The organism is Mesotoga infera (assembly GCA_011045915.1).
In the GTDB taxonomy this organism is placed as follows: Bacteria; Thermotogota; Thermotogae; order Petrotogales; family Kosmotogaceae; genus Mesotoga; species Mesotoga infera_D.
The window spans coordinates 1-57,671 of the sequence record DSBT01000175.1; the positions used below are offsets into that span (position 1 = coordinate 1).

General features: G+C 44.9%; 53 protein-coding genes and 1 tRNA gene (1 of these 54 running past the window's edge). 21 read left to right on the forward strand and 33 right to left on the reverse strand.

Annotated elements, in window-relative coordinates; translation table 11 throughout:
• Positions 1-19: 19 nt before the first annotated feature.
• Positions 20-1,438: an alpha-glucosidase/alpha-galactosidase gene (locus ENN47_06135; GenBank protein ID HDP77750.1), complete on the reverse strand. Its 1,419-nt coding sequence runs from the start codon at positions 1,436-1,438 to the stop codon at positions 20-22.
• A 272-nt stretch (positions 1,439-1,710) separates the two neighbouring features.
• Here ENN47_06135 and ENN47_06140 point away from each other — a divergent pair, with 272 nt between their 5' ends.
• From ENN47_06140 to ENN47_06150, 3 genes are read left to right on the forward strand one after another with little or no spacing between them, the layout of a single operon-like run.
• On the forward strand, positions 1,711-2,943 hold the full coding sequence (locus ENN47_06140) for a carbohydrate ABC transporter substrate-binding protein (protein ID HDP77751.1): 1,233 nt from the start codon (positions 1,711-1,713) through the stop codon (positions 2,941-2,943).
• A gap of 38 nt (positions 2,944-2,981) precedes the next feature.
• A complete protein-coding gene (locus ENN47_06145) occupies positions 2,982-3,926 on the forward strand; it encodes a sugar ABC transporter permease (GenBank protein ID HDP77752.1) in 945 nt (314 codons plus the stop codon).
• Entirely contained in the window at positions 3,923-4,735 is an 813-nt protein-coding gene (locus ENN47_06150) for a carbohydrate ABC transporter permease (GenBank protein HDP77753.1), read from the forward strand. The genes ENN47_06145 and ENN47_06150 overlap by 4 nt, the downstream gene beginning before the upstream one ends.
• A gap of 63 nt (positions 4,736-4,798) precedes the next feature.
• On the opposite strand, the gene ENN47_06155 is transcribed toward ENN47_06150, so the two are convergent.
• The 3 genes from ENN47_06155 to ENN47_06165 all read right to left on the reverse strand — a co-directional run bounded on the left by ENN47_06155 (position 4,799) and on the right by ENN47_06165 (position 8,025).
• Positions 4,799-5,809, reverse strand: coding sequence for a DUF4932 domain-containing protein (locus ENN47_06155; protein ID HDP77754.1), 1,011 nt, complete (start codon positions 5,807-5,809; stop codon positions 4,799-4,801).
• A 342-nt stretch (positions 5,810-6,151) separates the two neighbouring features.
• On the reverse strand, positions 6,152-6,967 hold the full coding sequence (locus tag ENN47_06160; protein ID HDP77755.1) for a GNAT family N-acetyltransferase: 816 nt from the start codon (positions 6,965-6,967) through the stop codon (positions 6,152-6,154).
• The gene (locus ENN47_06165) at positions 6,964-8,025 is read right to left on the reverse strand and encodes an alanine/ornithine racemase family PLP-dependent enzyme (GenBank protein ID HDP77756.1); all 1,062 of its coding nucleotides are present in this window, start codon (positions 8,023-8,025) and stop codon (positions 6,964-6,966) included. The genes ENN47_06160 and ENN47_06165 overlap by 4 nt, the downstream gene beginning before the upstream one ends.
• 94 nt (positions 8,026-8,119) lie before the next feature.
• Here ENN47_06165 and ENN47_06170 point away from each other — a divergent pair, with 94 nt between their 5' ends.
• The 11 genes from ENN47_06170 to ENN47_06220 are packed head-to-tail and all read left to right on the forward strand — an operon-like array spanning position 8,120 to position 20,435.
• Positions 8,120-8,542, forward strand: a complete 423-nt coding sequence (locus ENN47_06170; protein ID HDP77757.1) for a DUF123 domain-containing protein — start codon at positions 8,120-8,122, stop codon at positions 8,540-8,542.
• Positions 8,523-9,305: a hypothetical protein gene (locus tag ENN47_06175; protein ID HDP77758.1), complete on the forward strand. Its 783-nt coding sequence runs from the start codon at positions 8,523-8,525 to the stop codon at positions 9,303-9,305. Before ENN47_06170 ends, ENN47_06175 begins: the two co-directional genes overlap by 20 nt.
• Positions 9,292-10,587 (forward strand): sensor histidine kinase, encoded by a 1,296-nt coding sequence (locus tag ENN47_06180; GenBank protein ID HDP77759.1) that lies wholly within the window; start codon positions 9,292-9,294, stop codon positions 10,585-10,587. Before ENN47_06175 ends, ENN47_06180 begins: the two co-directional genes overlap by 14 nt.
• Positions 10,577-11,935: a sigma-54-dependent Fis family transcriptional regulator gene (locus ENN47_06185; GenBank protein HDP77760.1), complete on the forward strand. Its 1,359-nt coding sequence runs from the start codon at positions 10,577-10,579 to the stop codon at positions 11,933-11,935. The genes ENN47_06180 and ENN47_06185 overlap by 11 nt, the downstream gene beginning before the upstream one ends.
• Positions 11,898-14,486, forward strand: a complete 2,589-nt coding sequence (locus ENN47_06190; protein HDP77761.1) for a CBS domain-containing protein — start codon at positions 11,898-11,900, stop codon at positions 14,484-14,486. The genes ENN47_06185 and ENN47_06190 overlap by 38 nt, the downstream gene beginning before the upstream one ends.
• 1 nt (position 14,487) lies before the next feature.
• On the forward strand, positions 14,488-15,558 hold the full coding sequence (locus ENN47_06195; protein ID HDP77762.1) for a hypothetical protein: 1,071 nt from the start codon (positions 14,488-14,490) through the stop codon (positions 15,556-15,558).
• Positions 15,559-15,576: 18 nt separating this feature from the next.
• Positions 15,577-16,155, forward strand: coding sequence for a DNA mismatch repair protein MutT (locus ENN47_06200; protein HDP77763.1), 579 nt, complete (start codon positions 15,577-15,579; stop codon positions 16,153-16,155).
• Positions 16,116-16,985, forward strand: coding sequence for a 4-(cytidine 5'-diphospho)-2-C-methyl-D-erythritol kinase (gene ispE, locus ENN47_06205; protein ID HDP77764.1), 870 nt, complete (start codon positions 16,116-16,118; stop codon positions 16,983-16,985). The genes ENN47_06200 and ispE overlap by 40 nt, the downstream gene beginning before the upstream one ends.
• Positions 16,967-18,655, forward strand: a complete 1,689-nt coding sequence (locus ENN47_06210; protein ID HDP77765.1) for a fibronectin-binding domain-containing protein — start codon at positions 16,967-16,969, stop codon at positions 18,653-18,655. The genes ispE and ENN47_06210 overlap by 19 nt, the downstream gene beginning before the upstream one ends.
• On the forward strand, positions 18,652-19,572 hold the full coding sequence (locus ENN47_06215) for a hypothetical protein (protein HDP77766.1): 921 nt from the start codon (positions 18,652-18,654) through the stop codon (positions 19,570-19,572). The genes ENN47_06210 and ENN47_06215 overlap by 4 nt, the downstream gene beginning before the upstream one ends.
• Before the next feature lie 14 nt (positions 19,573-19,586).
• Entirely contained in the window at positions 19,587-20,435 is an 849-nt protein-coding gene (locus tag ENN47_06220; protein ID HDP77767.1) for a rhomboid family intramembrane serine protease, read from the forward strand.
• 29 nt (positions 20,436-20,464) lie between these two features.
• Here the strand turns inward: ENN47_06220 and ENN47_06225 are convergent, their stop codons facing one another.
• The 25 genes from ENN47_06225 to ENN47_06345 form a co-directional block, all read right to left on the reverse strand.
• Entirely contained in the window at positions 20,465-21,628 is a 1,164-nt protein-coding gene (locus ENN47_06225; GenBank protein HDP77768.1) for a type III PLP-dependent enzyme, read from the reverse strand.
• Positions 21,629-21,754: 126 nt separating this feature from the next.
• A complete protein-coding gene (locus tag ENN47_06230) occupies positions 21,755-22,702 on the reverse strand; it encodes a GAF domain-containing protein (GenBank protein ID HDP77769.1) in 948 nt (315 codons plus the stop codon).
• Positions 22,703-22,706: 4 nt separating this feature from the next.
• Entirely contained in the window at positions 22,707-23,909 is a 1,203-nt protein-coding gene (locus tag ENN47_06235; GenBank protein HDP77770.1) for a LytR family transcriptional regulator, read from the reverse strand.
• The gene (locus ENN47_06240) at positions 23,909-24,643 is read right to left on the reverse strand and encodes a hypothetical protein (GenBank protein ID HDP77771.1); all 735 of its coding nucleotides are present in this window, start codon (positions 24,641-24,643) and stop codon (positions 23,909-23,911) included. The genes ENN47_06235 and ENN47_06240 overlap by 1 nt, the downstream gene beginning before the upstream one ends.
• Positions 24,606-25,199 (reverse strand): HD domain-containing protein, encoded by a 594-nt coding sequence (locus ENN47_06245; protein HDP77772.1) that lies wholly within the window; start codon positions 25,197-25,199, stop codon positions 24,606-24,608. Before ENN47_06245 ends, ENN47_06240 begins: the two co-directional genes overlap by 38 nt.
• Entirely contained in the window at positions 25,171-26,394 is a 1,224-nt protein-coding gene (locus tag ENN47_06250) for a hypothetical protein (GenBank protein HDP77773.1), read from the reverse strand. Before ENN47_06250 ends, ENN47_06245 begins: the two co-directional genes overlap by 29 nt.
• 16 nt (positions 26,395-26,410) lie before the next feature.
• Entirely contained in the window at positions 26,411-26,689 is a 279-nt protein-coding gene (locus ENN47_06255) for a DUF503 domain-containing protein (protein ID HDP77774.1), read from the reverse strand.
• Between the two features lie 104 nt (positions 26,690-26,793).
• On the reverse strand, positions 26,794-28,866 hold the full coding sequence (locus ENN47_06260; protein HDP77775.1) for an elongation factor G: 2,073 nt from the start codon (positions 28,864-28,866) through the stop codon (positions 26,794-26,796).
• Positions 28,867-28,894: 28 nt separating this feature from the next.
• Complete coding sequence (locus ENN47_06265; GenBank protein HDP77776.1) at positions 28,895-30,568, reverse strand: phosphodiester glycosidase family protein; 1,674 nt, start codon at positions 30,566-30,568, stop codon at positions 28,895-28,897.
• 12 nt (positions 30,569-30,580) lie between these two features.
• Positions 30,581-31,882: a thymidine phosphorylase gene (locus ENN47_06270; protein ID HDP77777.1), complete on the reverse strand. Its 1,302-nt coding sequence runs from the start codon at positions 31,880-31,882 to the stop codon at positions 30,581-30,583.
• The gene (locus tag ENN47_06275; protein HDP77778.1) at positions 31,879-33,129 is read right to left on the reverse strand and encodes a PAS domain-containing protein; all 1,251 of its coding nucleotides are present in this window, start codon (positions 33,127-33,129) and stop codon (positions 31,879-31,881) included. Before ENN47_06275 ends, ENN47_06270 begins: the two co-directional genes overlap by 4 nt.
• Positions 33,130-33,133: 4 nt before the next feature.
• Entirely contained in the window at positions 33,134-33,853 is a 720-nt protein-coding gene (locus tag ENN47_06280; protein ID HDP77779.1) for a response regulator transcription factor, read from the reverse strand.
• The gene (locus tag ENN47_06285; GenBank protein ID HDP77780.1) at positions 33,825-35,300 is read right to left on the reverse strand and encodes a radical SAM protein; all 1,476 of its coding nucleotides are present in this window, start codon (positions 35,298-35,300) and stop codon (positions 33,825-33,827) included. The genes ENN47_06280 and ENN47_06285 overlap by 29 nt, the downstream gene beginning before the upstream one ends.
• Positions 35,293-35,700, reverse strand: a complete 408-nt coding sequence (locus ENN47_06290) for a hypothetical protein (GenBank protein HDP77781.1) — start codon at positions 35,698-35,700, stop codon at positions 35,293-35,295. Before ENN47_06290 ends, ENN47_06285 begins: the two co-directional genes overlap by 8 nt.
• 7 nt (positions 35,701-35,707) lie before the next feature.
• Positions 35,708-37,615, reverse strand: a complete 1,908-nt coding sequence (locus ENN47_06295; GenBank protein ID HDP77782.1) for an ATP-dependent metallopeptidase FtsH/Yme1/Tma family protein — start codon at positions 37,613-37,615, stop codon at positions 35,708-35,710.
• A gap of 4 nt (positions 37,616-37,619) precedes the next feature.
• Positions 37,620-39,011: a tRNA lysidine(34) synthetase TilS gene (tilS, locus tag ENN47_06300; protein ID HDP77783.1), complete on the reverse strand. Its 1,392-nt coding sequence runs from the start codon at positions 39,009-39,011 to the stop codon at positions 37,620-37,622.
• A 42-nt stretch (positions 39,012-39,053) separates the two neighbouring features.
• Positions 39,054-39,129, reverse strand: a tRNA-Thr gene (locus ENN47_06305).
• A gap of 44 nt (positions 39,130-39,173) precedes the next feature.
• Positions 39,174-40,709, reverse strand: coding sequence for a ribonuclease Y (rny, locus tag ENN47_06310; GenBank protein HDP77784.1), 1,536 nt, complete (start codon positions 40,707-40,709; stop codon positions 39,174-39,176).
• Positions 40,710-40,763: 54 nt separating this feature from the next.
• Complete coding sequence (locus ENN47_06315) at positions 40,764-41,201, reverse strand: RecX family transcriptional regulator (GenBank protein ID HDP77785.1); 438 nt, start codon at positions 41,199-41,201, stop codon at positions 40,764-40,766.
• Positions 41,201-42,250, reverse strand: a complete 1,050-nt coding sequence (gene recA, locus ENN47_06320) for a recombinase RecA (protein ID HDP77786.1) — start codon at positions 42,248-42,250, stop codon at positions 41,201-41,203. Before recA ends, ENN47_06315 begins: the two co-directional genes overlap by 1 nt.
• A complete protein-coding gene (thpR, locus tag ENN47_06325) occupies positions 42,234-42,806 on the reverse strand; it encodes an RNA 2',3'-cyclic phosphodiesterase (protein HDP77787.1) in 573 nt (190 codons plus the stop codon). Before thpR ends, recA begins: the two co-directional genes overlap by 17 nt.
• A 1-nt stretch (position 42,807) precedes the next feature.
• Entirely contained in the window at positions 42,808-43,347 is a 540-nt protein-coding gene (pgsA, locus tag ENN47_06330) for a CDP-diacylglycerol--glycerol-3-phosphate 3-phosphatidyltransferase (GenBank protein ID HDP77788.1), read from the reverse strand.
• The gene (rimO, locus tag ENN47_06335; protein ID HDP77789.1) at positions 43,334-44,635 is read right to left on the reverse strand and encodes a 30S ribosomal protein S12 methylthiotransferase RimO; all 1,302 of its coding nucleotides are present in this window, start codon (positions 44,633-44,635) and stop codon (positions 43,334-43,336) included. The genes pgsA and rimO overlap by 14 nt, the downstream gene beginning before the upstream one ends.
• Complete coding sequence (locus ENN47_06340; GenBank protein HDP77790.1) at positions 44,632-45,168, reverse strand: DUF4416 family protein; 537 nt, start codon at positions 45,166-45,168, stop codon at positions 44,632-44,634. Before ENN47_06340 ends, rimO begins: the two co-directional genes overlap by 4 nt.
• Positions 45,168-45,503: a hypothetical protein gene (locus tag ENN47_06345; protein HDP77791.1), complete on the reverse strand. Its 336-nt coding sequence runs from the start codon at positions 45,501-45,503 to the stop codon at positions 45,168-45,170. Before ENN47_06345 ends, ENN47_06340 begins: the two co-directional genes overlap by 1 nt.
• A gap of 149 nt (positions 45,504-45,652) precedes the next feature.
• Between ENN47_06345 and ENN47_06350 the strand changes: the two genes are divergently transcribed.
• The 7 genes from ENN47_06350 (at position 45,653) to ENN47_06380 (ending at position 53,960) form a co-directional block, all read left to right on the forward strand.
• Positions 45,653-46,306 carry a redox-sensing transcriptional repressor Rex gene (locus tag ENN47_06350; GenBank protein ID HDP77792.1) on the forward strand — a complete coding sequence of 218 codons (654 nt, stop codon included), beginning with the start codon at positions 45,653-45,655 and terminating at the stop codon, positions 46,304-46,306.
• Positions 46,306-46,911 (forward strand): uridine kinase, encoded by a 606-nt coding sequence (locus tag ENN47_06355; protein ID HDP77793.1) that lies wholly within the window; start codon positions 46,306-46,308, stop codon positions 46,909-46,911. The genes ENN47_06350 and ENN47_06355 overlap by 1 nt, the downstream gene beginning before the upstream one ends.
• A gap of 18 nt (positions 46,912-46,929) precedes the next feature.
• Positions 46,930-49,251: a hypothetical protein gene (locus tag ENN47_06360; GenBank protein HDP77794.1), complete on the forward strand. Its 2,322-nt coding sequence runs from the start codon at positions 46,930-46,932 to the stop codon at positions 49,249-49,251.
• Positions 49,248-50,270 carry a BMP family ABC transporter substrate-binding protein gene (locus ENN47_06365; GenBank protein ID HDP77795.1) on the forward strand — a complete coding sequence of 341 codons (1,023 nt, stop codon included), beginning with the start codon at positions 49,248-49,250 and terminating at the stop codon, positions 50,268-50,270. The genes ENN47_06360 and ENN47_06365 overlap by 4 nt, the downstream gene beginning before the upstream one ends.
• 89 nt (positions 50,271-50,359) lie before the next feature.
• The gene (locus ENN47_06370) at positions 50,360-51,952 is read left to right on the forward strand and encodes an ABC transporter ATP-binding protein (GenBank protein HDP77796.1); all 1,593 of its coding nucleotides are present in this window, start codon (positions 50,360-50,362) and stop codon (positions 51,950-51,952) included.
• A complete protein-coding gene (locus tag ENN47_06375; GenBank protein HDP77797.1) occupies positions 51,949-53,004 on the forward strand; it encodes an ABC transporter permease in 1,056 nt (351 codons plus the stop codon). Before ENN47_06370 ends, ENN47_06375 begins: the two co-directional genes overlap by 4 nt.
• Positions 53,001-53,960, forward strand: coding sequence for an ABC transporter permease (locus ENN47_06380; GenBank protein ID HDP77798.1), 960 nt, complete (start codon positions 53,001-53,003; stop codon positions 53,958-53,960). Before ENN47_06375 ends, ENN47_06380 begins: the two co-directional genes overlap by 4 nt.
• A 33-nt stretch (positions 53,961-53,993) precedes the next feature.
• Here the strand turns inward: ENN47_06380 and ENN47_06385 are convergent, their stop codons facing one another.
• The 4 genes in view from ENN47_06385 to ENN47_06400 are tightly spaced (at most 1 nt apart) and all read right to left on the reverse strand, a layout consistent with a single transcriptional unit that may run on beyond the window.
• Positions 53,994-55,442: a glutamate--tRNA ligase gene (locus tag ENN47_06385; protein HDP77799.1), complete on the reverse strand. Its 1,449-nt coding sequence runs from the start codon at positions 55,440-55,442 to the stop codon at positions 53,994-53,996.
• Complete coding sequence (locus ENN47_06390; GenBank protein HDP77800.1) at positions 55,435-55,971, reverse strand: NUDIX hydrolase; 537 nt, start codon at positions 55,969-55,971, stop codon at positions 55,435-55,437. Before ENN47_06390 ends, ENN47_06385 begins: the two co-directional genes overlap by 8 nt.
• Position 55,972: 1 nt before the next feature.
• The gene (locus tag ENN47_06395) at positions 55,973-56,365 is read right to left on the reverse strand and encodes a cytidine deaminase (GenBank protein ID HDP77801.1); all 393 of its coding nucleotides are present in this window, start codon (positions 56,363-56,365) and stop codon (positions 55,973-55,975) included.
• Positions 56,319-57,671, reverse strand: the 3' portion of a protein-coding gene (locus ENN47_06400) for an HlyC/CorC family transporter (protein ID HDP77802.1). Its footprint extends 15 nt past the window's final position; the window shows 1,353 of its 1,368 coding nt (coding positions 16-1,368); its start codon lies beyond the right edge, outside the window — the gene reads right to left on this strand; it ends in the stop codon at positions 56,319-56,321. Before ENN47_06400 ends, ENN47_06395 begins: the two co-directional genes overlap by 47 nt.

Sequence of the window (57,671 nt, forward strand, 5' to 3'; positions counted from 1 at the left end):
AAAAAAAACGACACGTCTTCTATCTGCTCCATCCTTCCGAATCGAATATCTCTTGAACAACCGCTTTTGCCTGCTCATAAGATTTCGTTCTAGGATCTCTTAGAAGAAGCTCGACGATAAGATCGGGATTCTTCTCTTCAAAGGCTTCGAGAGCCCACTCCATCCTGAGTATTCTTGGTTTCAAGTACCACTGAATGACCCTCTCGGGTAATGCCGGATTAATCTCCTCTACGTGAATTCCACCTCTGTCTACTATCGCAGGAACTTCAACTGCAACATCGTCATCAATATCTGCAATAACACCTTCATTCAGAGTGTTCACAACTAATCTTGCCGAATTTCCATTTACAATTGCGTCAATAAAGGGAATATGCTGCTCACCGCTCATCGAATCCCTATCGTAAAGTTGATTTGCCTCTCTCGTGAAATCGCCTGACAGACCTTTCGAACCGTCGATTATCAGCTTCTCCAGACTCACGTCGGGAAACTGCTCGATTGCCTTTGCTAGAGCAATAGTTGCATCAGTAACCTCTCTAAGCTGCTCTCTGTACCACTTCCAGCCAGGCACGGAATCCGGGCTACCCCAAGGACTACCATACCACTTCTCCATAGTATGCTGGTCGTAATGATACTTCCACCCGCTATTTCGTACGGTATCTCCGATTGGAACCAAACCGTAGAATGAATACATGTCAAGAGCAGCGGGCGACATCTGGACATTGAAGGGATTTGACGGCTGGAACTTGCTGCATTCATAACTTGACGCGTAATCCTCAAACAAAGGATAGAGATCCTCCCCATTTCTTCTAAACCTGTTCAGCCATATCCCGTGGTTTACTCCGGCAACCTGCCAGTCAAGCTCAGATTTGTTTACTCCAAGTGTCTCGGCAACCTCCAGAACATCGTAATGGCCATGGCAGAATCCTATCATTCGGATTTCCGAATGCCTTCTTATCAGAGTTGTACCCTCAAAAACCGGATTGGCTGCCTGAAGAAGCCATGCATTCGGTGCACGCTTCTCAATCATTTCCGCGATTTCTAAGAAGTACGAGAGTTGATTCCAGTTAGTCAGAGTGTAGTAATCTGAGACCATGTTGAACTCTTGAGTGTCTATCCCTCTGCAATAGCCGAACTTCTCGCCGATTGCCCTCACTCTTTCCAGGAAAGAGTGTCCTCCGACCAATGCCGAGTTAATCACAAAATCGCTTCCCTCTATAGCTTCTTCCAACTCTACAGTCTTAGTGAACTGAAGACTTGTGCCCATCTCTTCTGCAAACTTTGATGCAAGGATCTGAACTGCATCAAGTCTCCCCTCGTCAATGTCCATCAGTGTTATCTTGCTACCATGAAGACCAATCGTCTTGCACAGATCACTGACCAGCCTGAGAGAAAACACCGCACTTCCCGCACCGATTATGCTTATGTTGACTGCCGACAAACGAATCCCTCCCAGTTGTTTATACGTAAATGATACCACTATCGTGCGTGCCGAAGAAAATTGCCATTCAGATCGGATTTCATCCTGAAGAAATAACTATGAGAGAAGTCTGCTAAGAAGTTCAGTTATTCCCGAATAGTCACTGGCTTCTGTTCCGAAGAGTTGCTTAGTAAAATGTTAACAGGAGTATAATCTTCATTAGGTTCTTATTCGGTCTGGGGAAAAGGAAGACTATTGCGCGGCGTGAAGCCGAACAAACAGGGGGTGTTTTGATGAAAAAGTGTCTTTTGGCAGTTCTTCTTCTCTCCGTAGGTCTGCTCTTTGCCTCTGGAAGTGTTGAGATTTTCAGCTGGTGGACTGGTGGAGGAGAAGAGGAAGGACTTGCCGCTATCTACGAGGTATTTAGAACCAAGTATCCCGACGTCGAGATAATTAACGCAACCGTCGCCGGTGGAGCCGGTACAAACGCAAAAGCTGTCTTGAAAACGAGAATGCTGGGTGGCAATCCTCCTGACTCTTTTCAGGTGCACGGAGGTATGGAACTAATCGACACTTATGTGATTACCGGTATGATGGAGCCGCTCACCGATATTCTGGAAAGCTGGGGAATTCTCGATAAGTTCCCCGAAGACATTATGACAATTTGTAGCTATGAGGGAGAAGTATACTCGATTCCCGTAAACGTTCACAGAGGAAACGTAGTCTTCATTAACAACGAAATCCTTACGAAAGTCGGTATAGACGAAGTCCCTAGCGACGGACCGGGATTTCTGGAAGTCTGTGCAAAGATTGAAGAAGCCGGTTATGTTCCACTCTCCCTTGGAGACAAGGACAAGTGGGAGGCCGGTCATCTGTTCGAGACCGTGTTGCTTTCGGCTTTGGGTCCAGATAAGTACAACGGTTTGTGGAATGGGACTACAAGCTTCGAAGACTCAGGAATTGAAAGAGCGATAGTAATCTTCGAAGAACTGATTAAGTATGTAAACGAAGACCATGCCGCTCTCACCTGGCAGGATGCCACAAGGATGGTCTTCGATGGAAAGGCTGCCTTCAACGTAATGGGAGACTGGGCAGAAGGTTATCTGAAAACCTTGGGCTGGACACCGGGAGAGGAGTTCAGCTGGATGGCAGTTCCAGGAACCGAGGGCTCCTTCATGGTAGTAACTGATACATTTGGCCTGCCGAAGGGCGCACCAAACAGAGAAAATGCTCTTAAGTGGCTGGAAATAGTTGCCTCAGTCGAAGGTCAAGATGCATTCAACCCGATAAAGGGTTCGATTCCTGCAAGACTAGATGCAGACAAATCACTCTACGATCCTTACCTCACATGGTCTATGGAGGACTTCTCCACAAACAACCTGTGTCCTTCTATAGCTCATGGATCTGCCGCGCCTGAAGGCTTTATAACCGAGCTGAACGATGCTGTAAACATCTTTATTACTACAAAAGATAGAGCAGCTTTCCTGAACGCCATTGAAAACGCTGCAGAAGACTACATCAACTAATCCTTGCAAAATGGGGCCCGCATCTGTGGGCCCCATTGTTGGAGGTGTTCCAGATCAAGAGGAAGACAAAACGAGGGATTATTTCCTTTTTCATACTTTCGCCAACTTTTGCGGCGATAGGGGTTTTCGTTTATTTCTTTATTGGTTGGACGAGTAGAACTTCTCTTTCCAACTGGAATAGTTTTGCTAGACTTCTTAAAGGCGAATTCGAATTTGTCGGATTGCGAAACTATTTCAGGCTCTTCGAAGATCCCAGGTTTCAAACCGATCTGTGGAACACTTTGTACTTCACTCTTTTCTTTATTCTAGGTTGTCTCCTACTGGGGATTGTTTTGGCAGTACTGATTGATCGTAATCTCAAGGGATCTAGTGTTTTTAGAAATATTTATCTGTTTCCCATGGCACTCTCATTCGTTGTGACTGGAGCAGTCTGGAGATGGATTTTCGCTCCCGGGATTCTTCCAAACAGTCCACAGGGTATGAACCTTCTCTTAAATCTAGTGGGGTTGGATTTCTTTCAATGGAAGTGGTTCACCAGCACTGAGAGTTTCCTCAATTTCAACATAGCACTGATTCCGGTGATAATAGCAGCTGTGTGGCAGATGTCAGGCTATACAATGGCCATGTACCTTGCAGGGCTTCGTGGGATTTCCCAGGATCTGGTGGAAGCTGCAGAAGTTGATGGAGCAACAGGTTGGCAGATCTTCTGGAAGATCAAGTTTCCCATTCTAAGACCGATAACTCTAAGCGCAATGATTATTTTAGGCCACATCTCGCTGAAGATCTTTGATCTTGTTTACGCTATGACCGGCAGTGGCCCGAACAACGTGACCGACGTTCCGGCCATCTACATGTTTGAAACCACTTTCAGAGCGAACAAATATGCAACTGGCTCGGCAATAGCGATAATAATGCTCCTCATGGTCGCAGTTGTCATAATACCTTACCTTGCTTCTGCCTTCAGAAAGGAGAAAAGGATATGACCAAGAAGATTGTAATCTATATCCTTCTTGCGGTTTTCGCATTGTTCTTTCTGATGCCTATATATGTGTTATTGGCAACAAGCCTCAAACCCCTTAAAGAAGTTGGTCTTGAGCGAATGTGGTTTCCGCCGAACAATCTTTCCCTAGATGGGTTTGCCAAGGCTTTCAGTCGTCTTGCTCCCAACTTGAGAAACTCTTTCCTGCTGGTGATCCCTGCGACACTTCTATCGGCAATCGTTGGATCGGTAAACGGATATGTATTGTCTAAACTGAAGTTCAGGTACTCAGATCTTCTCTTTGCTCTCGTTCTCTTTGGAATGTTTATTCCTTATCAGAGCGTTCTTTTTCCTTTAATACGCTTTCTTCAAGACATCGGGCTTTACGGCTCCTTATGGGGATTGATATTGGTTCACGTGGTCTATGGTCTGCCGATAACCACCCTGATTTTCAGGAATTACTACAGCGAAGTGCCTACGGAATTAATCGAAGCGGCCAGTATAGACGGAGCAGGCATTTTCAAGACATATCTGAAAGTTTTGTTTCCGATATCCCTTCCCGGTTTTGTAGTAGTGGTCATATGGCAGTTCACGAATATTTGGAATGAATTTCTTTTCGCCGTGACAGTTACCAGTGACCCGACAAAACAGCCGATTACCGTAGCACTTGTGAATCTGGCTGGGAGTCAAGTTGTCGAGTGGAATGTCCAGATGGCCGGCGCACTGCTTGCCGCTCTACCAACACTTATAGTCTATATACTGCTCGGAAAGTACTTTCTGAGAGGGCTTCTTGCTGGTTCTGTCAAAGGATGACAAAATTCCTGATATGATTCTCGACCTTGAACGCAAGACTGCTCCGGGTGATCACACAATCTTTCATGTAAGATTGCTGAAGATTTCAACAAGCCGACTCTCAAGTGTATTTCCGCTCCGATCTCTTGAGGCTATGAGGTGAGTATGAAGTTGTTTCCCGACCATTTCTGTCATAGTGAAGCCGGTCTTTTCTTGCATGGTATTGTGAAAGCTCTTCGCAATTTTCTCTCCAAATTCCTCAAGCAAGTAGGCGTATGTCATCCCATATATAACAAACTCGGTGAACATATCCTCCCATGAGGTATACTTCTCTCCGTATGAGGCGAGAACACCTTTTGCAAAGGGAGTCTCCCTGAGCCCTCTTACAAGCTCGGCATTCCGAGAGAGAAACGGATCTATAAGCGGGTGGCAGAACTCGTGAAAAGCTACTATTCTCGACCATACACGGTTCTCAGAGTAACCGGAGAACTCCTCACAAGGAGCCGTGACCCCCGGTTCATATGGCCACTTCGAAGTCGCTTTACCCGGATATCTCGCAATACAGTAGAGCCCTTCATATCCCGCTGCACCAAGGGAGACAAGTTCAGGAAAAAGGGGATTTGGAGCGAAAACTAGATTTGCTTCAAGTCTTCCAAAAAAACCTGCGATTGTGCTATCAATGGTGCTACCTGCAAAGGCAAGGGCAGCGTCTTTTTCAATCTCCTTCCATTTTGGAGCCTGGCTTTCCCAGATGTTCTCCAGAGTTCCCCCTCTTACGACTTCCCTTAGTTCCATGTTCACACCGCTCCTGCACAGATTCGGTTCATATCTCTCGAGGAATGGCGGGAAGGCAACAGGTTCGAGATCTGGCCATGAGTGGCTCAAAATGTAAGTGAAGAGAAAATAGGAAGGAGTAACATCTCTCAATAGTCTCTCGAGTTCATGGAAATGGAGCTCACTTTCTTCAATGAAGTCCTCTGTCTCAAGATAGAGAGGGTGGTGCCTGTGGGACCTTTGCTTTTCACTACTATTGAGCTCCGTCGTCATAAGAGCGAGAGCCATTAGTCGGATCCGCTTGTCACTCTCGACTTTCATCTTCCACCTCGCCTCCTTATGATCCTTTCGACCCCTCCCTTCAATGAAGTCGAAAGAACCATTATCTGAACTTCGGTACAGGAATCATATCAGAGAGTCTTGACCAACTAAACCTCGCTTGTCCCCGATAAAAGAACTATACTGGTTATTGAGAAACGTCAGTACCTGTCCTTCATGGGATACTGCTTCAAGAAAAATACGCAAAACGGAGTACAAACCGGATCAGCATCTGGAGGTCTATCTGCAATCACTCCGCAACGTCTCTTCACCAAATGAGAAGCATCGAACTAGATAATCAGGGAGTACAAATCAGTGTATCCGACCAAGAACGGTTAGTCAAAATCAGACTCTCAGGCTAGATACATCTGCGTAATAAAGAAAAACATCCCTTACTCTCTCGAAAGGTCTGAATCCATTAGAGAGGAAGGGGCCCAAATCAAATGATTCACTAACCATAGCATGAATACGGAAGAAACTCTTCGCCCGCGAATAGTAAAGAAGCTCCTTCAGGAAATTCTCAACACCATCTTCGTCTGCCATACATATGAAGTTGATATCAAGGCAACCCTTAGATTTGGAATTCCTTGATACAACCGCCCAGTTCGCTCCGCCCACAAGCCTCACCGGATCGTTCAGGAATCTTCTTTTGTTTGAGATTTCCTTTGGAATAAACATCCAGTCTTCACTGATATGATCATCGATTTCCGGAATCTCATCGCTTTCTAGTAAATTTATGGGACAGGGAGTAAGTTCGCCAATCTCTTTCTGGAGATTTGTGAATACGGCGATTCGTCTGAACCCGAAAGCTTCGTTCATCTTTATCGAAGCGGTGTTGTCAAAATAGGTCGAAAAATAAAGCCTCTCAAGTCCCAAACTTTCGGCAAGCTTTAGCATCTCTCCGCCCATCTCCCTCCCGAATCCTCTTCCCTGATAGAGTGGATCGATTCTCATTCCTTCCATCCAACCAACTTTGCGACTGAAGAGCCTGAGGTTGTCTATACCAATAAGTTTTCCTCCCTTCCAGAGTCCCATGAAATGACATGAAGGGTCGCGAACCCACTTCTCAAAGACTTGGGGTATATAATCATCGCCTTCCCATATTGTCTCAACGATTTCCTTCACCCTTAAGCGATCGGCTCTCCTAAGTCGCTTTATCATAGGTACACTTTCCTCACATAGGGGGATGTCATTACTCTCAGCAGTGCTCCGTAAGACATTCTGAAGGGAATCGAGTCACCAACAGCAAAGGACTTCTCGGAATCTGTTACATCCACTATCAGATGGTCGCTCGAAGCATGAATTATTTCACATCCACTTACCAAAGGTGTCAATCCGGAGGGAACCACATCTTGTTCACCAAGATCAAGTATAGCCTTCATTCTCTTTCCTTTATCTACGAACCTTGGAATACGACCAAAGGCATCATGACCGATATCGCCAATTGGTATTGAGGGCTTCTCTGCAAGTTCGATAATCTCTCCTACTAGAGTGAATGTGTTCTGTAAGGTTCCCGGAACTCTTCGGTTGTTTGTGACGTCTGTTCCACACATTATCGATTCTCCCAGTCGAAAGTGATTTATGCCTTCAGGAAGGTTTTTCTCTTCAAGCAACGGTAATGAAGCTGTGTTTCCGGCAGAGTACCGCCTAAATGTGTAACCGGTAGTCCCTTTCAGTGATTCTCCCAGACTGAGAAGGATTTCAAATTTCTCTGGAGTTGCAATTACTCCTCCAAAACATCCAAGATTAGTGCCGATTCCATCAAGGTCCTTGCCGACGATTGAGAGTGCTTTCTCAAGAACTTCTTGCGCTTCATAAAACATGACTCCCTCTCTAAGGTCTCCCGTATCTACCATATATATGAACTTCAATTTCTTCTCAGTTTCAGAAGAAATCTCCTTTAATCTGGAAAGACTATCAAGATCTCCGACAAGCACTGAATCAACAAGCTCAACAACTTCGCGAAATCGCGATTTCTCTGGAAGTCTGAGCAGAATTAAGCTTGAATTGATGCCCGCGCTTTTCAGCCTTGCGACATTCTCGAGTCTTGATTCGCCAATTTCCGTAATCCCGTTTTCAAGTAGAGACATCGCTATCTCAGTATCTCCGCACACAACTTTAGTTACTGCAGCCACCTCAACCCCATTACTTCTGGCAAGCTCCAAGATCTTTCTTGAATTCTTCGCTATGCTTTTCTTATTCACTTCAACATAAGCCATCTAGATCACCCCCAACAAATTATATATTAAGCTTGCCGCCCAGTTTCAGCAGCCCGTCATTTGGGAAGCGAAGCTGTCGTATAATATCTACATTATGGATTACAATAAAGGCGACTATGTTGTTCTTTTCTTTCTCAAAGAGACGGTTGAGGTTTCTAGCCGCTGCCGGAAGTGGACCCTTGATTCTGGCTATTACATGTATGTTGGTTCGGCGATGAGCTCTTTAGCAGAAAGAGTGAAGAGGCACCTAATCGAAGAAAAAAGAAAATACTGGCATATTGACTACTTGAGGGAGAATGCCGAGGTTGTGGCCGCTCTGCTTCTTCCGACAGAAGAGCAAAGAGAGGAAGAGCTTTCAAATCTCGTCTCCGAGTATGGTGAAGCAGTCCCCGGGTTTGGAGCTTCAGACTGCTCAACGGATTCGAATCTCTACAGACTCGAATCGAGGAATATGGGGAGAGTCTTTTCTTCTATCGTTTGCAAATGGAGGGATAGGTGTGATAGCTTTTTTGACTGACTGGGGTTCGGACAGCTACTATGTTGGAGTAGCAAAGGCTGTTATTAGGGGGCTGAATAAGAAGGTTGAGGTAATTGATATTTGTCACGAAATCAAACCCTTCAACATAAGGCAAGGCGCCTACATCATTCACAGAGCCCTCAAGGATTTACCAGAAGATGTTGTCTTTTTGGCTGTAGTTGACCCCGGCGTGGGCACGTCGAGAAAACCGATACTAATGGTTCTAAAGAATGGGATGAGGCTCGTGGGACCTGATAATGGCCTGTTTACCTTTGCAGCCGAAGAATACGGAGTTCACGAGATTCGGGACCTCGAAAACAATGAGTATCACAGGGGGAACTCAAGAAGCTTTCACGGAAGAGATATTTTCGCTCCCGTGGCTGCCTATGTAGCCGCCGGACTGGAACCGGAGAAGCTGGGTTCAAGGCTGATGAACTTCGAATATCTGAAATTCAAGAAGCCTGGCAGGGAAGGAAACACGATTGTTGGCGAAGTCGCATTTTATGATCACTTTGGAAATCTTGAGACGAACGTTCCTGCAGCCCTGGGGAACGATCTCGAGGAAGGTGATGTTCTTGAAATCGGGAAGGGGAGAAGACCCTTCAAGGCAACATTCGGAAAGACATACTATGATGTGAATTCGGGGAATCTGCTCGCCCATTTCGATTCAAGCGGATTCCTAGAAATCACTGTAAACAAAGGGAGTGCCCGAGAGTTCCTTTCTTTTGAAGAAGGGGAACCCATTACACTTGTCAAAGTCTGACAAAGGATTGTTCAATCCTGGCTACCACTACATAGTTGGTGGGGTAGTCATGGGAGCGGGAGTTCTATTCTCTCTCTTCTACGGCTTGAGTTTAGAAAGAATGTCACTTGTGATTCTTCTCGCGCTTGCGTCGGTTTTTACCGTATATCTTACATTAGTCAGGCAGCTTGAAAGGCTCATTAGACTTATCCGTACGGGAGAAAAGAAGTCGATTGGCGAACTTGAGGGACAGTTTAATGAAATATATGGCTTCTACAGAAACCTCTCACTACAGATAGAAGAGGAGAGAAACTATTACGAAAAACTGTACAGGGATTACTCAGAGCTTCTAAACACACTTGACATTGCTGTCGTCTCGGTTGACGAGAAAGGCAACTTTGATCTTGTTAATGATTCTTTTATACGAAGCTTTTCCTACGGGAGTCAGGGAGGAAGATATCTCCGTATCGACAGATTCACGAGGAGAACAGGTCTTATCTTCCCGCTTCAAGAAGGCCAGTTCGAGGTTTACAGCAGAAAGCTTGGGAAACGCTACCTCGTGTCGGTAGCTCACAAAAAGAAGAGCGGCTTTCTTCTGACCCTAACAGACAAGACCAGCCAGTGGAAAACAAAGCAACTCTTAGAAAAGACAAGAAGGTACGCGGTAGATGCCCAGACAGTTGCGGATCTCGCACACGGTCTTAAACAGCCTCTGGCAAATGTTAAGTTGGCTCTTGATCTTTACAAGAGAACAAACAGGCCGGAGTATATGGAGACTCTTTCGAAAGAACTCAACTCGTTTCAGAGTAGGATTGGGGGCATTCTGCAGATCTTCAGATATGGCGAAGAGTTCGATAGGGTAGATCTTTCCGAACAGGTGATGAAAGTCGCTTCCTTTATGTCTTCAATCTTCTCGGAAAGAAAGATACAGTTCAAGGTCGTATCTCTCGACAAAGGAATCGTTCTCATCCAGCGGGGAAGGCTTGAGAATGTTCTGAAGAATCTACTCATGAACGCCGTTGAAGCAAGCATACCGGGGGAGAGTTCCATCATCTCTAAAGTCCGGACATCTAGAGAGGTGATTACGCTGATTATTGCCGATACGGGTAAAGGGATCGATTCTGCCGCTTTGCAGAATGTATTCAAACCATTCTTCTCTACAAAGGCCGAAGGATCGGGATTGGGACTGTACCTTGTCCGCAATTTCTGCGAAGAAAACGATGTAAGATTGAAAATGAGGAGCATTCCAGGAAGGGGAACCATATTCGCATTAACCTTCAGGAGGCAAAGAGATGAAGAGTAAGGTTTTGCTAGTCGATGATGATCTCGCCTTTAATGGCTTGCTGGGCTCCGCTCTGGAAGAAGAGGGGTACGAAGTCGTTCAGGTTTACAATCTTGTTCAGGCAAGAAAGCAAGTATCCGAAGAATTCTTTGACTGCCTTATACTGGACGTGAGACTCCCCGATGGTTCAGGACTCGATATTCTCTCTGAAGCCGCGAACAATACGCCCGCAATAGTCGTTTCTGCTCACGGAGATATAAATACAGCAATAGATGCGGTGAGAAAGGGAGCGTTCAATTTCCTGGAAAAGCCGTTTGACCTGACTCATGCTCTTCTTGAAGTGAAGAGGGCCATTGAGTTTTCGGAGCTTTCTCAAGAAAGGGACAGTCTCGCTGAAAGAATTATTGTCGAACCTTCTGTTGAAATAGTCGGTAACAGCAACAATATCCTTAAGCTAAGGGAAACCATAGCCATGATTGCACAAAAAAAGGTAACTGTCCTTCTTGAGGGAGAGAGCGGGACAGGGAAAGAGGTCGTTGCAAGGTCAATCCACGAGAAAAGCGGAAGGAGAAAGTTCGTGCCAATAAACTGCGGCGCAATACCGGAAAATCTATTTGAAAGCGAACTATTCGGATATGAAAGAGGAGCCTTCACTGGGGCACTGAATTCGAAGCCTGGTCTCATCGAAGAATCACACCGAGGAACGCTCTTTCTTGATGAAATATCTGAGATGCCACTTGCAATGCAGGTTAAGTTGCTAAGAGTGTTGGAAACTTCCTCAAGTCAAAGGCTGGGCGGAAATTCTTTCCGTAAGCTTGATCTCCGGGTTGTTGCAGCTACCAACCGAGATCTTAGATCAGCCGTCGCAGAAGGGAATTTCAGAAGCGATCTGTATTACAGATTGAATGTTGTCAGGATAGAAATCGAACCGCTTAGGGAGAAGAGAGAAGACATTCCTCTCTTGATAGACTACTTTCTGCCGAAGCTATGTGATGAACTTGGATTAAAGAAACTCCCAGATGTACCGGAGAATTTTGTTAAGAGGATGAAAGAGTACGATTGGCCAGGAAATATCCGTGAACTTCGGAACAAGCTCCTTTCGATTCTTGCAATGAACGGCAGTCTCGACAAACTTTCACATCCACTTCTCCCCGAACGAGTTCAACCCGAAGAAAAGGAGTTCAAATTCGAGGAAGTCACTCTTGACGAGCTCGAAAGGTGCTACGTTAAGTGGTTGATCGATCGACATGGAGGAAACAAGACAAAGGTGGCAAGGATTCTTGGAATAAGCAAGAGCACGCTTTACGAGAAGCTGAAGAGGTGGAATGTCTTTGAGAGTAATAACTACTCACAGGAACCCCGATTTTGACGCATTTGCGTCCGCAGTAGCCGCTCAGAAGCTCTATCCAGATCACGTGATCGTCTTTGGAGGACAACTTGCTCCTGCGCTGAAGGCCTTCCTTTCTTCCAAAAGTCTTTTGTTGTCATTCTACAGTGTGAATGAGCTGAAGATCTTCAGTCTTTCTTCCCTAATTGTTGTCGACACTTCAGACGATAAGAGGATTCCATCTGCTCTTCAGCATATGATAAGCAAGAACACTGAAGTCAAATTCTTTGATCATCACAACACAACTCTTTCGGGATCACAACACGGAGTTTTCAAGGAACTGGGATCTTGCACCACTCTCATGTGTAACCAACTGAGAAAGAAAAGGAAGGAAGTCACTGAGAGTGAAGCAGTACTCTTCGCTACAGCGATCTACAGAGAAACCGGGAATTTCACTCACGCCTCGACCAAGGCCCAGGACCTGAGGACGGCCGCCTGGCTGATAGACCTCGGCGCACAACCAGACGGCTTAGGAATCTACTCGAGCTATAAGTTGAGCTCCTCCCAGCAGAGACTAGTCGAGTCTCTTATATCGGGGCTCAAAAGCACATCGATAAGGGGTGTGGAAATCAACATGGCTACTGCAAAGAGGCAATCACTGCCTGCCGGATTCAGTCTTGTGGTTGAAAAGCTCTGGTCGTTCCTTGGCGTAGAGAACCTGGTAGTGCTGCTCGAAGCAAATGACAGGGTCTACTTCACACTCAGGTCGCGCCACATGAATCTCGACACGGCCGAGCTCGAAGGCATTCTCAGGAATGGCGGAGGGTCTTACACTCTAGGTTATTTCGAAAACTGCACAGCAGCAGAGGCAGAAGAAAGAATTGTAAGAAACTTTGAAGACAATATTGAACGTTTGATAAAGGTTAGGGAGATTATGTCCTCGCCTGTCAGAACCGTTCTGGTCGATATGAAAGTCGAGGACGTCTTGAAAATCATGCAGCGAACCGGTCATCACTCTCTCCCGGTAGTGGACAATGAGAAAATCGTGGGCGTTTCCAAATATAGAGATATCGAGAAAGCTGTACGCCACGGGCTCTCTGAGAAGAGAATTGTCGAGGTTATTGATAGGTTTTTCGTAACCGCTTCAGCAGACGATTCCGTTCAGTTGGTAACCGACAAGATGGTGGAAAACAACACAACGGCGATTCTAATTCTTGACAACGGCATACTAAATGGAATAGTAACAGGAACCGATCTGTTAAAGAGTACCTTTGGCAGAAAAAGAATGATTGATCCTGGGGAAAGCCATGGCGAACAGAATTACGCAAAGTTCCCGGTAGAAGATCTCATAGAGGAACGCACCGATAAACGAATAGTAACGATGCTGAGATTTCTTGGCGCTGTCGGCTCAGAACTCAACATGCCGACATATATTGTGGGTGGATTTGTAAGGGATCTGTTGCTCAACAAGCATAATCTAGATCTGGATATCGTAGTTGAGGGCAACGCAAACACTTTTGCAGAAACTTTCAAGAAATACTTCAACATAAAGATTGTGGAACACAAAGAGTTCCTTGCAAGCTCAATGTTTTTCAACGATGGTCTGCGAATCGACGTGGCAACTGCCAGAACCGAGTATTACAAAAAGCCGGCAATTCTCCCTGAGATCGAGATGAGTACGATCAAGAAGGATCTTTACAGAAGGGATTTTTCCATCAATGCAATGGCGATAAAGCTTAATCAGGAGGAGTTTGGCATTCTGATTGACTTTTTTGGCTCAAGGAAAGACCTTTCAAATGGAGTTATTAGGGCTCTTCATCCGCTTAGCTTTATAGAAGATCCGACAAGAATTCTCAGGGCTGTGAGATTTGAGCAACGGTTTGGATTTGAAATTGAGGTTCGGACTGCCGAACTGCTAAAACTGTGCGCTGCTGAAGGATACTTGAATAGAGTCACCGGACAGCGGCTGAGAGACGAGTTGTTCAAGACCCTGCAAGAGCCTCTTCCCCTGAAGGCAATAAGAAGACTCTCTAGCCTGGGCGTAACTGAAAAGCTCTTCCCGCAATCGAAGTTTGATAGAGAGACTGACCACATGCTAGACAGGTATTTCAGCAGAAGAGCAAGAAATGCTTCGCTGGCCGGGGAGGACAAGATTTTCTACACTCTCTTGATGATAATGCTTAGAAATAGCGATAATGAGGCGATCGAATGGTGTATCGATCGTTATGGACTGACTAGAAACTTTCTCGACAGGCTAGCTGATGCGATAGATGCTGCTGGTAGAATAGTAATTGAGAAGCCAAGAAAGCCCTCACAGTTTCACATGATGTTGAAGTCAAGAAAGCCGGAAACTTTGAATTTTGTTGATTCCTATCTCAGTGAAGAACAAGATCTTCTGTTTCAAGCTTATTTGAGAAAGTTGAACGAGATCAGACTGACCGTTGATGGAACTGTGCTGAAAGAGAAGTACGGCATGAAAGAAGGTCCAGGGATTAGAGAAATACTCGATGAGCTTTTCTATGCAAGACTGAATGGTTTGGCTGTAGATAAGGAAGAAGAGTTTGTTGAAGAGTTCCTGAAAGGGAGGGATTAAGATGAAAAGAGCTAGGTTGTTCCTGGTATTGGGTGCGTTGTTGGTTCTTGTGTTTTCGCTATCTTCTTGTATTCGAATACCGATTATGATTTTCCTTGCCCAAGAAAGCAACAGGGAACCGGGCGAGCCGATAATGGTAAGCGTAACGCCGTTGAATTTCACCCCGACTTCTAACTTCATCTGGAAACTCGAGAAAGAACAGGGAGGTTGGGTGAATATCACTTCTCAGAATCTGAAGCAGAAAGAGAATGATACCGCTATTGTTTATCTTCCGACTGTACCGGAATCTGGAGAAGTCAGGGTAACGGTAAGAGCGAATTATGAAGGAGGCTATGTCGAACAAACCAGATACATAACTTATGGCCCGAAAACGCCTGTCCTAGTTGAGGTTTTTGAAGAATTCGGGACCACCTTCTCCCAGCCTTCTAGTTGGTTCGGAAACTACGACTTCTCAAACACAAGGATTCCTACTTTCGTTCGGTACAGGGAAAGTTTCCTTGAATCCGCTGTAGGCAAGGATCCTTTTGCAACTAGACTGCTCTTCGGAATCGATCCAACTTCCAAAAGCGCAATATATGACTGGGGAGAGGTTTACTTCCAAGCCTGTACGCAACTTCCCAGCAATGTCTACACTGCTGGGCAGATGACAACGATACTTAACACTGAACCTGTTGCAACTGACTGGAACATAAGAATTCAGCCCACGGGGTTCATTTCATGGAGAGCGAGCAGTTGGAAGGTTAGTGTTCAAAACATTGATCGTTTCAATGATGATCTTTGGCTCTTCAGAGCAAGGAAGAGCGATAACCTCGTAACGCACCTGGTGAAAATAAACAGTTACTACACACCATCATCTGAGGAATTTGGAGAAGAAGCCGTCGGCACATATGTGAATTTCACCTTCAATGAGACGAGCATCGTTGGGCCGTCCAAACATCTTTGGGACGAAAATTATTATTTCGGCGTCATTGCAGTCGAAAGGCCAGTTCTAAGCTCGGACTTTGAAGAACAGGTATCAATTGTTGCTTTCAAGGGTTCTGCGATGGTTTTGTTCCCAAGCATAGACTGGTAATCAAAGAAGGAGAAAGGCTTGGAAGAGAGAGTTCTCGTAGTCGATGTTGATTGTCTAGGAGAGCTGGCAGCCCGTTCCGGGTTGCTGGCTCTTCCTTTGGATGAAATTAGAGAACGCGTCAGGAGATTCGGAAGATTCGTACCGCGTTCCGATGCAGAGCGCGATGAATCAATGAGGCAAATAATACCTTATGCGGTCTTCAAGAATGGAAATGAACACCTCCTCATGAAGAGAACTAAGAAACAAGGAGAAGCGCGTCTTCACGACATGTATTCGATAGGTGTCGGGGGCCACATCAATCCAGAAGATGGAGCATATCCCTGGGAAGCATTTGAGAATGGCTTCGAACGGGAGATCCGAGAAGAAGTCTCGGTGGAAATTCACTCAATTGAATACTTGGGAATCTTGAACGACCTGCACACGGCTGTAAGCAGGGTCCACATGGGTATTGTATACTTGGCAGAGGTGGATTTCAATGGATTTAACGAAGTGGAAAAGTTCACCGGTGAGATGGTCCACCTTGCAATGCTTTCCAAGTATAGGGAGAAGATGGAAACATGGTCTCAAATCGTTTTGGAATATCTTCTGTCTCGTTGAAATGTCCTGCAAAGATAAACCTGTATCTTGCTGTAGATAAGAGGAGAAGTGACGGATTTCATAACATAAGCTCCGTCTTCCAGACAATAGACTTATTTGACGAGCTGATCCTTACTCCAGGAGTTAGTGAGACTTACTTCAAGTGCAATTCCGACATTAGCTGGAATCAAGAGAACACTCTTCACAAAGCGCTTGCCGAGGTTGAAAGGCAGATTGGGAGAAAGATTAAGATTGGAATGGAATTGAAGAAGAGGATTCCATCAGGTGGAGGTTTGGGTGGAGGTAGTTCAGATGCCGCTTCTTTGCTGAGATTCTTTGCTAAGATATTCGAGATCGAATCTGAAAGACTGATTGAAATGGCATCGATGGTCGGTAGCGATGTCCCTTTCTTTCTTAGAGGTGGAACAGCGATAGCTTCGGGAAGAGGCGAGATTCTTAGTTATCCTGGCGATGTAACGGGATATTCCGTTGATTTGAGCTTTCCGGAGGTTGAGGTCTTGACAGTACTGGCATACAAACTAATAGATAAACGGGATTTCTTTCCTGGAATTGATGAGAACGGGGCCGAACAATACTATAAAGCCCTGAAAGCTCGTGATAGCCTTGGGATAAAGAATCTTTCTCTAAATTCATTTCAGAATCCCATCTTCGGTCGCTTTGCGGAGATCAAAGAGCATTATTCGAAATCCTCGTTGGAGAAGCCTAATGCAGTCGTTACAATGATGACAGGATCAGGATCAACCATCTTCTCACTTTTTCAAGGCAGAATTGGAAAGTACAGGTTCATTAGTTCAGAGGAGCTGAATAGAATATGGTATTCGACGGGCTGACTCTTCAGAGAGTCACTGCAGAGATCTCAGATAGCAAAGGAATGCAGCTGAGACAGCTATATCAAATAGGGAGGACGGAGTTCTTTTTCAAGTTGTCGAAAACCGGCATCGAGGTCTCGATTAACCCGTCTTCTCCATACATCGCTAAAGGAGAGAGACAGCAGAACTCCCCGTCTCTGGAAACGCCGTTCAGCCTCTTCATGAGAAGACATCTCAACGGATTCTTTCTAATCGACGTAGAGCAGAAGGGAATGGACAGGATACTCAGGCTTGATTTCGAAGGAAGAGACGCCTTTGGAGAGAAAAAACATTACTCGCTGCTGATAGAGTTCATCGGACCGGGCTCGAACATTGTTGTACTGGATGAACAAGGCATGATAGCACAGGCTTTCAGAGAGATGGTGACCTCAAAGAGAACCATCGCGAGGGGCTTGAAGTATTACTCTCCCGACACCCCATGCAAATCTCTGAGGGGGCTTTCTAGAGAAGAGATCCAGTCCTATCTGCTTGAATCGACCGATATCCTTTCGTCCGCTATCAGAAAGTCCTTTACAGGTTTTTCAAGAGCGACGGCCGAGAATATCGTCGGCTATCTTCAACTCGAAGATATCCCTCCAGCCATGATTGAAGAGGAACGGCTTGCGGAAGCGGCTGAGTTCCTAAGAAATCTTTCCAGCAAGAGCAGCGATGACGGTCTTTTCATTCTCGAGGGGGAAGGTGGTACTGAGATCTCCCCAATCCCGCTCGATCACAAGAATCATAGCGAGAGGGTGAGAGCATCCGAGGCAATAAAGCTCGCCCTCGAATCTGCAGGCATTGAAACTGAGATTGACAGGCGAAAGACTTCCATTATAAGGAAAATCGATAAATCCTCTAAACGGCTATTCAAATTGGTTGAAAAATTGGAGAAGGAGTTGGCCGAACTCGAAAACTACGAAGCGTACAGAAGGTACGGAGAGCTTCTTGTTGCAAACTTATACAGGCTGAAAGAGAGACAGGAAAAAGTTGAGCTTGAAGACTGGGAGACCGGCGGGTTAACAACGATTTCTCTCGACAAAAGACTTACGCCCTCAGAAAATGCGCAGCTCTTCTTCAAGTACTTTAGCAAATCTCATAGAAAGGAGCTTCATGTCAAGAAAAGACTGAGAGTCCTTCGAGAAGAAAGTGAATACTTGGAGCAGCTCAAAGAAATGCTTCTTCAAGCCGAATCGATCGGTGAAATTCTTGAATTCTCATACGAACTTGAAGCGGCCGGCATAGTCCGAAAGCCGAAGTATGCCAGAAACGGGAGGAAGAAACTTAAGAGATCCGGTCCGAGGATCTTTGAAAGAGATGGTTTCAAATATCTCGTTGGAAGAAATAACGTTGAAAATGATGAAATTACGAGAAACGCCTCCAAGAATGATATTTGGTTTCACGCCAGAGGTATTCCAGGAGCGCATGTTATACTTAAAAGAGCAGGTATGGAGATTAATACCGATGCCATTTACTTTGGCTCTCTGCTGGCTGCAAAGTATTCGAGAGGCAGGCAGTCAGGAAAGGTAGATGTTGTCTATACTGAAGTTCAGAACGTCAAGAAACCAAAAGGAGCAAAGCCAGGAATGGTTCTATATAGAAGCCCGGAAACGATCACAGTAGATCCTGCGAAAGAGATGGAGGAAGGAAATTGATAAGACTTCCACCATATATATTTTTCCTGGGCGGCTTCCTTACTTACGCCTCGATTTTCTTCTCAAGCGCAGTAGTCTCAATGACTATGTCGGTTATTGGAATGACAATAAGTCTATATATATGGTATATTCTAGCCTGGAATCGAGATCGTCATCTAGCAAGTATGAAGAAGAAGGGTCTTGTCAAGCCAGAAAGTCTCGCTGAGCTCAACATAAAAGGAAATTCCAGGGTCTGGGTAGTATTGTACTCAATCACTTATTTGACAATGAATTTCACTGGATTGTACATCATCAAGGCAATTGTGGAGCATGTGGATGTTGGCCTTAATTCTCCGAACGTGGACGAGCTAATTGAGTTGCTGGGTACCGGTTATATTCTTTCCAGCTGGTTGTTCTTCATAACTGGAATCGCATCTCTTTTTCTTTACGGAAAGCTGATAGCGATGTTGTACAACGATGAGATGAAAGTGCAGTCACTTGAGAGCAAACACAGGAATATACCTGTGCTGATTCTCAAGCCTCTGTCTATTGCTCTAATGGTCATTTTTACTCTTGTCACCTACGGTCTTTTCAGCTGGTTCATGAGATACAGGCTTGCTGCCGTGCAGAGATTCCACAATCAAATTGAGAAGAAGCTGGACGAGCTTGAGGTTTCCTTCAGAGAAAAGGCATCGGAAGCTCAGCAGATTGAGAAAAACAATGCGCCAAAGTCAGTTGGCGAAGAGATTATTGAGAAGTACTCTGAGATCCTTGCCTCAATCGATGAAAGCGAAGAAAGAAAAGAGGTTATTGCTTCTCTATTCAGAGATCTCGGAAGCCTAAAATCCGATCAGGCAAGGTCTCTACTCAGCAATCTGCTTTCCAGGCAGTTACTGACGGAAAATGAGTTCAATAAGCTCATCAGACTTTTAGTTTAGCAGGAGGAGGAAAATTGATCCGATTTAGAAGCGCAACGATAACTTTGATAGTCATAAATGTGGTTGTATATCTCCTGGTAGTGATTATGGGGCTGTTTAGAAGTCCTCAGGGGGTTAGTTATCGTGACCTTATAACGATATACGGTGGAGTCAGCAGGTATGCCCTTTCAAATGGCTTGATATATACGCCGCTTACGGCCCTCTTTCTCCATGGGAACCTTATGCATATTCTCTTCAACATGTGGGCTCTTTTCCAGCTAGGTCATGTGGTTGAAGGCGTCTACGGTATGAAGTGGTATCTTTTCTTCTACTTTGCCACAGGAATAGGCGGAAGTTTGAGCGCGGCTGCCTTTTCGAATGCTTTCACAATCGGTTCGAGCAGTGCGATTTTCGGCCTCGTTGGTATTCTCTTCACTCTGGGGCTCAAGAAGGACACCCCGGTTGCATTGAAGTCGATAACGGGATATTCCCTTTTGCCCATTATACTGATCAACTTGTTCCTCGGATTGAGTATCCCTGGAATAAGCAACGCAGCTCATATCGGAGGTCTTGTTGTTGGAGCAGTCATTGGGTGGTTTGCAAAACCTGCTTATGCCAGGTTCGCTCGCTCCAGGAAAGTCTATACAAAGGTGAAGGAAAAAAGTCCTGAAGAAACCTCTAGAGATATTCTGGTGAAGTACATTCCTGTACTGAACTCGCTAAAGGATGATAGGTCGGAGGAAAGAACGGTACGAGTAGCTCAGCTTAGAAGTGAACTGAGCAGTTTAAAAGATCAAGAGATAGCCTCGAAAGTACTGTGGGAACTATTTAGACGAGATCTGATTTCGCAGGAGGAATTTGAGAGGCTTAGAAAATTCTTATGATAAAATTAGAGCCCCTTCCGGGGCTCTGACTATTCTATGAACTCACCGTCAATCGGCATTTTTGCATCTATGAAGTCTTCTACAAAGAGCACTCTCGGAGCATCAATCCCGTTGAATTTGGTTGCGTATTCAGTCGTATAAGCACCCGCATTGATAAAATACACGATATCTCCGTAGCCTAAATTCTTCGGCAAGTCAATTTCGTGGTAAACGGTGTCGACAGAATCACACGTGGGTCCCGCAAGATGAAAAGAAATCTTTGTGTCATCAACCTTTCCTTCGGTCAGGACCTCGTACCTGAACCCTTCTATTGTCTCAGTGAGGCCGTGAAAGACGCCTGCATCAATGTAGACCCAGTTTTCGTTACCCTTCTTGCTTCTGAGGATCACCTGGCTTACGAGAATCGCTGAATTACCAACCATTGATCTTCCTGGTTCTATGAAAAGCTCAAGATCGGGGATAGAAGACATGTATCTGTCAAGCGCTTTGTTAATAATGTCGCCATATGCCTTGACGGACTTGATTTCTCTGACGTGCTTAACCGGCATTCCTCCGCCAAGGTTCAGCATCCTGAGGTTGATACCTCTGGACCGCAGAGTCTTGAAGACCTCCGCGGCATCACTAATCGCGTCGTCCCAGCTATTTACGTTGTAGTTCTGAGAACCAACATGGAAACTTACCCCATATGCATCAAGCCCAAGCTGATCAGCATATTCCATTATAGAGATGACATGATTTACATCTGTTCCAAACTTTCTGGAGAGAGGCCAGTCACAATCGCCACCGCTTGTGGCAATTCTTCCGTACACTTTGCTTCCAGGAGCGTGAGCGGCTATCTTCTCAACTTCCATTTCCGAGTCGACTGCATAATAGTCTATTCCAACGGAATAGGCGTATGCAATATCTTCCACTTTTTTGATTGTGTTTCCAAAACTCATTCTGTCTGGACCAATCCCAAGCGAGAGAAGTTTCTCAATCTCACCGCGAGAAGCTACGTCAAAATTACTGCCGAGGTCCCGAAGAGTCTCGATAATCCTGGGGTGTGAGTTCGCTTTAACCGCATAAAACACCTGAACATTCCTAACATGGCTTACAATGTCGAAATAATTGTTTCTGACGTAATCCATATCCATTATCAAGAATGGTGTCTTCACTTCTCTTGCGGCCTTTCTTACCTCAGGGGTAATGTGCACTACGGCATCCCTCCTATAAAATAATCAAGTTATTGTAGCATCGATACTATGAAGGAATGCCAAAGATAAAATGTCATTTATAGTTTAATAAAGTTACAAAACTATATTGCCCAATATTAGCCGCTTTCAGCCCTCGATGAGGAGTCTACAAGTTTTTTCGAGAAATCCCCGATCAAGATCATCGAAACTATTTTGCAAATGACTGTCAATATCCAGTTCACCTATTACCGTCTCTCCAGCCAAAAGGGGAAGAACTATTTCTGATTTAGTTCTTGCGCTGCAAGACAGATAGTTGGATTCCTTGGAGACGTCAGGCACAAGGAAAATCCGCTTAGTCTCTGCCGCCTGTCCACATATACCACTTCCGAAGTCGATCTTGACGTGTTCGGTGGGTTCGCCAACATAAGGACCTAGAACCAGGGCGTCTTTATCAACGAGATAGAAACCAGTCCAGTTATAATAATCGACATATTTATCAAGCAGCCTCGAGACAATCGTCAACTTTTCTTCCAGAGAATGTCCCTGTATCTTCTTATCAATACACTCAAATATCTTCTCGAGCCTTTCAGCTTTTTCTGAACCGTTCATGTAATGGCGAACATTCATGCTTGAATACTCGACGAAGTCATCAAGAGCATCCATGGTTACACTCAGGAAGTCATTTACTGTATTCTCTTTCCAACAATAAAGAAGATCTATCATTACTACATTTCCCTTTGAAGTCGGAACGATTAGATGTTGCTCTCTTCCAAGAGCGCCCAGTATGTGGATTACGAAGTCTTCCCTTTCCAGGTGAAGTTGTGCGGACATCCTTCCCAGTTCCTTGAGTACTTTCGTCTTTTCGATTGGACCGTTGACTTCCCAGTAGCGAGAAAGCCTGTCTATTTCTCTCCTTTCGAGGCCATCCAATGCTTGAGCAAGTAACGTCTCGTCAAGGTTGTTCTTGAACATGTATTCCTCGAGAACTCTTGGATGTTTCTCTCTATAAAGCACCCAGAAATCGTTCCATTTCTCTTTTGGATAATTTAGAATACCGAAGAAATCGTATGTAAAATCCCTGAAGATACTCCTCATCTTATTACTTTCCTCCTACGCCAAGCAAAACATATGCATCATAATTAGATTGATAGAATCTGTTCTTCGACAGTGAATCTATTAGCGAGTAGTAATACTCAAGCCCTCCGAAGCTGGAAGTAACCATGACAACAGGTCTGTGATAAGCATGAGCCTTCGAGAAAAGCTCTCTGATCTCAGAAGCTCTCGAGTTAATAAAGAGATAAGTGTCACGCTTCTCAATTCCTGGTATATCGGGAACGAGACCAGTTGCTTCGACCTTCACTCCAGCCAGTGAAGACCACTGACCTTTTATCATCTCGGCAAAATCGCCGAATCTTGCGTTGAAGTCTGGAATGTTGTTCACCACGAGGACCTTTGGGAATGCGCCCCCTGCTTTGACAGGTTTTGGTTCATCCTCGCCCGGTCCAGAAGGGATTATTCGACCATCATCATCAATATAGTAGTCTATTTGTGTGAAATTTACAGTTCTTTGCCCAGTGAAAAATCCAGCTGCCAAATCTGTTAGAGACTTCTTATCTATACTGATTTCAGTTTTTTCAATCACAAAGTCTATCATATCGATTATTTTCGAGGGTCCCGCCTTTAGCAGATTTTGAATGAACTGCTCGATGACTTGTTTCTGTCTTTCAATACGACCAAGGTCTCCCGAATCCGCCTGCCTGTAACGAAGAAATTTCAGCAAATCCTCCCCCTCAAGAAAGTGAATGCCAGGTTCAAAGTGAATGTGAAGTCCTTGCTGAAAATCATCGTGGTGCATAAGAGAGGTAACTTCCACGCGAATGGGGCCGGAGAACTCAGTTACTCCAGTAACTGTGTTGAAATCTATGGCAACTGATCCAGTAATTCTTCGCTCTGTGAGCTTCTCGACTTCTCGAATGAGCGCATCCATTCCAAAAGAGTTAAGTAAAGAGTTGACCTTTCTTCTTTCCGACTCGTATGTAATGATCGTGTCTCTTGGGATGTTCTTCAGCACTAGAGTTCCTGAGGATCCGAAGTAAGCTATCGATATGTAGTCAGTTCTTCCGCCAACAGCATCTTTCGAATTTCCACCGGTATCAATACCGACTATCAGGAAAGTCTCTCCTGCAAGATCTCTCCCCAACATGGAACTATATGCTTCCCTGAACATAAGGAAGATCAGGAAAAAGAAAAGGATGACCTGAAAGATCGCCAGGACAACCAAAGAGAGATGAACAGATTTCATCAGTTTGAAAGTGCTCTCTTAACGCTATCCAGAGAATCAGGTCTGAGATAGAGCCGGCTTACGCTCTCTTCTCCAACCCCGATGGAGATCTTCATAGGGAACTGAGTCGACGTCTCCAGTTGATAGGCCATCCTCGATGAGTTCCCTAGTCTTTCGAGAAGCACAGCAACTGCCCTGGGAGTCAAGGTAGAAGAACCATCGTACTCCTTGAAGATCTCGGCATAGCCGGAAATCTTCCAGTAATCCAGTATTTTGAAGCCCCTCAGTGCTATGACATCTACTAGCTGAACGGGATTTGAAGCACCAACACCAAGTTTGGAGGTAAGCGTATCGATAAGATCGGGAGAGAGGTTTGCAAAATACGAGAAATCGCTTTTAATGCCAAGCCAATTATGGATTAGCCCTACGGCTTCCGCTCCCATCTGGGGATCAAGAACCTGTTTAGAATTTTCGATAGTAGCATAAACAGGAAAAGTCACTACGGACGTTCTGCCTCCTGTAGAAGTTCTCAAGTAATAGTAGAGAGAATCGTCACCCTCTTGCCAGTAGAAAAGATAGTCGACATTTCCCGCCTTCATTTCATTACTGTTTTTCACACCGTTGACTGTGAAATATACGTACCCTGCGCCGGCTGCAACGACTACTATAACAACTATAATCAGCCACAACAACTTTGGACCACGTCGTCTCTTTGGCTTAATTAGAGACATGATTGGCACCTCCAAGGATTTCATTCCACGTCCATACAGTCTCGGGAAGCAATAGACTGCCCGTTTTAATGGCCCATGCTATCTTCAATCTTATCACGTCAGCAAACGATTTTTCTAGATCAAGCTCAGCCGCTTTCCGAATCTGAAGGGCTTCTGGAAAGGATCTACCTTCCTCGCCTACATCCGAAACCATGAGTATTTTTCCAAGAAGAGTCATACCCGGGATTCCGCTTACATGCCAGTACAAAGCCTGAAAAACATCTTCTTCCACACCGTGTTCTTCCCTCAGATAGGAGGCTGCAATTTTACCATGAAGAAGAACAGGAGCAATTCTCTCGATCTCCGTGGTCTCTATTCCGAAGAAGATCGACAAGCGTATAAGCTCGTCTTCATCATAATCTCGAAAGATATCGTGTGAAACAGCAACTAAACCAGCCTTTGAAGAGTCAACACCGTAAATTCTGCTCAGCTTCCTTGCGAGTCTTTCTACTCCTAAAACATGTTTCAGTCTCTCTTCGGAACACATTCTTCTTGCTCTTTCTCTGACAACTTCAATTAGCGTATCGTATTCTATATTCAATCTCTACCTCCGCTGTCTCACCTGGTTTGACTGAGATTTCGGCAGACCAAATCCCCGATTCCTTAACGTACTCGAATTCGTCTGCGAAATTTGTGAGAAGCTGATCAGCGTTTTGACCAAGATAATCCTCGATTTTTACATCTACTGTTTCCCCTGAAAGGTTTCTCAAGAAATACGTATTCTTGTAGTATCTGTAACTGGAATCAACTTTCGTTGTCACTGAGCTACTTCTACCAGTGATTTCGATCGATCTAGCGATGCTTTGCAGAGTGATGCTTTCCCCTGCGGCTATGTTGCCTATTCCAGCAGATCCAAGATATACAGAATTATTCCAGATCTCTACGTTTCCAGATGGGAGATCAATCGGGACTTCGTCCAAGGATATATCTATATCGACTCCGGTGAAACCACTTCCCCCCCTGTTGGCCCTGAACACGAATCTCTTCTTTCCGGCAAACACCTCGGAGAGGAAGGCAATATGGTTGGTTCCACGTTTCAAAGGGACGGAAATCTCGTAGAGCCTCGTTTCCGAATCGGCAGTTGAAGGCGATACTGAGTACGATTCATTGGCAGTCTTGGTTGCCATATCCCTTACCGCATAACCGTAGTTTGGATTAGAAGAAACCAGCGTCACATGACCCTCAGTGTCGAACTCCAAATAAACGACCATAAGACCGGTTATAGAGAAATCTTCAAGTGACAGGGAGTACTTCACGGTCCAGCTGTTGTTTCTCATTTGGTAAGCGAAAGATGAACTCCCATTGAAATTGCCGGGAGCGGTCAGAAGAAACTGACCATTTGGACTGAATTCTCCGGTGAAAACAGGAGAACCCTTTGGATCCACAAGAATCTCTCCGTAAGAATTTCTGAAAACAGGAAACGCTGAAACGACTTCAAGCATTTCAACTCTTCCATCGTCAAAAAAGTACTTGATTTCCTTTCCGATGTTCTTCTCATAAAGTGACTGAACACTATCACCGGGAATGAAGTTGATCAGCGTGCTTTTCGGTACGTCCTGCACCGAAAGAGTCTCGGGAGAGACCTGGATCCCAAATGGCACCTCTATGACAGCTGCTCCTTCCTCAAATGTCAGCTCTCCCGTCAAAATCGAGAATCCGTTGAAGATATACAGATGTTCAGCAAAAGAAACAACAGCAAGAAAAGCAAGTAATGCAAAAGTAATTCCCTTTCTCATTTTTCACCTCCACTTCTCACCAGATCTCTCCATTCTCACCGATAATCTCGATGCCATTCCATATAATGCGTTGCCAAACCGACTGAAGGAGTGAATCCAGTTCACCTCTCTCGTTTGTGACAATACTTACCGTTAATTCCGCCTCTTGCTTCGAATCATGTTTCCCAGTTTCGACGACGGAAGCGTTGAAGTTCTTTCTGAGATCACTGATTAGAGGTCTAATAACCGCGCGCTTCTCCTTCAGAGAACCGATCCCGTATAGTCGTAACAGATATGTCATGTAACCTACGTGCATCTCACCCTCCAGGTTTCTGAAGTCTCAAGTCTATGACATTTATCGCTCAGCTACCGTTCAAAAGAAAGCGGGGGAGAACCCCCGCTTGACTGACTGTCTCGTTATTACTTCTGCTGTTCTTCGAGCTCTCTTTGTCTCTCCAGAATGATTTTCTGCTGGACATCGGGCGGCGTTTCCTGATAACCATTGAATCTCATGGTGAAGTAACCTCTCCCGCTGGTTATTGAGCTTAATTTGTTCGCAAAATCAAGCATCTCTGCAAGCGGGACCTGAGCAACGACTTTCGAAGTACCCTTCCCTTGAGGTTCCATACCCATTGGTCTGCCTCTTCTAGAAGTTATCTCACCCATTATATCGCCCGTCGCTTCTTCGGGAACGAAGACATCGACATCCATCAAAGGTTCAAGAATTACCGGACTGGCTTCTCCCATACCATTCTTGAAGGCCTGCCTGGCAGCTATCTGGAAAGACATATCCGAAGAGTCTACATCGTGGTAAGAACCGTAGAAAAGCGTAACTTTCGCATCGACTACTGGATAAGAAGCCAGCACGCCCTTCTTCATAGCCTCAACTACACCCTTCTCGACAGCTGGTATGTAGTTCTTTGGAACGACTCCACCAACGATTTTATCTATGAACTCAAAACCACCGCCACGCTCATTCGGCTCAATCTTTATCTGAACGTGTCCATATTGACCATGTCCCCCGGTCTGTTTTTTGTGCTTATACTCAGCTTCTACAACTTTTCTGACAGTCTCTCTGTATGCAATCTTTGGTTTTCCAACTTCGACATCAACAGAGAATAGTTTCTTCAGCCTTTCTATCATTATTTCAAGATGTACAGAACCAAGACCGCTGATGACTGTTTCATTGGTTTCGGGATCATTTTCCCACTTAAAAGTCGGGTCGGATTCAGCCAGTCTTGCCAGACCTCCGCTTATCTTATCTATGTCTCCCTTCGATTTCGGCTGAATCGACTTTGAAATCATCGGTTCAGGCATCAAAGGAAGCTCAAGTGTCAACTGTCTATCCTTGTGAGCCACAGTGTTTCCTGCTGCGCTTTTCTTAAGTTTGCTAAGCTTGACAATGTCTCCAACTGTTGCTTCATCTACCTCAATTTCCTTTGTACCCTCTGGTAACATCACGTGGCCAACCTTCTCAGAGGAATCCTGATCGACAACAACAAAGGAGTCCCCTTGCTTCAGAGTACCGGAGAGTATCTTCATAAAAGTTAGCTTCCCAACGAATGGATCAACGACAGACTTGAAGATGTAGGCCACAAGAGGTTCCTCTTCGTCAGGCTTCACTTCAATTCTCTCGCCAGACAGGAGTCTAGCTGGTTTCACCGAAGTCTCAGAAGGTTTTCTGCCTACTTCAATCACGAACTCCAGGAGCTGCTGAATTCCGATGTTCTTTGCGGCCGAACCTAGTAGGACCGGTATTACTTCATTCGCCAGGTAGGCCTTTCTAAAGGCTGAAAGCAGTTCTTCAGTTGAGAGTTCTTCTCCCTCCAGATACTTCATCATCAGTTCTTCGTCGTTCTGGACGATATCCTCAATCATTTTCGTTCTTGCCTCTGCGGCAGAAGATTGCAGATCTGCGGGGATATCTTCTTCTCTGCATGTTCCTCCGTCTTCAACAACAAATGCCCTCATCTTCAAAAGATCTACTAGACCTCTAAAGCCGTCTTCCTTTCCTATCGGTAGCTGAACGAGAACTGGCGTTCTTTCAAAAGTGTCTGCAATGTCTGTAAGGGTCTCTTCATAGCCGGATCTTTCCTTGTCCATCATGTTGAAGAAGGCAATTATTCCTTTTCCAAGCTCCTTTGCGATTGTCCCGAACCTTTCTGTCTGTATCTCTAGCCCGGCTGTTGAGTTTATGACCGCCACAATATTCTCTGACGCAAAGATACCGTTTGCAGTCTCTGCATAGAAGTCCGACATGCCGGGGGTATCGATAACATAGATTCTGCTGTCGTTATGGGGTAAACTTGTGACTCCCATAGAGAAACTTGCTTTCTTCTCCTTTTCGACTTCTTCAGAATCAGTTGCCAGGATGCCTATTCGATCGATTAACTTTGCATTGAAAAGCATGGCATCAACAATTTGAGTTTTACCAGACCCGTGGTGCCCAATGAGTGTAATGTCTCTTTTGGCATCGATCGGAATCTTGTCCATATCTGACCACCTCCAAATCTATTTCAGTCTATTTACGCGACCCAGTTATAATTACAGGCAGAGAAGGCACTCCTGAAGAAGGTGAGTTGATTATTTCACCATTCACAGACATCACGGAAGACTTCCCACCATCCAGACACATCAAGGAAAAGAATCCTTTGTCTTTGAAAAATTCTATCATCTCTTTGAAAGTTAAGCCATAGCTGCTTTGCTGGTAGCCGTCGATCACTATAAAAACAACTTCTCCAGTCACTTTTACTCCAACAAGTGTTCTTGGAGCTCTGACATCAAGAAGCGACGCTGAATAGTAGTTTCTCTCGTAATCAGTGACGGGCCTGCCATCATGTATGATCATTGGTCCGCCTTCGACGGCTCCCGTTATCCTCTCACCGTAGGAATTCAGTAGCTCCAGCGAAACTGATCTACCCACGGAGGCCGAATCCGATATCTTCTGAAGCGATGAAGGCGAAAGAACAAGAACATCCGAACCCTTCTCCACTCCAGAAACATAACCCTTGCTAATTATTCTACTGTCTTTTATCGAAAGGTAAACGAAGTCGTCAAATTCAGGGATACCGTTACGGTATTCGTCGGTGTACAAAACCGCCTCTCCTCTGTACGGAGAATTGACCCCCGTTATCTGAACAAAGCAATCATCAAATCTTGCCAGATAGATTATATCCATCCTGGAAACGTGGACTCTGCCATCTTCAGTGAAGTAAATTGCCGGTCTGCCAAGAGTGGGGAGTCCGAGGACCTTTCCATCTCTCACAAGAAGACCGATAGGGAGATTCTGATTCTGATCGAAATAACCACCGTTAATCATTATCTGCGCACCGCTTCTTCTGAGAGTGTCGGTTGCCTTTTCCAGTCCTGAGACTCTGTCATTTGCAAGCTCAATTTCGAAAGAGAACTTTGCACTGTTCATTTCGAGGAAGGACATCATGAATTTCTGACCGCCCGCATAGGATTCGAATATGTTCAGATCAAAATCAAGACTGGTTTCCTGCTGCAGAGTCCTTCCAATTCCACTCTTTCCCCTAAGAATCAGCGTTCTTCCCTTTATCTCATACTCGACATCGGGCCACGGTTTTTCAGCGGATATCTTCACGAAACCCCTTCCCGTGGTCACAGTCATCCCATCATATACCAGGAAAGGATCAATCTTCGCAGGTCTTAGGGTCACGGCCAACGAACCGCTTCCAGTCCACCATATCGTGAAAAAATCCGGAAGTATATCTCTGTCCAGTGTTATCGATATTGAATCCAGACGATTCTCAATGCTCTTGATAGTAAGAGGCTGAGCGTAAAGTATCAGCGCCTCGCTTTCGCTGAAAAAAGACTTATCGGTTATTGCCCCAAGCAATTCTGCGTTGATGTGAACCTTGTCGTCTTTAATAATCAGTGAGTTTTCAAATTCGCTCCCAAATTCAACCGTAGCCCTCTGATTCTCATGAGAGAGAGAGACGATAATCCCCGAAGGAAGAATCATTATTGTCTCTTCCTGACGAAGAGACTGAGAAACAACCACGCCCCTTATAAGCTCTCCGATTATTTCCAGCTTAACGAAATCCATAGACCGCTCAGTAACTACTGCATCAGCAAATACCCTCGTCTGTCCTCTCTCGTCGAGATAAATCAAATTCTTTGCTGAAGAAACAAACGAAAGAAATAGGAAAAAAATCATGAAAATTCGCCTCATTGAATGCACTCCTTAAAGCACTTCGTAGACTATTGGTGGAGGTGTGGACTTCTGTTCTGAAAGAACAAAGCTCTTTCTAATCGCTTCGATCTCCTTCTCAATGATATTTTCATTATTAGCATGAATCATAGCGATGGGCTCGCCCTCTTGGACTCTATCTCCAATCTTCTTCAATACCTCCAGGCCTACGGAAGGATCCACGACATCTTCCTTTTTCTCTCTTCCAGCACCCAGCCTCATACAGACAAGCCCTATCGACTCAGCATCGACAGACCTTACATACCCATTAAAACTGGATCTGACTTCCTTCACAAAAGCGGCTCTTTTGAAATATGTGTCATACCGCTCCGAAAAACCTTCAGGCCCACCTTGAGCACTGACAAACTCATCGAACTTGCTTATCGCTTTTCCAGAGACAATTAGGTGATCAACAACCTCTTCGGCATCCTTACCACTTGCAGCTCCCCCGATTACTAGCATCTGACCGGCAATAACTCTGCAAAGGTGACTGAAGTCATCAGGACCGGCTCCCTTAAGTGTCTCTATGGCTTCGACGACTTCCATGGAGTTGCCGACAGCGATCCCCAAAGGCTGGTTCATATCACTTATTACAGCCTTTGTGGTCCTCCCCTTCCTCTTTCCAATATCAATCATTGCAACTGCAAGTTCTCTGGCTTCCTCAAGATACTTCATGAAGGCGCCTGTTCCAATTTTGACGTCAAGGAGTATTCCATCTGAATCAACAGCGAGTTTCTTGCTCATTATACTTGAGGCAATAAGCGAAATCTCGTCAACTGTCGCAGTAACGTCTCTCAAGGCGTATAGCTTCTTGTCTGCTACCGCGACCTGTGCAGTCTGACCGGCCAATGCAATTCCAATCTTCTCGGACTGCTGCTCAAACTCCTCAATACTCAGTGAGGTCACAAACCCGGGAATTGACTCAAGTTTATCAATAGTTCCCCCTGTATGGCCCAGACCTCTTCCTGATAACTTGGCGAAGACCAGACCCGCAGCTGCAACAATGGGTCCAACAACCAGTGTGACTTTGTCCCCGACACCGCCAGTAGAGTGCTTATCCACTTTCATCCCATTAATTGAAGAAAGCTGAATCTTCTCGCCGGAATCAATCATTATTTCTGTCAAATGGAATCTCTCTTCTGAATTAAGGTGGTTGAAATACACTGCCATTAACCATGCTGCCATTTGATAATCGGGCACATCGCCACGGACAAAGCCCCTTATTAGAGAACAAAGCTCTTCCTTTGTGTTCGGGAGACCGTTTCGCTTTTTCATGATTATGTCGTATGTCCTCATTCAAACACCTTCTTAAGTGGTAGCTTAACCTTTATAATTGTCCCCGTTCCATATTCACTCTCAAGGGAAATCGTGCCTCCATGTTTCTCGATGATGAACCGCGTAATTGCCAGTCCCAAGCCTGTACCGCCCATTTTTCTAGATCGTGCCTTATCCACTCTATAGAAGCGCTCGAAAATATGCTTTAAAGAATCTTCAGGTATTCCAACTCCAGTATCTTCTACTTCTATCATGGCATAGTTGTTCTGCGCAAAAGCTCTCAGCCAGATCTCTCTCGGCCCGTGTTCCTTTGCAAAAGTATACTTGACGGCGTTATCAATCAGATTTAGAAGAAGTTGTACGAGCCTGTCAAAATCACCCTCTACAAAGATTCCCTCCTCCATGTCAACATTTACAGAGACATCTTTCTCGTTTGCGAGCGGTTCAACAATCCTCATGACATACTTGACTACTTCTCCAAGTTCGACATCCTCCTTACTGAAAGAGGCTTCGCCAGATTCAAGCTTCTCCAGATCAAGCAAGTCGTTGATCAATCTCGTCATTCTGGCAGATTCGTTTTCGATAATTGACAGAAACCTGTAGACCGTCTCTTTGTCTTCCAGATCATCTTCAGCAAGCGTTTCAGCATACCCATGAATTGATGTCAGCGGTGTCCTGAGTTCGTGAGAAACGTTGGCAACAAAGTCTCTTCTCATTGCCTCTACTTCCTTTTCTTTAGTTATATCTCTCAAGAGTATGAGGTATCTAACAGAATTTTTGAGAGGCACTCTCATTATTTTGCACTCTCTTATTGTTCTCTTGGGATAGTATATAGTTATCTCGGATTCCTGGTTTTCCTGAGTTCTAACCGAATCTTCAAACAAATCACCGATGTAGTAGTTTTCTATCCCTTCGCTTATTTTTCTTCCAACAATTTGCTTGCTTGATAGCTCTTGTGCGGCTTTGTTTGCGTATTCTATCTTTCCATCCTCTACTACTATCAAGAAGGCATCGCTCAGATTATCGAAAATCGTGACGAGATTCTCGATTCTGGCGTTGAGAGAGGACATATCCTCTTCGATTTTCGAGACCAACTGCTGGACCTTCTTATATATGAAGATGAACTCGGCGCTTCTTGGAACTTCAACGAGGTCCGCAAAGCGCCTTTTGGCGGCTTCTAATCTCTCATTTTTCTGCTTTTCGCGTTTGAACAGAATTAAAAAGAGAAAAGCCATCACCGCAACAGTAGCGAGGACAGCATAAAGCAACGAATCAGTCTTCCTTTCCGGGATCTCTAAACTTGTAACCCTTGCCCCTAACAGTAATAATGTACTTCGGATTGGAAGCGTCTTCTTCGATCTTCGTTCTCAATCTTCTTATATGTACATCAACAGTCCTGGTGTCGCCGTAGTAATCGTATCCCCAGAGTTTGTCGAGAAGAACATCACGACTGAATACTTTCCCTTCATTTTCGGCTAAGAACCTCAGAAGCTCGAATTCTAAGGGAGTGAGACTTACCATTCTGTTCCTGACTCTTACTTCATACTTCTCGGTATCGATCTCAAGATCTCTGGCAAGTATCTTCTTTGGCCTTTCCTCTTTTGCCTGGGCGCTCTGCTGAATTCTTCTAAACACCGCTCTGATTCTAGCTAACACTTCTCTTACACTGAATGGCTTTGTGATGTAATCATCTGCGCCAAGCTCAAGCCCCAACACCTTGTCGAATTCTTCACTCTTGGCACTCAAAAAAATCACAGGTGTCTGTCTGAACTTTTCAGTGGCTCTGAGATTCCTGACCAGTTCGAATCCATCCATTCCAGGAAGCATAATATCGACGATAAACATGTCCGTTTCGTTATCTTCGGCGATCTTCAATGCTTCTTCGGCATCATAGGCCTTAAGTACATCATAGCCCTCCTTCTTTAGATTGAAAGTAAGGAGTTCCACGATCGAAGGTTCATCGTCAACGACCAGAATACTCTTCTTTGCCATGCTTATTCCACTCCTTCCGTTTCGAATTCACTTCCTCTGCATATTTTTTCAGAATAGGTGTTGGATCAATTCCACGTTCTACGTATCCGAGCAATTCTTCACTTCTTTCCTTATCGATATTGGCAAGGGCAAATTGAAGTTGCGACTCTCTAAGGCTCTCGAAATCAATCTTTATTCCCTCCAATACCAATTCCGATCGAATCTCCCTTTCATACTTTCTAAGATTTCCTGTTGGCTCCATTGGCAATCCTTCAAATGGAGTTCCCGGTTTAGGAATCAGAGGATTGAGACTCAAAGTTACATTTGAATATCCCATACTTAAAGCTTGCTTGGCTGTTCTTACTATCCCCCGCCTGTCTTCAGAGCATTCAAATAGCGCGCCAAAAATGTAGTACATCTTCACTCTCCGGAACCCATTTTCCCTTCCAAGTTCGAGCGCCTTCAGAATATCTCCGTCGCTTATTCCTTTTGCAAAGGCATCCCTCATTCTCTGACTACCGCCTTCGGGGGCAATTGTAAATGAGCTCTGCATGGAAAGCCTAAGCGCTTTCATTAGAGTACTTGAAAGAGAATCCAGCCTAAGGGAAGAAACAGACAGCTCATAGCCTTTTTCTATACAGTGTCCGGCCACTTCCTCAATATTCGGATAGTCTGTAACCGTCGCTGCCACAAGACCAAATCTCTTCGTTATTGGAGAAACGGAATCCATTAAGTCAATAGCATCTTTCAGTCCTCTAAATCTTGGTCTACCGAATCTGTGCCCTGCTACACAGAACCTGCATTTCCTGTAGCATCCTCTTCCGATCTCAATCAAATATCGATCTCCAAACACAGAATCCGGGGTAATAAAGACACTCTCTCCGAGAGAATTCGAGAAGACCGGTTCCACTCGTTTTGTAGTCATAGCAGCGACAATCTCTTCTCTACTCATTCGATGGTCAACAGAAGAAAGACAGCCCAAGAACTCTTCACTCAAATCTCCTTTGTAGACGACATCACCAACTTCGGCTAGCAGGATGTCACTAAAGTAAGTCATGGCACCGCCAATAAGGATTACCGGGTGAAAACTGTTCCTTTCCTCTTTCTTGAGGGGAATGGAGAACCTATTAAGAATGTCAAAGACGTTTAGTAAATCAAGTTCGAAATGTATCGAAAAAGACCATATCCTGAATTCGTCCAGGGGCGTAAGAGAATCAAAAGAATAGTACTTCGAAAAACCTCTGCTGTAAAAGAATCTCTCCGCTCTCACACTGCCTATTTCGTTAAATTTCTTCAACAACACGTGTGTTGACAAACTTGCGCTTCCCACTTCATAAGAGTTCGGATAAATAATTGCCACTCTCACGTCTCCAAAACTCTCCACACTCTGAATAAACCGTTCTCTAGATCGCAGGTTAGAAACTAATTCGTACTCGCCCCAGCTTCTTTTGTCTCTAGGTCTACGCACCAAACACTCTCCTGAGAAAATCAGTAGAGATAAATTTCCGTGAAAACTCAAAAGAACCTGCCTCGGAACCAAGTTGGTCTACCGAGCCTGAAAATCGAACCTCGGCATTGTCAGAAACGGATTCAATCTTTATATGTATTACCAACTCCTCATCCATAAGCAAAGGAGAATGATGCCTGATAAAACTCTCAGATACTACCGAGACAAGTGACTCAGATTCAAAATCGGCAATAATCTTGTGCCCACAATTATGAATAATCTTCATCAGGCCGCTTGTCGAAAGGAGGTTCAATAGTTCAAAATCGTATCTTTCCGACCATCTCAACGATACGTCGGTTAATGTAACCGCTTCTGTGTATTTCTTGCCTGTCAAAGACTTCAAATGCACGAAATCCAGCATTACGCGGTCACTCCAGTTTTTTTGTGATCTCAGGATCTGCTGCATTTGCTCCAGGTGCAATATCTACCGCTTCAAGTTCATCCTTATAATAGTTGCCGGCTTTCAGTTCCAGAATCTCTGCAAGTTCTCTACCGGAAATAGTCTCTTTCTGGAGAAGGTAATCTGCTGCTTCATCTAGTTTCTTCCTGTGATCGGAGAGAACTCTCTTCGCCTTCTCATAACAAGTAAGAACTATCGTCTTTACCTCAGAATCGATTTCACTGGCTATCTCCTCAGAATAATTCTTCATTCTGGTCAGTTCTCTTCCAAGAAAGACCTCATCTTCTTCCTTGCCCCAGGCAATTGGTCCCAATCTCTCACTCATTCCGAATTGGGTAACCATACTTCTTGCCATGGCGCTCGCTCTTTCAAGATCACTTGCAGCTCCCGTCGTTATTTCACCAAACACAAGATCCTCTGCGGCCCTGCCTCCAAGTGCTTGAGCCATGTTATCCAAAAGTTCAGACTTCGTAATCAGGTACCTGTCCTCCAAAGGAAGGCTCTCCGTGAAGCCTAGCGTCGAAGTCCCACGAGGAATTATCGTTACCTTGTGGACTGGAAAGGCCTTAGGAAGTATCAATCCGACCACGGCGTGACCAAGCTCATGATAGGCGAGTATTTTTTTCTCTCTTTCACTGATTATCCTGGACCTTTTTGCCGGACCCGCAAGAACTCTGTCGATAGCTTCTTCGAGTTCTGTCATTCCTATCATCTTTTTCTTCTTTCTGGCCGATAGAATTGCTGCCTCATTAATCAGGTTCTCAAGATCAGCCCCGACAAATCCTGGCGTCCTCCTGCCCAGAAGCTGCACATCTACTTCGGGATCTATTGGTTTTCCACGCATATGAATTTTGAGAATTTCCGATCTTCCCTTCAAGTCAGGCGGATCAACAGAGATTTTCTTGTCAAATCTTCCAGGCCTTAACAAAGCTTTGTCAAGAATATCGGGTCTATTTGTTGCAGCGATTACAATTACATCGGTCTTTGCATCAAAACCGTCCATTTCGACAAGGATCTGATTCAGTGTTTGTTCCCTCTCATCGTGGCCGCCGCCAAGTCCAGCTCCTCTGTGCCTTCCCACGGCATCGATTTCATCAATAAATAGAATAGCAGGTGCCGAGGACTTGGCCTGGGTGAAGAGATCTCTGACTCTTGCAGCTCCAACTCCAACGAAAAGCTCCACAAAATCTGAACCACTTATGAAGAAAAAGGGAACACCGGCTTCACCTGCAACTGCCCTTGCAAGAAGAGTCTTTCCTGTTCCAGGAGGACCGACAAGCAACAGTCCTTTTGGCATTCTCGCACCTGTATCAGAAAAAACAGTAGGATCCTTCAGATAGCTCACAATATCAGCCAGTTCTTGTTGCGCTTCTTCTACTCCCGCAACATCTTTGAAAGTAACTTTTTTGTCTGTACTTACGTATTTCTTCGCTGGGCTCTTGGTAAATGTGAAAGCCTGAGAGTTTCTTCCTGACATTGATCTCATAAGGAAGAACCAGATGAAAATTATTATCGCCAAAGGAATGATTGTACCTAGCAGATTGACCCAGAAGAGAGAATCACTACCTCGTTCAAATGTTATGTTTACTCCCCTTTCAGCCAGATGGTCAACATGATTCTGAAACGTCTGGGTTACGAGAGTTTGAGAAGGAACATAAGTCTCAAGAGATCTTCTTGGATTATCTCCTGTAATGTACATGACCTTCCCGTTGTCATAGATAACTATATCTATTATGTTATTGAAGTCATCCAGGAACTTCGTGTAGGGAACGACAACACTTGTCTCAGATGGATATAGGCCCCTGAGAGCAATCAGCAGAAAAATGCCCAAAACAACGTAAAACAAGATCATTCCAATCCTGGGCTTCTGATCCACAGAACTACCTCCTTTCAAGGCAAAAAGCTACAGTATCAAGACTGGAGGGGCCAACTCTACATAGCTCGCTCGTGACAACACCTGGAATCCAAAGGATCTCTCCAGAAGCGTTTTCAAGAACCAGAATCTTACTTGAGAAGCCCTTCAAACCTTTCTCTGAAAGCACATCAATCACTTTCTTGTTTCGCTTCATTCCGAATGGAACGATTGTATCTCCCGCTTTCATAGTTCTCAACCTCATTGGTAATACGATCCTGCTGGCAGAACACATACCGTAAAAAGCGCCGTCCATTTTCTCAAATTCCTCTCTCGGCTTCTTAGTAATCCTTTCCAGTGTAATCTGCCATTTTTCATATGAACAGGCAAAAGGCAAAAAATCAATGGTTCTTTCCTCCAACCCCTGAAATATCAGTTCTCCCACATGGAAGAAGAGATACTTTCCGATTCTCGAAGCCTTCACGTCCTTCCCAAACTCTATTGTCCATCTTCCTTTGGAGGAGACAAGAAGATCGTAAAAAGCTAAGACACGCTCTCTTGACGGCGGATAACTGTCGCAACTCAAGTTTACAACCATTTCTCTTGCCATCTCGAAAACAACGGCTTTTTCGACTGCAATCAGCTTTGAACTTTCTATGAAATATACATCTTCTAATAGTTCAAATTGGTCGAGAATCATTTCAACCTTCGCGCGTATGAATTCATATCCGTCGTATATGTTTTCAAAGAACCGCCATATGGCTTCATTGAGGGCTGGATTCATCTTCTTCAACTCGGGGATGATTCGTAAACGAACGTAATTGCGCTCAAAATCATCCTCAGAGTTGGTTTGATCCTCCATGAATGTAACCCTGTTAATTGTAACATAATCTATAATACGTTGCATATCGCTGAACAGCAAAGGTCTGATCAAGTCACTACTGAATGGACGCAGTCCGACGACACCTTTCATACCCGTTCCCCTCGCTAACCTCAGTAGAATGTTCTCCACAAGATCGTCACGATTATGACCTATGGCTATCAGGTCAGCTTCAACCGCAGACTTAACTTCTCTTAAGAAACCGTATCTAACCTCTCTCGCAGCCGACTCAACAGACAGGCCCTGCTTCTTCTTCATCAAATCTCTTACATCACGTTTCTCGTGGTAGAAAGGCACAGATCTCTCTCGACAAAAATCCTCAATCATTCTTGCCTCTTCAGCAGGACCTTCTTTTCGAAGACCGTGATCTAGATTAGCGGCGAGAAGCTCAATCCCCAGCTCTGTCTTCAGATTAATCAGGATATTTAGCAGAGCCATCGAATCTTTCCCGCCCGAGACAGCAACCAGTATCTTCTGATTTTTTCTGATTAGGTGCCATTTCTCTATGAACTTCAGTACTTCGAGCTCAAATTGATCCAATTCTTTCACCACCAATAATAATGCGCCCGTTTAGGGCGCATCTGGAGCCAACGAAGGGACTTGAACCCCCAACCTGCTCATTACGAATGAGCCGCTCTACCGGTTGAGCTACGTTGGCACCCGACTTCAATTCTATATTACTGCTTTTCACATGTCAATCCGTCAGGAAGCATAAGAGACGCTTCTTCTCTCTCTTATAACAGTCACCTTGATAACGCCCGGATACTCAAGTTCCTCTTCTATCTTCTTGGCAATATCTACAGCCATCTTCTCGGCCAGAAGATCGTCGACCTTCTCGGGCTCAACAATCACACGAATCTCCCTTCCTGCTTGAATTGCGTAGGCCTTCTCTATGTGCTTGAAACCGGTTGCAATGTTTTCGAGGTTTTCCAATCTCTTTATATACATGTCAAGAGATTCTCTTCTTGCCCCCGGCCTTGAAGCGGAGACTGCGTCCGCGGCAGCCACAAGGACAGCCTCAGGGGTCAGTGCCTCGGTTTCGCCGTGATGATACTGTATCATATTTATGACATGAGCCTTTTCGCCGTATCTCTTTGCGATTTCGCCGCCGATAATCGCGTGTGACCCCTCGACTTCGTGGTCAATCGCCTTGCCTAAATCGTGAAGAATCGCCCCTCTCTTCACTTTGTCAATATTCAAGCCCAGTTCCGAAGCCATTAAGGCTGCCAGATGAGCCACTTCGACAGAGTGTTGCAACACGTTCTGCCCGTAACTGGTTCTAAACTTCAGCCTACCAAGCAATTTTACAAGCTCCGGATGCATAGAGGGAATCCCGACTTTCATCAGAGCCTCCTGGCCGGCTTCCTTTATCTCGCTGTAGACTTCCTTCTTCGACTTCTCGTACATCTCTTCGATTCTCGCCGGATGAATTCTTCCGTCTTCAACAAGCTTATCTAAAGTCATCTTCGCTATCGCTCTCCTAAGAGGGTTGAAACAGGACACAACGACTACCTCCGGTGTGTCATCTATCACAAGATCTGAACCGGTCAGCTTTTCGAAGGCCCGGATGTTTCTTCCCTCTCTTCCGATAATTCTTCCCTTCATTTCATCGGAAGGGAGACTTACTGCGCTTACTGTCACATCACCCGTGTAGTCTGCAGCGTATCGCTGTACAGAGTTCACGATGACCCATTTTGCATATCGATTTCCCTCTTCATCATAATGATCCTTCATTTCCTTCAATCTCTGCGCAAGATCGTGCTCATAGATCTCTTCAGCCCTCTTCAACACAATCTCCCTGGCTTCTTCCATAGAAAGGTCGGCCAAACTAAAAAGCTTCTTCTCAGCCTCTTCCTTCATCTCTTCAACGCGAACCCTCTCTGAATCGAGTAGCTGCCTCGTCTTCTCGATAGCCTCTTCCTTTTTGTCGATGTTATCTTCTCTTCTGGAAATCCTATCTTCCCACTGCTTCAATTCTTCACGATCTCTCTTGAAATCCTTCTCCTGCTCTTCACGAAGTCTGTGAAGTTCTTCACGTCCTTCGATTAGAGCCTTCTTCTTCATATGATCGGCCTCTTCCTGAGCCCTTTTGATGATCGATTCAGAATCTTGCTTTGCAGATTTTAGCTGAAGCTCCATATCCTCCTTTGCCTTCTTCACGGCCAAGGGGGTAAGTATAAAATAAGCCAGCGCTATCCCTGCCGCCAGGCCGGCGATTATACCAATCAATAGCATCATAGTTTCTCGTCGCTGGTCCTTTAACTAGCCTTCAAGGAAACCAGCTCCCTCCCTTCATAATTTCTGTTTGATCTCACCGATAACCTCGTCGATTATGGCAGACGAAAAACCTTTTCTGTACAGTTTTCTTCTAATCTTATCAGGATCTGCTTGTTCTGTGTTACCTGCCGCCTTCTTTACAATCTCTTTCAAGTCGCAATTTTCTAATTCTTTGTCCATCAAATCGTCAATAAGCTCTTCCGAAACGCCAAGCTTTAGAAGTTCCTGTTTCAGTCTGAAAGGTCCCTTATAGTAAACACTCAGTCCATCACTGATATAGAATTTGGCAAAGACCCTGTCATTCAGTAGGTTCTGGTTTTCCAACTTCCCGATGACCTCTTCAATCTCTTCTTCAGAATACCCCTTCTTGAAGAGCTGTGCGTGGATCTCCTTTCTTGATCTCAACCTGTATCTCAAATATCTTAGAGCATCTTTCAACGGATCGGAAAGCATCAGCTATCCTCATCCTTCTCCTCTTTCTTCACTTCCAGAAGCGGCAGATTGAATTTCGTTCTCAGTCTGTTTTCCATTTCCACCATTAACTCTGGGTTCTCCTTCATGAACTCCACTCCGTTAGCTTTTCCCTGGCCAAGGCTAACTTCATTGCCATCGGCGGGAATATATGCGTACCATGCACCCTTTCTATCTATCATGTTTTCTGAGAGCGCAAGATTGAAAAGCTCATTCGCATGTTCTATACCCTGTCCGTAGATTATGTCTACCTTCGCTTCGCGGAAAGGGGGAGCGACTTTGTTCTTGACAACTTTAATGGTTGTTTCATTCCCCAAAACTGTGTTTCCTTCTCTTATCGCACTGCCTCTTCTGACTTCTAGCCTTACCGAAGCATAGAACTTCAGAGCGACACCTCCGGTAGTTGTTTCCGGGTTACCATAGACTACCCCGATTTTCATTCTCGTCTGATTGATGAATATCACTATGCATTTTGACTTGCTCACATTTCCAGAAATCTTCCTCAATGCCTGCGACATAAGCCGAGCCTGCAAACCCACCTGCAACTCACCCATCGCGCCCTCTATTTCAGTTCGAGGTACTAGTGCGGCAACCGAATCTACCACAATGAGGTCTACTGCATTTGACCTTATGAGACCATCCACAATGTCTAGAGCCTGTTCCCCGTAGTCAGGTTGAGATATCAGAAGATTATCAACATCCACGCCAAGATTTTGAGCGTAATGAATATCCAGGGCATGTTCTGCATCAATGAAGGCAGCTATTCCGCCACGCTTCTGAACTTCTGCAATGGCATGCAAGGCTATTGTTGTTTTTCCGCTTGATTCCGCACCGTAGACCTCAACAACTCTACCTCTAGGATATCCTCCCACTGTGAGGGCGATATCGACCGCAAGAGACCCGGTCGAGATTACCTCAATGTTTTTCCGGTCTTCCTTCTCTCCCATCAACATAACCGAACCCTTTCCAAATTGCTTTTCGATATCCTTTATCGCTCTTTCGAGCGCGTTCTTCTTATCCTTCGACAGCATGTTCAATCAGTCCTCCTTCAAAGCTGCATGTGAAGACCTTCCTGTACCTCGCTCCTTCCCTGGAGAGGATTGATTCAAATACCGATACTTCTCCGACGGGAAAGATTATTCGTTCATCTTCGATAGTGCTTAGAAATTTGCGCCACATTGGCGGGCTGAACTTCATTCTTCCAACGGTCAAGTGAGGTCTGAAGTTTCCGTCAACAGGCAGATTCATCGCCTCCAAAACAACTTTGGTTTCCCTCTGGAGATTCAAAAGACTTTGATTCCGCTCTATTGCCACCCAGATCACTTTCGGCAGCTCCTTATGTTTGAAATAACCTATCCTTCCAGTTTCAAGTGTGAACGAAGGGAAACCTCTAAGCCTGCGCGATAGCATTGATGCTATCAAAGAAAGTCTCTCCTGTTCGATATTGTCGAGAAAGGCTAGGGTAAGATGGGCGTTACTGCCCGGAACCCATGAAGCTTTGAATCCCATTCTCCTAAGTTTTTCCGAAATACCGTCTATCATCGCCGGAACTCTCTCTCCTGTATCCACTGCAATAAACGAGCGCAATTCACTTTCCCCCCCTGAAAATATCAATATTCTTAAGCAGGTAATTGGCGCCACTTATTGCTGTAATTGCCGCAATTACTACTTCCAGCCATAACATCATTTCCCCGGGAGGAATACCCCAGAGCAAATTGGAGTAGAGCAAAATCAAAAGAGTCATTTGAGAGACCGTCTTTGCTTTTCCAAAAATGTCGGCGGCGATAACTTTTCCCTTGTTCGACGCGACCATTCTGATTCCCGAAACCAGTGTATCTCTAGTTACAAGTATAAATAGGAACCATAAACTGACTCTCGAAAGAGCCATGAAACCGAGAAATATTGAAGTGACCAGTATTTTATCAGCTATCTGGTCTAGGAATTTTCCCAAATCAGTAACCAATCCACGTTTTCTGGCAATCCTGCCATCGAAAAAATCAGTCAGAGAAGCAATCAAAAAGATAACAAACGAAAAGTAGTTTCCAATTGCGTTCCCAGTCGTCAGGAGCAAAAGAACGGGCAAGGCTAGCACCATTCTGGACAGCGTTAGAATATTAGGCAAGTTCATCCAGCACAACACCTTCCATGTCATGTTCATAAGTTTCCGTAATTCTAGCCTTCAAGAAAACTCCTTCCTCATTATGGCCCTTCAGAACGACCACCCCGTCGACTTCAGGAGCACTGTTGTAAGCTCTTCCTAAAGTGTAGCTGGCACCGCTTTCCTCAAGCAATACAGTCATTACCTTACCTTTGAAGCGTGAAAGGCGTTGAGCGGAAATGGAATCCTGTTCTTCCAGTAGCGTTTCGAGCATTTGCTTCGCAAATTCCTTTCCGACAGTCGGCTTTTGACCAAACGCTCTTGTTCCTTCTTCCCTGGAGTAGACAAAACCCCCGAGTCTGTCGAATTCTACAGTTCTCGCAAAGTCTAGAGTCTCATTGAAGGTAGCTTCGTTTTCACCGGGAAATCCGACCATGAATGTGGTTCTCAAAATAGCGTGAGGAGCCTTCCGCCTTATACCTAGAAGCATCTCAAGAAGCTCGACAGAATTCCTGGATCTACCCATTCTCTTCAGAATTTTGTCCGAACCACTCTGAACAGGTACATCAAAGTAATCTACTACTTTCGGCAACGAGATAATCATATCCACCAAAGCATCGTCAACATGATCAGGATGAAGGTACAGAACGCGAATCCAGAAATCACCTTCGAGATCATTCAGTTTCCTAAGAAGTCCTTTGAGGTCGATTCCTTCACTAAGATCTCTGCCATATTGAGTGGAATCTTGAGATACCAGGACTATCTCCTTAACGCCCTTTTTCACAAGAGAAAGCGTCTCCTTGACCACGCTTTCTGAGGTCCGACTAACCGACATGCCTTTGAAATTGGGAATTGAACAGAAAGCACAATCTCTATTACAGCCGTCTCCTATCTTGACGTATGCAGAATACTTCCCTGCTACTCTATTGGAATAATCATAGATTACTTCGGGTTCACTGTGATAGAAGAACTCTCCCTTCTCAATCAAATCTGCAAGGGTCATTGGGCTTGTAACCCCTATCAAACCGTCAATTTCGATGATCTCCGACTTCAGTTCTTTATAATACCTCTGAACAAGACATCCTACCGCAAGCACTTTGAGGCCAGGATTTTTCGTTTTGAAGGAAAGGGATTTGAAGATCTCTTCAAGACTTTCCCTCTTCGCATCGTCTATAAATCCGCAAGTGTCTATGACGAGTAAGTCAGCAGCCAAAGCATCTTTCACTATCTCATGACCTCTGCCTATCATAATGCCCACGAAATTGTCCATATCGGCCATATTCTTGGAGCATCCCAGGGAAAGGACTCCAAATCTCATAGTCTTTCCTTTCTCTTCAGGAGGTACAACTCTCTAATCCTCATCAATTCTTCGATGTACTCCCGATCCCTGTAGTTAGGATACGTATATGGAAGGGGTGCAAAAGAACCGTTGACAAACATAAGCGTAATTTCCGCAGAGATACCGTCCCACAAATAGATTCGATTTGCCCAGTGCTTCGTGGAAGCAAGAACAAACTGTGCATGGTGTACGTACCCTGGATCAAGATTAATTTTTCGCTTCCCTTCAAGTCTGAAGTCTTCTTCGACTCCATTGGTGATTTTCTTTGTCAACGAAAGCTGCTGAGGATGAATTAGCCTCTTGAAGGAGATCAACTTGCCTTTGAGGTTGTAGCCCATCTCATCGTTATAATAAGACGTGTACTTGTCGAAGTCCAGAGACCTCGATATATAATCTGCCGGTCCAAACTTCCTCTCAAGAACTGGCTGAATTTCCTGAAGCCTGTAATCTATGTATGAACCGAACATGAAGACAACGAGATTCACCATTTCAGTCTTTCGATAACTTCCCATCACCTTACACTCACTTCCGCCAATGGAATACTCACGTTGACAATCTTCCCATTACTCATTATTGAGTACCTTCCAGGTAACTCTTGTTCAACGACAAGTCTATCGTTTCGTTTTATCTTCAGTACCAGGCTTTCTCCTGGCTGAAGCACATATCCTTCATCATCAAACTGCACTCTCAATCGACTTGTTATATCAAAAAAACCGACTTCAAATTCGGTAGACTGCGTTTCTTTTACATACCTATAAATGAATAGAGTTTCTACGAAAAGGAAGAGAGACAAAATCAGCAGTACTACCGACGCTAATTGACTATTCAATCCAACTCTCTTTCCCATAAAAAGTGCTCCAGTCTATATTATGAACATTCTAAGAGTAATTATAGCACGTTGATGTATGACATTTTTTGAGTGGTCTGATCAAAGGTAGTTGATGAGTAACCGTGTTATAATTTTCGCAAAGAAACCGGCCGGGAGGTTGATTGACAATGGATAGCAGGAGGATCCCCAGACCTACGATAAAAAGACTTGCCGTATACCATAGATGCTTGGAGAATCTGGTGATCTCTGGTGTGCCTAGCATATCCTCAAAGGACCTTGCGGAAAGACTTGGAATCAAGGCTAGCCAGGTCAGGAAAGACCTCTCTTATTTCGGAGAATTCGGCAAGAGGGGCGTAGGTTATGGCACCGAGCTTCTGTTGGACAGTATAAGCGAAATACTTGGAATCAGGAAGAAATGGAATACCTGCATCGTTGGAATGGGTAACTTGGGGATGGCTCTAGCCAACTATCCGGGTCTTGCCGGTTCAGGCTTCATTACAAGAGCTCTGTTTGACAACAATCCCAATAAAATAGGAATACCGATGCCAAACGATCTTATAATCGAATCAACCTCGCTGCTGAAAAACATTGTCAGGGAAAGAAATATAGAGATAGGTGTCATTACAGTTCCCGCAAACGCTGCACAAAGTACAGCCGAGCTCCTGATCGAGGCCAGCATAAAGGGAATAGTCAATTTCGCTCCAGTCAGACTCTCGTTGCCGCCAGAAGTGAGGAATGAAGAGATAGATATTTCTGTCTCGTTCAGGTCACTGGCCTTCAGCATGACCTTTGGATCTTCAGGAAGGGGAAGAATACGGTAATGGTGCTTGTTTCTATAATCGGTGGCAGTGGTTCAGGCAAGACATCGGTCACCAACGTCATCTATAACCACTTCAAAGATAGAGCCGCAATACTCTCGATGGATGATTACTACAAGAATCTCGATCCCGGGACAGACCCAAGAGAGTTCAACTTCGACTCACCAAGAGCTTTTGATTTCGAACTATTTGAGCAGCACCTGAAGTCGACTAAAGGGAACAAAAGCATTATGGTTCCAGTCTATAGTATGGTCACTTACCGACGGGAAGAGGGAATATGCAGAGAGTTCAAACCAAAACCGCTGGTTATTGTTGAAGGGCTCCTCGTTATGTTCAAGAAAGAGATGAGAGACCTCTTTGATTTTTCTATCTACATAGATGCTCCTTCCGATGAGAGACTGATTAGAAGAATTGAGCGCGATACCAAGGAGAGAGGAAGGTCTGTGGACAGTATAATTGAGCAGTACAGGAAGTTTGTTGCCCCTTCTTTTGAGAGCTTCATAGAACCTCAGAAATACTTTTGTGATATAGTTTTACCTGACGGAGCCGCTAACACTACCGGGCTAAACGTGATAATAAACGCTATTGAAAACATGTTGAACAAGTGATCGGGCTGGAGGTGTAAAGTGCCAAAGAGTATACTCTCGGTCATTGTCTTTCTGGCAATTGCTGTTCTTTCCTTTTCCTTTAGCCAGAAACTGATAGTCGAGGACTTTAAGATTTATGTAGATGACTACAGCCAGCAAGAACCACAGCTACCGAAAGTTGTCAAACTCATTGAAGACCTCGATTATCTGTCAATCTACAGATTGTATAAGCTTCAGATGGTAGGAAGTATTGAGAAAAAAGAGAGTTCGACAACAATCGCAGGACTTCTCACAAAACATCTTGAGGCATTCACTGAAGAAGACTTCCGCGATAGCGATGACAGAATTGCTTACAGCGCTTTTCTCGCGTGGGTTCTTTCAGACATTTCTGGAAAGGCATTTGAGACTTACTCGCTAAATGAAATGCCGGCTTACCTCGAAGTCTTCAATTCTTATTCCTCAAGAGTGCGCAGTATGGCCGAGGTTGTCTACAAGGAGTGGATCGCCTACTCTTTGGGTCTATTGGAGGAAAAACCAGGAGCATTTCCTGACGCGCTAGAGACCTCCAATTCATTCTCCTCTTTCAGTTTGAAAGTTGACGCTCCGGTTGAGTCAGAGCAGGAAATACTGAGTCTTTCCGACAACAGAATAATCGATGCGCTTAACGAGACTGTAGCCAAGTTAAGCTCAAAAGAGTACAGTGTGAGTGCTCTTGTTGAAGAAGAAATCAGCAGGTTGGCGATACAGACGGCTATGGATCTCGCTCAATTAGGCGACGCCGAGATGATGTCTGCAGGAAGGGAGCTCTTTCGACTCTGGCTTCTAAGATCCATGGGGCTTATTGAATATGCACCTTTTTTCCCAGAGTCGATTGCCGTGAGAGAAAAAGAAGTTGCTGGATTTCAACTTGATATTGAACCGGTAGACTCCAAGTATCAAGTACTAATCGACTCACTTGAGGAGAATCCTGGAGTCAGAACTACAGTAATAGAAAAGATTGAGATGGGAGCACAGCTTCTTTCGATGAAGCAATTCACTCCTGTAGGCCTAATCGAAAGCGATATTGCAGACGAAGTAAGGAAGATTGTTCCAATTCAGGCGAATATAATGGGTGGAATAAGGAATGAACTCTCTGCAAATCTTGTTCTGAGTGTTGAAAAGCGCCTCGATCTCTGGTGGTTAAGGGTTATTGTGTATGCATTATTAGTCGTTCTGGCATTCACAATCCTGCCTTTCGTCAAGAAGTATCTGATTGGCTTAATAATTCTTCTTGAAACCACTTATGTATTTTTCATAGGCAACATCATTGCAGGTATCTTTGACCTGTCCCTTCATTCGATATTCGTGCTTCCAGCCTTTGCTTTCTTACTTATGCTAACTATCTCTTCTCTGCTGAACAAAAGAAAAAGAAGCAGGATTCTTATCCTGAAGTTAATCCTGCTTGTCTTGATCTCAATATTTCCCTTCCTCAATATTCTTAACGAGCAGCCAGAGATAGCTATGGACAACTTTGAGGGATTCTATGATTCCGTTTACTATTCAACACTGAAGAATGATGTCTTTCTCGCTCCGGAATCGATGATAAGTCTGCAGACAAGAGACCTGAACTCTCTTGTCTCAAGCGAGCTGAACGCTCTCAAAAGAATTCTGCGAGTGGTTATTCCAAATAAGATGAATTCATTCTCCACGGCTGCCGAAATGAGCTATAGCGTCGACAGTAATGGAAGGCTCAGAGTTGCGGCTCCCGCATTCAATGAGTATTTCTCCATTGAAAATCAAACTACATACATCTCCGAGCTCCAGGGCCTCACAAAAGACATTGATAGCTTCATAAGGGATAGCAATAGAAACAGCAGGAGTTACTCATCATCAGTATCGGCTTTGATCGCGACTTCTGAAAGAATAGTTGTTTACGCCGGAGAGAAGATGAGGGAAGATTTCACCTATTCACTCGAAACTGCGCTTGGATCTAAACCCGAACTGGCAACTGCCCTCAATGATTATCACAAAGAGATTGATCCCCTTCTCGAAAGCGACCCCTCTCCAGTACCTGTGAAAGTATATAGAGTGCGTGAGTTTGCTGCACTCATAGTCGCTCTATTATTACTCGCAGTTACTCTGTTCGTTGTTAGGAAGCCAATAATCTCTTATATGAACCTGGCAATAATCGTCGTATATTTTTTCTTGGTTTTGCCAGGAATTAGCAGCTTGAATCTCTTTGTTCAAGGCGGGTCTCCAATCTTAAGAGTGACCATCAATCCCTCAATAAACGTTTTGTTTTTGATTGTTTTTGCGGGTATAATTGTCTTATCAGTTCTATGGATCTTACTATCTCATAAGAAAGGGAGTGTTAGTGAATGAAACTAAGATTATTACTGGTGTTCTCACTTATTCTCATGATTGCCCTCCCAGTGATGGCAATGAAGGTAATCATGGTTACTGACGTCGGCGGACTTGGTGACAAGTCTTTCAACGACGGAACATGGGAAGGAATTGTGAAAGCTTCTGATTTCCTTGGATTGGAAAGGGAAGTAGTTCAATCTAAAGAACAGGCCGACTACATACCGAATCTGTCGAACGCCGCAAAGGAAGCAGATATTATTTTCGGAGTCGGTTTCATGATGGCCGATGCGCTTTACAAGGTTGCTCCTCAGTTCCCGGACACCTACTTCATAGGTATCGACATCGATCTGATCGAGAATATGCCTAACAACGTGGCAACGTATCTATTCAAGGAACAGGAAGGGGCTTTCCTTGTAGGCTATGTAGTAGCCGCTATGACTGAGACAAACATGGTAGGTTTTGTTGGTGGTCTCCCGATTCCTCCTGTCGAAAGATTCCGCTATGGCTATGAGGCTGGAATTAGGGTTTACGAAGAGCTTCACGGAAAGACCATTAGCATGCTTCAGGGATACACTATGGACTTCAACGATCCAAAGAAGGGTAAGGACCTCGCCCTCGCTCAGTTCGCTGAAGGTGCAGACATTGTCTTCCACGCAGCAGGTGCATGTGGAAACGGAGTAATTGAAGCCGCCGCTGAAAAGGGAGAAGGCTTCTTTGCAGTAGGAGTTGACGTTGATCAGGACTATATGGCTCCTGGAAGAGTCCTAACCAGTTCAGTTAAGAGAGTCGACATGGCTTCTTATCAGGCCGTTATGAGCATCGCACTTGGAACTTTTGAACCCGGAACGAAGACCCTCGGTATTAAGGATGAAGGCGTTGGAATCAGCCCTATGACTTATACCAAAGATGTTGTGGGACCAGTTATCCTTTCCGAAGTCGAATATCTTAGAGGTCTTCTTAAGGCTGGAGCATTTATAGTTCCTGACACTCAGGAAGAGCTGGATGGATTCGTTGTCCCAGAAATAACCCTTCCATAATGGAAGCTCTTCACACAATCGTGTGATATCAAAGATCGGGAGAGCAAACTCTCCCGATCTTTCGTATCATGTACGATGGAGGTGAGCGTGTGAAAGAAAACAACGTTAAAAACCTCGATCTCTCCGGCATCGCAGTTGCAATGAAGGGAATCGTAAAGACATTTCCTTCCGTTGTTGCCAATGATCATGTTGATTTCCAAGTCAAACAGGGCGAAATACATGCACTAGTTGGCGAGAACGGTGCAGGAAAATCGACTCTTATGAATCAGTTGTATGGACTGTATACTCCTGACGAAGGGGAGATTTTTATAAATGGCAAGAGGACCGTAATCAACGGGCCCAAAGATGCTATTGATATGGGCATTGGTATGGTTCATCAGCATTTCATGCTTGTGGACAATCAGACTGTAACTGAAAACGTCGTCCTCGGTTCGGAACCGAAGCGGGGCCCTGCAAAGCTCTTCATGGATACTGGAAAATCACGAAAAATCGTCAAAGAATTATCGATAAAGTTTGGGTTGGCCGTTGACGTTGATTCCTATATCGAAGACATTCCGGTTGGAATGCAACAAAGGGTTGAAATTCTGAAAATTCTTTACAGGGGCGCCGAGATACTGATTTTCGATGAACCGACAGCCGTTCTTACTCCGCAGGAGACTGAAGAGCTTTTCAAGATCCTCCGCGTACTTAAAGAGAATGGCAAGACTATCATTTTCATTACTCACAAACTTAACGAAGTGATGGCCATAACCGACAGAGTAACGGTAATGAGACTTGGTAAAGTTACCGGTCAAGTAAACACGAAAGACACCAACCCGAGACAACTTGCCACAATGATGGTCGGAAGGGAAGTCCTTCTACGCGTGGAAAAGGAAGAGAAGCAGGCCGGCGAGACTGTACTAGAGGTAAAAGACCTCCATGTCAAAGACAACAGAAATCTATTTACTGTTAATGGAGTCTCTTTTTCGGTTCGTCAGGGCGAAATCGTGGGAATAGCAGGTGTGGCAGGCAATGGTCAAACAGAGCTCGTTGAGGCAATAACTGGTTTACGGAAGGTTGAAAAAGGCAATGTCTTTCTAAACGGCAAGGATCTAACCAATCAAACCGCGCTGGAGATTAGGGAGACAGGTTTAACTCATATTCCGGAGAACAGAATCAGGCGAGGCATGGTAACTCAGTACCCCGTGTTTTATAATCTTATCCTTGGCAAACAAGACGAAGAACCGTTTTCGCAGGAGGGGTTTATAAACCTGAAAGCTGTTAAGGACTTCGCCAGGGAAGTTGTGGATATATTTGATGTCAGGCCAAAGAATATCAACATGCTTGCTGGAAACCTCTCAGGCGGAAACCAGCAAAAAGTGGTAGTGGGGCGTGAACTTAGTATCGTACCGATTGAACCGAAAGTTGTGGTAGTCTCTCAGCCGACAAGAGGACTAGATATTGGGGCCATTGAGTTCATACACACAACTTTGATCTCAATGCGTGACAAGGGTATTGCAATGCTTCTGATTTCAATGGAGCTGGACGAGATATTTTCCCTTTCTGATAGAGTACTCGTCTTCTATGAGGGCGAAATAATGGGGGAAGTAACTCCAGATGAAGTCGATCGAGAAGAAATCGGACTGATGATGGCCGGTCACAAGAAGGCCGAAGTCGTCAGGGAACGGAGTGATGTAGAATGAATACAAGCAAAATTTATGCATTGCTAGTACCTGTTGTCTCCGTTTTGATAGCTCTCCTTATCGCCTCCATCATTATCATAATGATCGGAAAGAATCCGATAACAGCCTACTCCATAATGCTTGAAGGTGCATTTGGTAGTCAGGAAGCAGTCGCAGATACAATAATGAAGATGACACCTCTAATTCTTACCGGTCTTGCAGTGGGGTTCGGTTTCAGGGCCGGAGTCTTCAACATAGGCGCAGAGGGCCAAATGACAATGGGAGCGCTAATTGGCGCCATAGTGGCTATGAACATTGGTGGAATACCTTCGATAATCGCTATTCCTCTTTCTATACTTGTTGGAATGCTAGCCGGTGCCTTTTGGGCATCCATAGCCGGCTTTCTTAAGGCATTCACTGGGGCGCACGAGGTTATCTCGACAATAATGCTCAACTGGATTGCTGCAAACATAGCTTCGTTCATGGTAAGTGGGCCTCTTGCGGTGGGTTCGGGTACTCCCAAGAGCCCAGAAATTGCGGAAGCTTCCAAGCTTCCGGTAATACTGAAGGTACAAGCCACGGAACTCAGTATTGGAATTTTTATTGCCATTGCCGTAGCAATAATAATGTACATCTTGATAGAGAAGACCACAACAGGATACAAGCTAAAGGCCGTTGGGTTTAACCCTCATGCAGCAGAGTACGGTGGAATTAGCATAAGAAAGAGTATAATTCTAACCATGGCGATCAGTGGTGCTCTTGCCGGAATGGCAGGAATAGTTGATCTTATTGGGGTCCCGCCTCATAGATTTGTCGGCGAACTGACCGGTGGAAGGGGATTCGACGGGATCACGATTGCTCTGATCGGCAGAAACAATCCTATCGGCATAATTTTTGCCGCTCTGCTTATTGCCGCCCTTAGGACCGGATCAAATGCGATGCAAATTAGAGCCCAAATACCAAACGATATTGTTTCAATAATCCAGGGGATAGTAATCTTTCTTGTTGCAGCTGAAAGGATCGTATCCACACTCATATCCTTGAGGCGAAAGAAAGGAGTGACTGCAATATGAGCTGGATCGAAGCGATCTTTGCTATACTTGTCAACCCTTTGTTCTATAAACTCACTCTGCTTTCCGCAACTCCTCTGATTTTCGCCTCTCTCGGAGGTACATACAGCGAAATCACCGGGGTAACTAATATTGCTCTCGAAGGTATCATGCTCATGGGCGCGTTTACCTCTATTGTTTTTACCCTTCTTTCGGGCAATGCGTGGATTGGAGTTCTTATGGCAGTAATTATTGGAACGGGGTTCACTTGGTTCCACGCATGGGCCAGCATACGGTGGTCTGCAAACCAAATTGTCAGCGCCACAGCCCTAGTAATAATTGCTCAGGGGACGACGTCCTTCTTGATGATTCCAATATTCGGAAACGAAGGCCAGACTGATTTCATCGGCAGGGTTGCTTATTTGGAAGCAGGTTGGCTAAAGGAAATCCCTTTCATAGGGGATATTTTCGGTTCTATGAGTCCTTTTACCTATCTTGCGATCATCTCCGTAGTTGCAAGCTGGTTCCTGATGTACAAGACACCTCTAGGTCTTAGAATGAGAGCTGTCGGAGAGAACCCGGAGGCCGCAGATACTCTTGGAATAAACGTATTCAGGATAAGATATTTCGGAGTTCTTATGAGTGGTGTCTTTGCCAGTCTTGCAGGAGCTTTTCTGTCGGTAGGAGAGCTCGGAAGGTTTGTTGAAAACATGATACATGGAAGAGGGTTTATTGCTCTTGCAGCGATGATTCTCGGTAATTGGAATCCAGTGGGCGCGATGTGGGCCGCGATTTTGTTTGGGGCTGCAGAAGCGATGAATCTTCAGCTGCAAAGCAGTTCGATTGTCTCGGTATCTGCTAGTGTCAAGCCGCTTTTCAATATGCTTCCTTTTGTTGTAACGCTTATAGTTGTTGGTGGCTTCATTGGGAAAACAAGATCCCCGGCAGCTTCGGGAACGCCTTACGAAAAGGAATCATGATAAATGAGAAGAGGCCCCGAGGGGCCTCTTCTCTTATGCCATCCTCAGTGCCCTCTGAAGCCGGTTAAGCGTCTTATTTCTTCCGAGAAGGAATATTACATCTACTAGTTCTGGCCCTTCTTCGGCAGATGTGAGGATATACCTTAACGTCATGTAGAAACCCTTTCTGTCAGGTTTCATATCTTTAATGATGGCTCTTATGGTCCCAATTATTTCATCGTTATTCCAGGAATCTAGATATTCTATTCTGTCTTTGAAGGCTTCAAGAGCCCTGTAAACTCCCTTCTCGCTATCATTGGATGGGCTGAATGGAGTCAAATCAGGGTCATCGAAATACAGTTTCATTTTCTCTGGAACTTCAGAAAGTGTCTCAACTCCCTTTCGAACAGAGTCAATGGCTCTTCTTAACCACTTCCTGTTGGCAACAACCTCTTCAGAAGTCATAAGCTTCGATTCCACAATGAAAGGGATTGTCAGATCCGTTATTCTGTCAAGATCGGTCTCGCGAATATAAACCCCATTCATCCACCTTACCTTGGCATCGTCAAAGATCGCTGCGCTTGTATTGACTCTTTCAATAGTGAAGCTATCAACTATCTCCTCATGCCGCAAAATCTCCTTCCCTTCCGGATGTGACCAACCCAATAAAGAGAGGAAATTGAAGAACGCTTCAGGAAGAAATCCTTTTTCTCTGAACTGCTCGACCGATGTGTCACCATGTCTCTTGCTGAGCTTCTTTCCATCAGGTCCGAGGATCATGGAGACATGGGCGAACGACGGTATTGGAGCGCCAAAGGCTTCATACAGAGCCAGCTGCCTCAGTGTGTTTGAAAGATGGTCATCCCCTCTTATCACATGAGAAATCTCCATCGAGATATCGTCGGCAACTACGGCAAAGTTATAGATCGGCTGCCCGTTGGAACGCATTATCACGAAATCACCAATGGCTCCCTCTTTGAAGACGACCTCTCCCTTTATCTTGTCGGGAAGCCGGTACTCCTTACGTGGCATTCTAAAGAAGACGACAGGGTTCAACTCTCTTGATTCAAATTCCGATACTCTACTGGCTGAATTGAAGGACTCCAGCATCGATCGATCGTAGTGCGGAGCTTTACCTTCCGAAAGCAGCTTGTCGTGAAGTCCTTCTATCTCCTCCGGATAAGCGTAAACCTTATAGGCAAGATCTCTTTCAAGGAGGTCTCCTACCATGTCTCTGTAAATATCTCCTCTTTCACTTTGCCTGTACGGTCCAAAAGAACCACCCACGTCTGGTCCCTCGTCCCATGTAATGCCCAACCACAGGAGTGCTTCCATCAGTTGTTCCTCGAACTCCTTCGTGGATCTGGAAATGTCTGTATCTTCAACTCGCAGAACGAGCTTCCCTCCATAGTGCTTTGCGTATAGATAGTTGAAAAGCGCAGTTCTTGCTCCGCCGACATGGAGAAATCCAGTAGGGCTGGGAGCGAATCTCACTCTAATCATTATAATCACTTTCCTTTCCAAGAAAAGCAAGCAGAATACCTGAGATCGTTTTGCTGTCAGTTATCTGCCCGTCGATTATCATTTCGACAGCCTCTTTGGTGTCAATCAGAACCGGTTCCACAAATTCACCCACATCGGGACATGGATCCCGAAATCTTTCAACTTCCGAAGAATAGATGTGAATAATCTCATCGGAAAAACCCGGCGAAGTCTCAATCGTTGCCAGTTTACGCAGATCTTTCGGAATGTATCCCGTCTCCTCCAGCAACTCTCTTCGGGCACATTCTTCAGGACTCTCACCTGCATCAAGTTTTCCTGCAGGAATTTCGAGCATAGTCTTCTGCACCGGGAAACGAAACTGCTTGACAAGTAGCAATTTGCTCCCCGAAACCGCAACAATTGCCACTGCCCCCGGATGCCTTACAACTTCCCGCGATGCCGTGCTTCCGTCCTGCAAGCTCACAGTGTGCTTTTCGAGTTTCAAGACTCTGCCAGAGAAGATTTCTTCCTTCCCAATCGAAAGCTCCATCTTACTTCTCCATCTCGAAATGAAGAGGCAGCAACTCATAGGTGCTTGTTCTGATAATTCTTTCATTTCCAACGAGAATTACTTCGAAGTCGCCGAATTCAACCATAAACTGTCTACATGCGCCGCATGGGGAGGTTGGCTCTTTCCGGTCGCTTACTACTGCAATACTTCTGAATTTCCTGTAGCCTGTTGAAACAGCAGATACTATTGCCGCTCTTTCGGCGCACATGGAGAGTCCGTATGAACCGTTCTCCACATTGGTCCCAACGAAAATCTCTCCCTCCACCGTCAGTAGCGCCGCTCCAACCGGAAACCTCGAGTATGGCGAATATGATCTATCCTTTGCCTCAATAGCCTTCTGTATTAGTGCTTTCTCCTCTGAAGTGTCTTTCATCAACGTCCCTCCTATCTACATTGAGCCTGATCTTCTCCACCTTATTCTTTCCAGCCGCCAGGATTTCAAAAGTGAAACCATTTACGATTATTTTCTCCCCCACTTCAGGAAATCTCTCAAGAACTTCAAGCAGATACCCACCTATCGTCTCAAACTCAGTATTGGGAAATGGTTGTTCCAGTTCTCTCTCTATATCGTTAATCGGAGTCATTCCATCAACAATATACTCGTTTTCTCCTAGTCTCTCTATCATCATCTCTTCCGACTCCTCATCGTACTCATCGAGGATCTCTCCCGTGAGTTCCTCGATAACATCTTCCATGGTTATTATTCCTGCCGTTCCACCATACTCATCAATGACAACCGCGAGATGATTTTTCTTCTCTCGGAATTCTCTCAGCAAGTCATCGACCTTTTTTGTTTCGGGCACGAAATATGGAGATCTCATAATCTCTTCAACATGGATAGACTGAAGAACGTTATTGTCCTTTCTCTCCAGAATGAAATTCAGCAGGTCTTTTGCGTAGCATACGCCAACTATTCTGTCGATATTCTCTCTGTAAATCGGATATCGCGAATAACCTTCCGATTCTACTAGTTCCATCAAATCTATGAGCGGCTGCTCTTCCTCCAGTGCCTCGATCTCTACTCTCGGAGTCATTATCTCTTTTACTGAGATGTCTTTCAATTCCAGAGTTCTCTTCATTATCATTCTCTCTTCCGACTGGAGTACTCCTTCTTCATGACCGGCATCTACAGCAGATCTTATTTCATCCTCAGTAATAAATGGTGCGAAATCGACCTTCTTGCCCCCAACAACCACTATGAAAAAATTCGAGATATGCAATAAAAGCCATAAAAGAGGTTTCAGAACCACAGTGATTACAGTGATTACCGTTATCATTCTTCTAAATAATCTCTCTGAATTCTCACGCGCAAAGATCTTCGGAGTTATCTCTCCAAATACCAGAATGAGAAAAGTCATGACCCCTGTAACAAGAGCCGCCGCAATTCCGGCCGAATTATTGGGAAGAAGTCGAAGTGCAAGTAAAGTCGCGAGTGATGAAGAAAGGATATTTACAACATTGTTCATCACAAGTATCGCCGTAAGAACTGAATTCGGGTTGTCGACGAAGTATTTCACCGACCTGCTGAAGCGCTTTTCTTTGCTTTCCATAAGATCGCGTAGTTTCAATTTGCCCATTGTCATGAGAGCAGTTTCTGTTCCAGAGAAGACACCCGAAAGGTAAAGAAGAAAGCCAAGTAGTACAAAATTCAATAAGAGCGAAACAGGATCCCCGCTACT

What these genes read in the sequence shown, in the direction of transcription:
- ENN47_06140 (HDP77751.1), top strand. Translation starts at nt 1,711, where the DNA reads ATGAAAAAGTGTCTTTTGGCAGTTCTTCTTCTCTCCGTAGGTCTGCTC.
- ENN47_06150 (HDP77753.1), top strand. Translation starts at nt 3,923, where the DNA reads ATGACCAAGAAGATTGTAATCTATATCCTTCTTGCGGTTTTCGCATTG.
- ENN47_06155 (HDP77754.1), bottom strand. Translation starts at nt 5,809, where the DNA reads ATGAAAGTCGAGAGTGACAAGCGGATCCGACTAATGGCTCTCGCTCTT.
- ENN47_06160 (HDP77755.1), bottom strand. Translation starts at nt 6,967, where the DNA reads ATGATAAAGCGACTTAGGAGAGCCGATCGCTTAAGGGTGAAGGAAATC.
- ENN47_06165 (HDP77756.1), bottom strand. Translation starts at nt 8,025, where the DNA reads ATGGCTTATGTTGAAGTGAATAAGAAAAGCATAGCGAAGAATTCAAGA.
- ENN47_06170 (HDP77757.1), top strand. Translation starts at nt 8,120, where the DNA reads ATGGATTACAATAAAGGCGACTATGTTGTTCTTTTCTTTCTCAAAGAG.
- ENN47_06185 (HDP77760.1), top strand. Translation starts at nt 10,577, where the DNA reads ATGAAGAGTAAGGTTTTGCTAGTCGATGATGATCTCGCCTTTAATGGC.
- ENN47_06195 (HDP77762.1), top strand. Translation starts at nt 14,488, where the DNA reads ATGAAAAGAGCTAGGTTGTTCCTGGTATTGGGTGCGTTGTTGGTTCTT.
- ispE (HDP77764.1), top strand. Translation starts at nt 16,116, where the DNA reads ATGGTCTCAAATCGTTTTGGAATATCTTCTGTCTCGTTGAAATGTCCT.
- ENN47_06210 (HDP77765.1), top strand. Translation starts at nt 16,967, where the DNA reads ATGGTATTCGACGGGCTGACTCTTCAGAGAGTCACTGCAGAGATCTCA.
- ENN47_06230 (HDP77769.1), bottom strand. Translation starts at nt 22,702, where the DNA reads ATGAGGAGTATCTTCAGGGATTTTACATACGATTTCTTCGGTATTCTA.
- ENN47_06235 (HDP77770.1), bottom strand. Translation starts at nt 23,909, where the DNA reads ATGAAATCTGTTCATCTCTCTTTGGTTGTCCTGGCGATCTTTCAGGTC.
- ENN47_06240 (HDP77771.1), bottom strand. Translation starts at nt 24,643, where the DNA reads ATGAAATCCTTGGAGGTGCCAATCATGTCTCTAATTAAGCCAAAGAGA.
- ENN47_06250 (HDP77773.1), bottom strand. Translation starts at nt 26,394, where the DNA reads ATGAGAAAGGGAATTACTTTTGCATTACTTGCTTTTCTTGCTGTTGTT.
- ENN47_06255 (HDP77774.1), bottom strand. Translation starts at nt 26,689, where the DNA reads ATGCACGTAGGTTACATGACATATCTGTTACGACTATACGGGATCGGT.
- ENN47_06260 (HDP77775.1), bottom strand. Translation starts at nt 28,866, where the DNA reads ATGGACAAGATTCCGATCGATGCCAAAAGAGACATTACACTCATTGGG.
- ENN47_06265 (HDP77776.1), bottom strand. Translation starts at nt 30,568, where the DNA reads ATGAGGCGAATTTTCATGATTTTTTTCCTATTTCTTTCGTTTGTTTCT.
- ENN47_06270 (HDP77777.1), bottom strand. Translation starts at nt 31,882, where the DNA reads ATGAGGACATACGACATAATCATGAAAAAGCGAAACGGTCTCCCGAAC.
- ENN47_06280 (HDP77779.1), bottom strand. Translation starts at nt 33,853, where the DNA reads ATGGCAAAGAAGAGTATTCTGGTCGTTGACGATGAACCTTCGATCGTG.
- ENN47_06290 (HDP77781.1), bottom strand. Translation starts at nt 35,700, where the DNA reads ATGCTGGATTTCGTGCATTTGAAGTCTTTGACAGGCAAGAAATACACA.
- rny (HDP77784.1), bottom strand. Translation starts at nt 40,709, where the DNA reads ATGATGCTATTGATTGGTATAATCGCCGGCCTGGCGGCAGGGATAGCG.
- ENN47_06315 (HDP77785.1), bottom strand. Translation starts at nt 41,201, where the DNA reads ATGCTTTCCGATCCGTTGAAAGATGCTCTAAGATATTTGAGATACAGG.
- recA (HDP77786.1), bottom strand. Translation starts at nt 42,250, where the DNA reads ATGCTGTCGAAGGATAAGAAGAACGCGCTCGAAAGAGCGATAAAGGAT.
- pgsA (HDP77788.1), bottom strand. Translation starts at nt 43,347, where the DNA reads ATGAACTTGCCTAATATTCTAACGCTGTCCAGAATGGTGCTAGCCTTG.
- rimO (HDP77789.1), bottom strand. Translation starts at nt 44,635, where the DNA reads ATGAGATTTGGAGTCCTTTCCCTGGGATGCTCCAAGAATATGGCCGAT.
- ENN47_06340 (HDP77790.1), bottom strand. Translation starts at nt 45,168, where the DNA reads ATGGGAAGTTATCGAAAGACTGAAATGGTGAATCTCGTTGTCTTCATG.
- ENN47_06345 (HDP77791.1), bottom strand. Translation starts at nt 45,503, where the DNA reads ATGGGAAAGAGAGTTGGATTGAATAGTCAATTAGCGTCGGTAGTACTG.
- ENN47_06350 (HDP77792.1), top strand. Translation starts at nt 45,653, where the DNA reads ATGGATAGCAGGAGGATCCCCAGACCTACGATAAAAAGACTTGCCGTA.
- ENN47_06355 (HDP77793.1), top strand. Translation starts at nt 46,306, where the DNA reads ATGGTGCTTGTTTCTATAATCGGTGGCAGTGGTTCAGGCAAGACATCG.
- ENN47_06365 (HDP77795.1), top strand. Translation starts at nt 49,248, where the DNA reads ATGAAACTAAGATTATTACTGGTGTTCTCACTTATTCTCATGATTGCC.
- ENN47_06375 (HDP77797.1), top strand. Translation starts at nt 51,949, where the DNA reads ATGAATACAAGCAAAATTTATGCATTGCTAGTACCTGTTGTCTCCGTT.
- ENN47_06380 (HDP77798.1), top strand. Translation starts at nt 53,001, where the DNA reads ATGAGCTGGATCGAAGCGATCTTTGCTATACTTGTCAACCCTTTGTTC.
- ENN47_06385 (HDP77799.1), bottom strand. Translation starts at nt 55,442, where the DNA reads ATGATTAGAGTGAGATTCGCTCCCAGCCCTACTGGATTTCTCCATGTC.
- ENN47_06390 (HDP77800.1), bottom strand. Translation starts at nt 55,971, where the DNA reads ATGGAGCTTTCGATTGGGAAGGAAGAAATCTTCTCTGGCAGAGTCTTG.
- ENN47_06395 (HDP77801.1), bottom strand. Translation starts at nt 56,365, where the DNA reads ATGAAAGACACTTCAGAGGAGAAAGCACTAATACAGAAGGCTATTGAG.